Annotated in this window: 62 protein-coding genes (2 of these 62 only partly in view); 53 read left to right on the top strand and 9 right to left on the bottom strand. The window is 61.1% G+C overall.

The features are described from left to right. The 12 genes from CO667_RS19545 to CO667_RS19490 form a co-directional block, all read left to right on the top strand. A protein-coding gene (locus tag CO667_RS19545) for an STAS domain-containing protein (protein ID WP_097619931.1) crosses the window boundary here: on the top strand, window positions 1–238 show its 3' portion. 59 nt of this gene lie to the left of the window's left edge; only the last 238 of its 297 coding nucleotides appear in the window; its start codon lies off the left edge, out of view; its stop codon occupies window positions 236–238. Next, complete coding sequence (gene cheY1, locus CO667_RS19540) at window positions 235–600, top strand: chemotaxis response regulator CheY1 (protein ID WP_003570362.1); 366 nt, start codon at window positions 235–237, stop codon at window positions 598–600. Before CO667_RS19545 ends, cheY1 begins: the two co-directional genes overlap by 4 nt. Before the next feature lie 17 nt (window positions 601–617). After that, window positions 618–2,900, top strand: a complete 2,283-nt coding sequence (locus tag CO667_RS19535; RefSeq protein WP_097619930.1) for a chemotaxis protein CheA — start codon at window positions 618–620, stop codon at window positions 2,898–2,900. A gap of 4 nt (window positions 2,901–2,904) precedes the next feature. Further along, entirely contained in the window at window positions 2,905–3,372 is a 468-nt protein-coding gene (locus CO667_RS19530; protein WP_097619929.1) for a chemotaxis protein CheW, read from the top strand. Beyond that, entirely contained in the window at window positions 3,369–4,277 is a 909-nt protein-coding gene (gene cheR / locus CO667_RS19525; RefSeq protein WP_097619928.1) for a protein-glutamate O-methyltransferase CheR, read from the top strand. Before CO667_RS19530 ends, cheR begins: the two co-directional genes overlap by 4 nt. Beyond that, on the top strand, window positions 4,274–5,317 hold the full coding sequence (cheB, locus tag CO667_RS19520; protein ID WP_097619927.1) for a protein-glutamate O-methylesterase CheB: 1,044 nt from the start codon (window positions 4,274–4,276) through the stop codon (window positions 5,315–5,317). The genes cheR and cheB overlap by 4 nt, the downstream gene beginning before the upstream one ends. Next, entirely contained in the window at window positions 5,318–5,707 is a 390-nt protein-coding gene (locus tag CO667_RS19515) for a response regulator (RefSeq protein WP_003556488.1), read from the top strand. It begins immediately after the preceding gene. Next, window positions 5,704–6,258: a chemoreceptor glutamine deamidase CheD gene (cheD, locus tag CO667_RS19510; RefSeq protein WP_003570356.1), complete on the top strand. Its 555-nt coding sequence runs from the start codon at window positions 5,704–5,706 to the stop codon at window positions 6,256–6,258. Before CO667_RS19515 ends, cheD begins: the two co-directional genes overlap by 4 nt. Window positions 6,259–6,274: 16 nt before the next feature. After that, window positions 6,275–6,664 carry a hypothetical protein gene (locus tag CO667_RS19505; RefSeq protein ID WP_003584234.1) on the top strand — a complete coding sequence of 130 codons (390 nt, stop codon included), beginning with the start codon at window positions 6,275–6,277 and terminating at the stop codon, window positions 6,662–6,664. A gap of 168 nt (window positions 6,665–6,832) precedes the next feature. Further along, entirely contained in the window at window positions 6,833–8,524 is a 1,692-nt protein-coding gene (gene fliF, locus CO667_RS19500; RefSeq protein WP_097619926.1) for a flagellar basal-body MS-ring/collar protein FliF, read from the top strand. A gap of 363 nt (window positions 8,525–8,887) precedes the next feature. Next, complete coding sequence (locus CO667_RS19495; RefSeq protein WP_097619925.1) at window positions 8,888–9,634, top strand: LuxR C-terminal-related transcriptional regulator; 747 nt, start codon at window positions 8,888–8,890, stop codon at window positions 9,632–9,634. An 8-nt stretch (window positions 9,635–9,642) separates the two neighbouring features. Further along, complete coding sequence (locus CO667_RS19490; RefSeq protein WP_097619924.1) at window positions 9,643–10,389, top strand: helix-turn-helix transcriptional regulator; 747 nt, start codon at window positions 9,643–9,645, stop codon at window positions 10,387–10,389. A gap of 55 nt (window positions 10,390–10,444) precedes the next feature. Here the strand turns inward: CO667_RS19490 and CO667_RS19485 are convergent, their stop codons facing one another. The 6 genes from CO667_RS19485 to motA form a co-directional block, all read right to left on the bottom strand. Next, complete coding sequence (locus CO667_RS19485; RefSeq protein ID WP_097619923.1) at window positions 10,445–10,888, bottom strand: hypothetical protein; 444 nt, start codon at window positions 10,886–10,888, stop codon at window positions 10,445–10,447. Window positions 10,889–10,893: 5 nt separating this feature from the next. Beyond that, entirely contained in the window at window positions 10,894–11,973 is a 1,080-nt protein-coding gene (gene flhB / locus CO667_RS19480; RefSeq protein ID WP_097619922.1) for a flagellar biosynthesis protein FlhB, read from the bottom strand. 335 nt (window positions 11,974–12,308) lie between these two features. Next, window positions 12,309–13,349, bottom strand: a complete 1,041-nt coding sequence (gene fliG, locus CO667_RS19475) for a flagellar motor switch protein FliG (protein ID WP_097619921.1) — start codon at window positions 13,347–13,349, stop codon at window positions 12,309–12,311. A gap of 28 nt (window positions 13,350–13,377) precedes the next feature. Then, window positions 13,378–13,965: a flagellar motor switch protein FliN gene (gene fliN / locus CO667_RS19470; RefSeq protein WP_097619920.1), complete on the bottom strand. Its 588-nt coding sequence runs from the start codon at window positions 13,963–13,965 to the stop codon at window positions 13,378–13,380. Between the two features lie 65 nt (window positions 13,966–14,030). After that, a complete protein-coding gene (locus tag CO667_RS19465) occupies window positions 14,031–14,981 on the bottom strand; it encodes a FliM/FliN family flagellar motor switch protein (RefSeq protein WP_097619919.1) in 951 nt (316 codons plus the stop codon). After that, window positions 14,982–15,854 (bottom strand): flagellar motor stator protein MotA, encoded by an 873-nt coding sequence (motA, locus tag CO667_RS19460; protein WP_097619918.1) that lies wholly within the window; start codon window positions 15,852–15,854, stop codon window positions 14,982–14,984. A 254-nt stretch (window positions 15,855–16,108) separates the two neighbouring features. Here motA and flgF point away from each other — a divergent pair, with 254 nt between their 5' ends. From flgF to fliP, 13 genes are all read left to right on the top strand, one after another. Beyond that, the gene (gene flgF / locus CO667_RS19455; protein WP_097619917.1) at window positions 16,109–16,843 is read left to right on the top strand and encodes a flagellar basal-body rod protein FlgF; all 735 of its coding nucleotides are present in this window, start codon (window positions 16,109–16,111) and stop codon (window positions 16,841–16,843) included. A 2-nt stretch (window positions 16,844–16,845) separates the two neighbouring features. Continuing rightward, entirely contained in the window at window positions 16,846–18,243 is a 1,398-nt protein-coding gene (fliI, locus tag CO667_RS19450; RefSeq protein ID WP_097619916.1) for a flagellar protein export ATPase FliI, read from the top strand. Window positions 18,244–18,245: 2 nt separating this feature from the next. Continuing rightward, window positions 18,246–18,788 carry a flagellar protein gene (locus tag CO667_RS19445; protein ID WP_097619915.1) on the top strand — a complete coding sequence of 181 codons (543 nt, stop codon included), beginning with the start codon at window positions 18,246–18,248 and terminating at the stop codon, window positions 18,786–18,788. 190 nt (window positions 18,789–18,978) lie between these two features. Next, on the top strand, window positions 18,979–19,371 hold the full coding sequence (flgB, locus tag CO667_RS19440) for a flagellar basal body rod protein FlgB (protein WP_097619914.1): 393 nt from the start codon (window positions 18,979–18,981) through the stop codon (window positions 19,369–19,371). A 5-nt stretch (window positions 19,372–19,376) separates the two neighbouring features. Beyond that, window positions 19,377–19,793 carry a flagellar basal body rod protein FlgC gene (gene flgC / locus CO667_RS19435; protein WP_007633309.1) on the top strand — a complete coding sequence of 139 codons (417 nt, stop codon included), beginning with the start codon at window positions 19,377–19,379 and terminating at the stop codon, window positions 19,791–19,793. A gap of 2 nt (window positions 19,794–19,795) precedes the next feature. After that, the gene (locus CO667_RS19430; RefSeq protein ID WP_097619913.1) at window positions 19,796–20,137 is read left to right on the top strand and encodes a flagellar hook-basal body complex protein FliE; all 342 of its coding nucleotides are present in this window, start codon (window positions 19,796–19,798) and stop codon (window positions 20,135–20,137) included. Window positions 20,138–20,156: 19 nt separating this feature from the next. Beyond that, the gene (flgG, locus tag CO667_RS19425) at window positions 20,157–20,945 is read left to right on the top strand and encodes a flagellar basal-body rod protein FlgG (protein WP_097619912.1); all 789 of its coding nucleotides are present in this window, start codon (window positions 20,157–20,159) and stop codon (window positions 20,943–20,945) included. Between the two features lie 16 nt (window positions 20,946–20,961). After that, the gene (gene flgA / locus CO667_RS19420) at window positions 20,962–21,444 is read left to right on the top strand and encodes a flagellar basal body P-ring formation chaperone FlgA (RefSeq protein ID WP_097619911.1); all 483 of its coding nucleotides are present in this window, start codon (window positions 20,962–20,964) and stop codon (window positions 21,442–21,444) included. After that, entirely contained in the window at window positions 21,441–22,562 is a 1,122-nt protein-coding gene (locus CO667_RS19415) for a flagellar basal body P-ring protein FlgI (protein WP_097619910.1), read from the top strand. The genes flgA and CO667_RS19415 overlap by 4 nt, the downstream gene beginning before the upstream one ends. Continuing rightward, a complete protein-coding gene (locus CO667_RS19410) occupies window positions 22,559–23,101 on the top strand; it encodes a MotE family protein (protein WP_097619909.1) in 543 nt (180 codons plus the stop codon). The genes CO667_RS19415 and CO667_RS19410 overlap by 4 nt, the downstream gene beginning before the upstream one ends. Then, window positions 23,098–23,814: a flagellar basal body L-ring protein FlgH gene (gene flgH, locus CO667_RS19405; protein WP_097619908.1), complete on the top strand. Its 717-nt coding sequence runs from the start codon at window positions 23,098–23,100 to the stop codon at window positions 23,812–23,814. Before CO667_RS19410 ends, flgH begins: the two co-directional genes overlap by 4 nt. A gap of 12 nt (window positions 23,815–23,826) precedes the next feature. Then, entirely contained in the window at window positions 23,827–24,333 is a 507-nt protein-coding gene (locus CO667_RS19400; RefSeq protein ID WP_097619907.1) for a flagellar basal body-associated FliL family protein, read from the top strand. Then, complete coding sequence (gene fliP, locus CO667_RS19395) at window positions 24,330–25,067, top strand: flagellar type III secretion system pore protein FliP (protein WP_097619906.1); 738 nt, start codon at window positions 24,330–24,332, stop codon at window positions 25,065–25,067. Before CO667_RS19400 ends, fliP begins: the two co-directional genes overlap by 4 nt. Window positions 25,068–25,127: 60 nt before the next feature. Here the strand turns inward: fliP and CO667_RS19390 are convergent, their stop codons facing one another. Beyond that, window positions 25,128–25,661, bottom strand: a complete 534-nt coding sequence (locus CO667_RS19390; RefSeq protein ID WP_097619905.1) for an alpha/beta hydrolase — start codon at window positions 25,659–25,661, stop codon at window positions 25,128–25,130. Window positions 25,662–25,764: 103 nt separating this feature from the next. On the opposite strand from CO667_RS19390, the gene CO667_RS19385 reads away from it, so the two are divergent. Then, window positions 25,765–26,241: an Lrp/AsnC family transcriptional regulator gene (locus CO667_RS19385; RefSeq protein WP_097619904.1), complete on the top strand. Its 477-nt coding sequence runs from the start codon at window positions 25,765–25,767 to the stop codon at window positions 26,239–26,241. 62 nt (window positions 26,242–26,303) lie between these two features. On the opposite strand, the gene CO667_RS19380 is transcribed toward CO667_RS19385, so the two are convergent. Continuing rightward, window positions 26,304–28,220, bottom strand: coding sequence for a glycosyl transferase (locus CO667_RS19380; RefSeq protein ID WP_097619903.1), 1,917 nt, complete (start codon window positions 28,218–28,220; stop codon window positions 26,304–26,306). 432 nt (window positions 28,221–28,652) lie between these two features. Here CO667_RS19380 and CO667_RS19370 point away from each other — a divergent pair, with 432 nt between their 5' ends. The 26 genes from CO667_RS19370 (at window position 28,653) to folD (ending at window position 54,184) form a co-directional block, all read left to right on the top strand. Next, window positions 28,653–29,558 (top strand): flagellin, encoded by a 906-nt coding sequence (locus CO667_RS19370; RefSeq protein WP_097619902.1) that lies wholly within the window; start codon window positions 28,653–28,655, stop codon window positions 29,556–29,558. Between the two features lie 281 nt (window positions 29,559–29,839). Beyond that, the gene (locus tag CO667_RS19365; protein WP_097619901.1) at window positions 29,840–30,748 is read left to right on the top strand and encodes a flagellin; all 909 of its coding nucleotides are present in this window, start codon (window positions 29,840–29,842) and stop codon (window positions 30,746–30,748) included. Between the two features lie 247 nt (window positions 30,749–30,995). Next, window positions 30,996–31,907 (top strand): flagellin, encoded by a 912-nt coding sequence (locus CO667_RS19360; protein WP_097619900.1) that lies wholly within the window; start codon window positions 30,996–30,998, stop codon window positions 31,905–31,907. Between the two features lie 298 nt (window positions 31,908–32,205). Then, window positions 32,206–33,168, top strand: a complete 963-nt coding sequence (locus CO667_RS19355) for a flagellin (RefSeq protein ID WP_097619899.1) — start codon at window positions 32,206–32,208, stop codon at window positions 33,166–33,168. 197 nt (window positions 33,169–33,365) lie between these two features. Then, the gene (locus CO667_RS19350; RefSeq protein WP_097619898.1) at window positions 33,366–33,995 is read left to right on the top strand and encodes a hypothetical protein; all 630 of its coding nucleotides are present in this window, start codon (window positions 33,366–33,368) and stop codon (window positions 33,993–33,995) included. Beyond that, window positions 33,992–35,338, top strand: coding sequence for a MotB family protein (locus CO667_RS19345; protein ID WP_097619897.1), 1,347 nt, complete (start codon window positions 33,992–33,994; stop codon window positions 35,336–35,338). The genes CO667_RS19350 and CO667_RS19345 overlap by 4 nt, the downstream gene beginning before the upstream one ends. 4 nt (window positions 35,339–35,342) lie before the next feature. Continuing rightward, window positions 35,343–36,638, top strand: a complete 1,296-nt coding sequence (gene motC, locus CO667_RS19340; protein WP_097619896.1) for a chemotaxis protein MotC — start codon at window positions 35,343–35,345, stop codon at window positions 36,636–36,638. Continuing rightward, window positions 36,635–38,068 carry a flagellar hook-length control protein FliK gene (locus CO667_RS19335; protein ID WP_097619895.1) on the top strand — a complete coding sequence of 478 codons (1,434 nt, stop codon included), beginning with the start codon at window positions 36,635–36,637 and terminating at the stop codon, window positions 38,066–38,068. Before motC ends, CO667_RS19335 begins: the two co-directional genes overlap by 4 nt. Further along, the gene (locus CO667_RS19330) at window positions 38,010–38,573 is read left to right on the top strand and encodes a lytic transglycosylase domain-containing protein (protein WP_097619894.1); all 564 of its coding nucleotides are present in this window, start codon (window positions 38,010–38,012) and stop codon (window positions 38,571–38,573) included. Before CO667_RS19335 ends, CO667_RS19330 begins: the two co-directional genes overlap by 59 nt. Before the next feature lie 280 nt (window positions 38,574–38,853). Continuing rightward, window positions 38,854–39,525, top strand: a complete 672-nt coding sequence (locus tag CO667_RS19325; RefSeq protein ID WP_003584277.1) for a winged helix-turn-helix domain-containing protein — start codon at window positions 38,854–38,856, stop codon at window positions 39,523–39,525. Window positions 39,526–39,650: 125 nt separating this feature from the next. Beyond that, window positions 39,651–40,946 (top strand): flagellar hook protein FlgE, encoded by a 1,296-nt coding sequence (locus CO667_RS19320; RefSeq protein WP_097619893.1) that lies wholly within the window; start codon window positions 39,651–39,653, stop codon window positions 40,944–40,946. Between the two features lie 19 nt (window positions 40,947–40,965). Then, entirely contained in the window at window positions 40,966–42,453 is a 1,488-nt protein-coding gene (gene flgK / locus CO667_RS19315) for a flagellar hook-associated protein FlgK (RefSeq protein ID WP_097619892.1), read from the top strand. A gap of 3 nt (window positions 42,454–42,456) precedes the next feature. Beyond that, window positions 42,457–43,503 carry a flagellar hook-associated family protein gene (locus CO667_RS19310; RefSeq protein WP_097619891.1) on the top strand — a complete coding sequence of 349 codons (1,047 nt, stop codon included), beginning with the start codon at window positions 42,457–42,459 and terminating at the stop codon, window positions 43,501–43,503. Between the two features lie 31 nt (window positions 43,504–43,534). Next, window positions 43,535–43,882 (top strand): flagellar biosynthesis regulator FlaF, encoded by a 348-nt coding sequence (gene flaF, locus CO667_RS19305; RefSeq protein ID WP_012556615.1) that lies wholly within the window; start codon window positions 43,535–43,537, stop codon window positions 43,880–43,882. Then, window positions 43,879–44,328, top strand: a complete 450-nt coding sequence (flbT, locus tag CO667_RS19300) for a flagellar biosynthesis repressor FlbT (RefSeq protein ID WP_003570292.1) — start codon at window positions 43,879–43,881, stop codon at window positions 44,326–44,328. Before flaF ends, flbT begins: the two co-directional genes overlap by 4 nt. Then, window positions 44,319–44,765 carry a flagellar hook assembly protein FlgD gene (gene flgD, locus CO667_RS19295; RefSeq protein WP_097619890.1) on the top strand — a complete coding sequence of 149 codons (447 nt, stop codon included), beginning with the start codon at window positions 44,319–44,321 and terminating at the stop codon, window positions 44,763–44,765. Before flbT ends, flgD begins: the two co-directional genes overlap by 10 nt. A gap of 89 nt (window positions 44,766–44,854) precedes the next feature. Next, window positions 44,855–45,121, top strand: a complete 267-nt coding sequence (fliQ, locus tag CO667_RS19290) for a flagellar biosynthesis protein FliQ (protein ID WP_003570287.1) — start codon at window positions 44,855–44,857, stop codon at window positions 45,119–45,121. 88 nt (window positions 45,122–45,209) lie between these two features. Further along, on the top strand, window positions 45,210–47,297 hold the full coding sequence (gene flhA / locus CO667_RS19285; protein ID WP_097619889.1) for a flagellar biosynthesis protein FlhA: 2,088 nt from the start codon (window positions 45,210–45,212) through the stop codon (window positions 47,295–47,297). After that, window positions 47,294–48,046 (top strand): flagellar biosynthetic protein FliR, encoded by a 753-nt coding sequence (fliR, locus tag CO667_RS19280; protein ID WP_097619888.1) that lies wholly within the window; start codon window positions 47,294–47,296, stop codon window positions 48,044–48,046. Before flhA ends, fliR begins: the two co-directional genes overlap by 4 nt. Before the next feature lie 7 nt (window positions 48,047–48,053). Then, entirely contained in the window at window positions 48,054–48,467 is a 414-nt protein-coding gene (locus CO667_RS19275) for a hypothetical protein (RefSeq protein WP_097619887.1), read from the top strand. Window positions 48,468–48,498: 31 nt separating this feature from the next. Next, window positions 48,499–49,062 (top strand): rod-binding protein, encoded by a 564-nt coding sequence (locus CO667_RS19270; protein ID WP_097619886.1) that lies wholly within the window; start codon window positions 48,499–48,501, stop codon window positions 49,060–49,062. A gap of 125 nt (window positions 49,063–49,187) precedes the next feature. Beyond that, entirely contained in the window at window positions 49,188–49,553 is a 366-nt protein-coding gene (locus CO667_RS19265) for a hypothetical protein (RefSeq protein WP_097619885.1), read from the top strand. After that, window positions 49,553–50,092 carry a hypothetical protein gene (locus tag CO667_RS19260; RefSeq protein WP_097619884.1) on the top strand — a complete coding sequence of 180 codons (540 nt, stop codon included), beginning with the start codon at window positions 49,553–49,555 and terminating at the stop codon, window positions 50,090–50,092. The genes CO667_RS19265 and CO667_RS19260 overlap by 1 nt, the downstream gene beginning before the upstream one ends. 251 nt (window positions 50,093–50,343) lie before the next feature. After that, window positions 50,344–51,183, top strand: a complete 840-nt coding sequence (locus CO667_RS19255) for a WecB/TagA/CpsF family glycosyltransferase (protein WP_097619883.1) — start codon at window positions 50,344–50,346, stop codon at window positions 51,181–51,183. Window positions 51,184–51,403: 220 nt separating this feature from the next. After that, a complete protein-coding gene (locus CO667_RS19250; RefSeq protein ID WP_097619882.1) occupies window positions 51,404–53,164 on the top strand; it encodes a succinoglycan biosynthesis protein exop in 1,761 nt (586 codons plus the stop codon). 120 nt (window positions 53,165–53,284) lie between these two features. Beyond that, window positions 53,285–54,184, top strand: coding sequence for a bifunctional methylenetetrahydrofolate dehydrogenase/methenyltetrahydrofolate cyclohydrolase FolD (gene folD / locus CO667_RS19245; RefSeq protein WP_097619881.1), 900 nt, complete (start codon window positions 53,285–53,287; stop codon window positions 54,182–54,184). 4 nt (window positions 54,185–54,188) lie between these two features. On the opposite strand, the gene CO667_RS19240 is transcribed toward folD, so the two are convergent. Further along, window positions 54,189–55,214, bottom strand: coding sequence for a substrate-binding domain-containing protein (locus tag CO667_RS19240; RefSeq protein WP_097619880.1), 1,026 nt, complete (start codon window positions 55,212–55,214; stop codon window positions 54,189–54,191). A 297-nt stretch (window positions 55,215–55,511) separates the two neighbouring features. Between CO667_RS19240 and CO667_RS19235 the strand changes: the two genes are divergently transcribed. Continuing rightward, window positions 55,512–55,549 carry the 5' end (the start) of an ABC transporter substrate-binding protein gene (locus CO667_RS19235; RefSeq protein ID WP_097619879.1) on the top strand. 1,324 nt of this gene lie beyond the right edge of the window, so the window shows 38 of its 1,362 coding nt (coding positions 1–38); its start codon is at window positions 55,512–55,514; its stop codon lies beyond the right edge, outside the window.

The raw sequence follows: 55,549 nt of genomic DNA, 5'->3' as shown, positions 1-55,549 counted from the left end.
GGCCTCCGCCTTGCGCGACAAACTCCTCTCGCTGCGCGGCAGCGGTCTTTCGATCGACGCCTCGGGCGTCGAGCGGATCGGCACTCTTTGTGCCCAGGTTCTGATGTCCGCCGAGAAGACCTGGGAGCAGGACAAGCAGCCATTCACCTTCTCCAAGGTGTCCGACGCATTTCAGAAAACCATGCAGCTGGTGGGCGTCAATATTGATCACCTGCTTGCCAAGGAGATTCGGCAATGAAGAAAAAAGTTCTTACCGTGGATGATTCCCGCACCATCCGAAACATGCTTCTCGTGACGCTGAACAATGCCGGCTTCGAGACGATCCAGGCGGAAGACGGCGTCGAGGGCCTCGAGGTTCTCGAAGAGTCCAATCCCGACGTCATCGTGACCGACATCAACATGCCGCGTCTCGACGGCTTCGGCTTCATCGAAGGTGTGCGCCGCAACGAGAAATATCGGGCGATCCCGATCCTGGTCCTGACCACCGAAAGCGACGCGGAAAAGAAGAACCGCGCCCGCCAGGCTGGCGCCACGGGCTGGATCGTCAAGCCTTTCGACCCGGCCAAGCTGATCGATGCCATTGAGCGTGTAACCGCTTAAACCCAGGATTTGCTCCTATGGATATGAACGAAATCAAAGAGATCTTTTTCCAGGAGTGCGAGGAACAGCTCGCCGAGCTGGAATCCGGTCTTCTGAAAATGAATGATGGCGATCGCGATCCGGAAACCGTCAATGCGGTGTTCCGTGCCGTGCATTCGATCAAGGGGGGCGCCGGCGCCTTCGGCCTTGATGATCTGGTTGCCTTCGCCCATGTTTTCGAGACCACTCTCGATTGCGTTCGTTCCAACAAGCTGGAGCCGAATCAGGACGTCCTGAAGGTGATGCTGAAGTCGGCCGACGTGCTCGCCGACCTGACCAATGCTGCGCGCGACGGCGGCAGCGTCGATGAAAGCCGCAGCCGCGGCCTGGTCAAGGAGCTCGAGGCGCTGGCCAACGGCGAGTTGCCGTCTCCCTCGGCATCGGCCGAAGCGCCGGCACCGAAGGCCGCCGCAAAGCCCGTGGCCAAGGCCGCTCCGGCGCCGGCCGCCAAACCGACCGACGACAGCGGCTTCCAGCCGATCCCCTTTTCCTTCGACGATTTTGGCGGCGAGGGCGATGCGGGCGCCGGGTTGCCGGCCTATGAAGTCACCTTCAAGCCGCGCTACGAACTCTATTCCAAGGGCAATGACGCTACGCTGCTGCTGCGCGACCTCTCGCGCCTCGGCGAAATGACCATCTATTGCAATACGGATGAGCTGCCGGGCCTCGAGGAACTCGATCCGGAAGGCGCTTATCTCTTCTGGAACGTCACGATCAAGACGGACAAGGGCGAAGACGCCATTCGCACCGTCTTCGAATTCGCCGAATGGGATTGCGAACTGACGGTGAAGGCTGTCGAGGAAGCACGGGCCGGCGCGACCAGCAACGAAGAACTGCCGATGGTGCCGGTTCCCTTCGATCTGTCGATCCTGGACGAAGCGGGCGCAGCGGAAGAGGTTTCTGCCGCCGAGACCGCCGCCGCCGTTGCCGCGGCCGAGACGGCCTCCAATGTCACGCAGATGGCTGCAGTCGCCGCTCGCGTCGAGAAGAAGGAATCGGCAGCCGCCGCGGCGGCCGCTGCAAGTGCCGCCGCCCAGAACAATGCCGCCGGCGCCGGCCAGACGATCCGTGTCGATCTCGACCGTGTCGACCGGCTGATCAACCTCGTCGGCGAGCTGGTCATCAACCAGGCGATGCTGTCGCAGAGCGTCATCGAGAACGACACGACCGGCACCTCCTCGATCAACATGGGTCTCGAAGAGCTGCAGCAGCTCACCCGCGAGATCCAGGACTCGGTCATGGCGATCCGCGCGCAGCCGGTGAAGCCGGTGTTCCAGCGCATGTCGCGTATCGTCCGCGAAATCGCCGACATGACCGGCAAGTCGATCCGTCTGATCACCGAAGGTGAAAACACCGAAGTCGACAAGACGGTTATCGACAAGCTGGCCGAGCCGCTGACCCACATGATCCGCAATGCCGTCGACCACGGCATCGAGACGCCCGAAAAGCGTGCGGCCGCCGGCAAGAACACCGAAGGCACGGTCCGCCTGACCGCCAAGCATCGTTCGGGACGCATCCTGATCGAGCTGGCCGATGACGGCGCCGGCATCAACCGCGAGAAGGTTCGCCAGAAGGCGATCGACAACGACCTCATCCCGGCCGATTCAAACCTGTCGGACGAGGAAATCGACAACCTGATCTTCCTGCCGGGCTTCTCGACGGCCGACAAGATCTCCGACATTTCAGGCCGCGGCGTTGGCATGGACGTCGTCAAGCGTTCGATCCAGGCGCTCGGCGGCCGTATCAACATCACCTCGAAGCCGGGCCACGGCTCGGTCTTCACCATGAGCCTGCCGCTGACGCTTGCCGTCCTCGACGGCATGGTGGTGACAGTCGCCGGCCAGACGCTGGTCGTGCCGCTGACGGCGATCGTCGAAACCCTGCAGCCGGAAGCGGCCGCGATCCATTCCTTCGGCGCCAACCACCGGCTGATCTCGATCCGCAACTCGTTCTGCCCGCTGGTCGATGTCGGCCGTATCCTGAACTTCCGCGCGACCCAGGCCAATCCCGTCGAGGGCGTGGCGCTTCTGGTGGAATCCGAAGGCGGCGGCCAGCGCGCCCTGATGGTCGACGCCATCCAGGGTCAGCGCCAGGTGGTCATCAAGAGCCTGGAAGCCAACTACACCCATGTCCCGGGCATTGCCGCCGCCACCATTCTCGGTGACGGGCGCGTCGCTCTCATCCTCGATGTCGACGCGGTTGTCGGCGCCTCGCGCGGCCAGTCGCTCAAAGCAGAAATGTCGTTAGCAGCGGTAGGGTAAGGGAATGTCGTACGCCGTGAAAAATCTGAACGAGGGGGACCGCGAGCTGATCGCGTTCCGCATCGGGGATCAGGAATTTTGCGTGAACATCATGTCGGTTCGTGAGATCCGGGGCTGGACCCCGGCGACCGCGATGCCGCACTCGCCTGGCTATATGCTGGGTGTGATCAACCTGCGCGGCGCGGTGTTGCCGATCATCGATCTTGCGGCCCGGCTCGGCATGAAGCCGGCCGATCCGACCGCCCGTCATGTCATCATCGTCGCCCAGGTCCGGCGCAAGGTCGTCGGCCTCCTGGTCGACGCCGTGTCCGATATCCTGACGGTGACCGACGAGACCGTCCAGCCGACGCCCGAAATCTCCTCCGAGCTCGAGCGTCAATTTGCCCGCGGCATACTCGCCATCGACAAGCGGATGATCTGCCTGATCGAACTTGAAGCCCTCTTTCCCGAGACCGAAAGCGAAGCCGCATGAGTGTAATGGGCGCAAAAGATCAGAGGCAGGGATCCGACGAGGTCTTGGCAAGCGGAGAATATCCGCTGACGCGCCGCGACCTCACCGAGATCGCCGCGATGATCTATTCGGATGCCGGCATCTTCCTCAACGAGACGAAGGCGTCGCTCGTCTATTCGCGCCTGTCGAAGCATATCCGCAGTCTCGGTCTCTCCGGTTTCCGGGAATATTGCGACCTCGTCGCTTCGCCGGCCGGTGCTGCGCCGCGTCGCGAGATGCTGTCGCATCTGACGACCAATTTCACCCGCTTCTTCCGCGAGAACCATCATTTCGACCACCTGCGCGACCATGTCCTGCCGGAGCTGCTGCAGCGGGCGAGATCGGGCGGCAGGGTGCGCATCTGGTCGGCCGCCTCCTCCGACGGCCAGGAACCCTATTCGATCGCGCTCACCGTGCTGTCGCTGATGCCGAATGTCGCCGATTACGACTTCAAGATCCTGGCGACTGACATCGACCCGAAGATCCTGGCGATCGCCAGGGCCGGCGCCTATGACGAGAACGCGCTCGAAACCGTGTCGCCGGCGATGCGCAAGCAATGGTTCAGCGAAGTCGAGGTACAGGGCCGCAGGAAGTTCCAGGTCGACGACCGCGTCAAGCGGCTGATCACCTACAATGAGCTGAACCTGATGGCGCAATGGCCGTTCAAGGGCAAGTTCGACGTCATCTTCTGCCGCAACGTCGTCATCTATTTCGACGAGCCGACGCAGATGAAGATCTGGCAGCGTTTCGCCGGCCTGTTGCCGGAGGGCGGCCATCTCTATATCGGCCATTCCGAGCGTGTGTCGGGCGAGGCGAAACACGTCTTCGACAATATCGGCATCACGACCTATCGCTATACGACCAAAGGTCTCGGGAGGAAGGCATGAGCGCGCCGGCAAGGGTTCTCGTTGTTGACGACTCGCCGACGATGCGCGGGCTGATCACCGCCGTCCTGAGCTCCGACCCTGAAGTCAACGTCATCGGCCAGGCCGGCGACGCGCTGGAAGCGCGCGAGGCGATCAAGCGGCTGAACCCCGACGTGGTGACGCTCGACATCGAGATGCCGAACATGAACGGTCTCGATTTCCTCGAAAAGATCATGACGCTGCGTCCGATGCCGGTCATCATGGTCTCCACCATGACCCATCGCGGCGCCGAGGCGACGCTTGCCGCACTGGAGATCGGTGCGTTCGATTGCGTCGGCAAGCCGGGGCCGGGCGAACCCAGACCATTCGGCGACCTCGCCGAGAAGGTCAAGGCGGCCGCGCGCACGCAGCGCCAGTTCTCCCAGCCGGTTGCCGCCGTTGCACCGCCGCCCTCGGTCGCCGATTTCCGCGTCGGCCGCAAGATCGTCGCGATTGGCTCGTCGACCGGCGGCGTCGAGGCGCTGATCGCCGTGCTGCAGAAGTTTCCGGCCAACTGCCCGCCGACCGTCATCACCCAGCATATGCCGCCGACCTTCACCAAGAGTTTCGCCGAACGGCTGAACCGCCTCTGCGCGCCGGTGGTGCAGGAAGCGACCGATGGCGCCCGTCTCGAAATCGGCAAGATCTATCTGGCGCCCGGCGGCGAGCGTCACCTCCAGGTCAGCGGTGCCTCGGCGCCGTGCTGCCGTCTCGTCGACCGGGCGCCGGTCAACGGTCACCGCCCATCGGTCGACGTGCTGTTCGATTCGGTGGCGGAACTGGCAGGCCGCAACGCCGTCGGCGTGATTTTGACCGGAATGGGCCGCGATGGCGCCGCCGGATTGTTGAAAATGCGCCACGCTGGCGCCAGAACACTCGGCCAGAACGAAAAAACCTGTGTCGTTTACGGAATGCCAAGGGTTGCTCACGAACTTGGCGCCGTTGAGCAGCAGCTGCCGCTGTCTGCCATCGGTGAGGAAATATTGAAAATGACAGCCGCCCGAAAGGAAGGGACCGAATAAATGTCGATCGCGGAGAAAATCAAAGTTCTGATCGTCGATGATCAGGTAACGAGCCGGTTGCTGCTCAGCGACGCGCTGACCCAGCTCGGTTTCAAGCAGATCACGTCCGCAGGCGACGGCGAGCAGGGCATGAAGATCATGGCCGAGCAGCCGCACCACCTGGTGATCTCGGACTTCAACATGCCGAAGATGGATGGCATCGGCTTCCTGCAGGCCGTGCGCACCAACCCGAACACCAAGAAGGCGGCCTTCATCATCCTGACCGCCCAGGGCGACCGCGCATTGGTGCAGAAGGCGGCCCAGCTCGGCGCCAACAACGTGCTCGCCAAGCCGTTCACCATCGAGAAGATGAAAGCGGCCATCGAAGCCGTGTTTGGAGCCCTGAAATGATGACTGAGGGGGCAGCCCGCCGCGTGCACATCATTCAGGGCGAGTACAAGGTCCTGAGCGATCCGAATGCGGTCCTCTCGACCATTCTCGGCTCGTGCGTGGCTGCGTGCCTCAGAGATCCTGTCGCCGGTATCGGCGGCATGAACCACTTCCTGCTGCCCGGTTCGGCGACGTCGCCGACATCAGGCGGCGATGCGACGCGTTACGGCGTGCATCTGATGGAACTGCTGATCAACGGTCTCCTGAAGCAGGGCGCCCGGCGCGACCGGCTGGAGGCAAAGATCTTCGGCGGCGCGAAGACGATCTCGACATTCTCCAATGTCGGTGAGCAGAACGCGGCTTTCGCCATGCAGTTCCTGAGGGATGAAGGCATTCCGGTGGTCGGCTCCTCCACAGGCGGAGACCATGGACGCAAGCTTGAATATTGGCCGGTCTCCGGTCGTGCCCGGCAATACCCCCTGACCGGCGCCGAAACCCAGAGAACCGTCGCTCTCGAGCAGCGCCCCGCCGCTCCGCCGAAGCCCGTCGAGACCAGTATCGAATTTTTTTGATGGCGAGGATTTTCATATGACATTTAATCCGGTGATGGAGCCGCCTGCGCCTGTCGAAGCGTTGAGCGACATCCTGATGCGCATCGTTTCCGAACTGCACGATGTTGCCTATCTCATCGAGCGCATCGAGCCGCAGCTTCTCGACCTCGGCGGCGCCGAAATCCTCAATTCGCCCGACGCCATGAAGGTCATGCAGGGCATCGATCTCGCCGTGCAGAAATCGCGCGGCCTTGCCGAATTCATCGACACCATCACCGGCGAAATTCCGCATGGCTGGGCAGTCGACGTCGCGACGGCGCTCAGCCTCGTCAAGCTGGCGGAGATGCAGAAGGCGCTGGGCGGCGCCACACGCCACGGCCACTCCCAGCCGCTGAGCAAGGCAGCCGGCGACTTCGACTTCTTCTGATGCATGTCGCCTGGCGATGCGCCGCCGTTCCGGGATAACGACATACATGAAACAGGGAGCCTTTCGCTCCCGCCCGCGCTTTACGAAACGCTCGCACAAGTTTCGCCGATTATTCGTCAGATGAGGCAATAAGCCTGCTTTGTCTTTGACGGATTGTGCGAGAACAGAATGAATCTGTTAAATCAATTAGTTCAGATCTTTAAGAACTTCGGTTCCCTTGGCCGAACACGCCTGATGATTCTCGGAGGCGTCGGTGCCGTCTCCATCGCAATCGTCCTTGCGGCCGCCCTTTTCGTCAACAAGCCGGCACAGGAAACGCTCTATGTCGGTCTGGATTCGCCGGATCTCAACCAGATCAGCATGGCGCTTGCCGAAGCCAACATCAATTTCCAGGTCGGCACCGACGGCACCAGCATCAGCGTCCCGGCGGGGATGACGGGCAAGGCCCGCCTGATGCTTGCCGAGCGCGGCTTGCCGAACAGCGCCAATGCCGGTTACGAGCTCTTCGACAATGTCGGTTCGCTCGGCCTGACTTCCTTCATGCAGGAGGTGACGCGAGTTCGCGCGCTGGAAGGCGAAATCGCCCGCACCATCCAGTCGATCTCGGGTATAACGGCCGCGCGCGTGCACATCGTCATGCCGGAGGTCGGGAACTTCCGGAAGCAGGAGCAGAAGCCGACCGCCTCCGTCATGATTCGCGCCAGCGCCGCCACCGGGCGCAGTGCCGCCACCTCGATCCGCCACCTCGTCGCCTCGGCCGTGCCGGGGCTTGACGTCGATGACGTGACGATCCTCGATTCCGCCGGTCAGTTGCTGGCATCCGGCGACGAAGCGAGCAACAGCTCGCTGAACCGCTCGCTCAACATCGTCCAGAACGTTCAGCAGGAAGTCGAATCCAACATCGACAAGGCGCTGGCACCCTTCCTCGGCATGGACAACTTCCGCTCCAGCGTCACCGCCGATCTCAACACCGACGCCCAGCAGATCCAGGAAACCACCTACGATCCCGAATCCAAGGTCGAACGCTCGGTCCGCTCGACGAAGGAAGCCCAGCAGTCGCAGCAGAAGACGTCCGATAGCGCGACGACCGTCGAGCAGAACATCCCGCAGGCCGCTCCCGAGGCCGGTGGTTCCGCCGGACCTCAATCGGAGGACAAATCCGACAAGCGCGAAGAGCAGACCAACTACGAAATCAACAGCAAGACGACGGCGACGACCCGCAACAGCTACAAGGTCGAGAAGCTTTCGATCGCCGTGGTGGTCAACAAGGGCCGCATCGCCAAGATGGTCGGCGAGCCCGCCGACCAGGCCAAGATGGACGCCTATGTTGCCGAGATGAAGAGCATCGTCGCTTCGGCAGCCGGCATCGACGCCAACCGCGGCGACGTCGTCACCGTCACGGCCATGGACTTCCTCGAGAACCAGCTGCTCGAAGATGCCACCGGCGGTGTCCGCGTCATGGACATGCTGAGCCGCAACCTTGCCGGCATCATCAACTCGCTGGCCTTCGTCGCGGTCGCCTTCGTGGTGGTCTGGATGGGCCTGCGGCCTCTGGTGCGCAGCGTCAGCGGCAATGGCTCCAGCTCGGTTCTCGGCGACGCCACGCCGGAAGCGGCCGGCCTCGAGCTTCCGGACTTTGCGCCGGCGGCAGGCGCCCCGGGCGGCGCTCTCATGGACGGCTTCGGCTCCGACTTCGGCTTCGACAGCACCGAAGATCTGCTCAGCCTCGGCGACGACGACGGCAACTTCAACCGCCGCGTCAAGGAAGGTCCGGAACGCAAGCTCTCCCGCATGGTCGAGATCAACGAGGAACGCGCCGCGAAAATCCTCCGGAAATGGGCGATCGACGAGGCAGCATAAGAAAAAAGGCCGGGCAACCGGCCTTTTTCATGTCGGTGCCGAAGCTTCATTTGCTGTAACGGAATTGTTGCCGCTGTAGGGAAACTTGATAAAGGCCGACTCGCGTAAAACGCGAATGAAGTTGCGGCACAGCCAGAATCACCGTAGCCTTCCCCCATATCTTGAGGGCTGGAATTGATCGTCGAATCAGTGCATGGGCGGCAGCGGATGTAAATCCCTAGAAGTCGGAGATGGTGATTTGCACCGGCTGGCTTACCCTTGGGTGATTCGAAATGGGATTCGAGCGGGACTCGAATTGAATCCCTTACAGAAAAATTGCTGTTGCACCGAGTTTGATGGTTTCTCAGCCGCAGGACATTGCCAATGGATATGGACGTAATTCAGGCGAGCAAAGGCGAGAGGCAAATGTCGAATTTCGCGAGCGCTGTGGTGCCGGATCTGTTGCCGCGTGATGAACTGCTCCAGCGCCTGCACGGTGTCGCCAACACTGGCAGGTTGCAGTCTGGGCTGCGCGCACTGACGGAATATGTCGGTGCTTCCCACTATCTTCTGGCGCGCTGCGATCTCCTCCAGGAAAGCGGCCTTGATTTCATTGTTTCGTCCGATTGGCCCTTCGACCTGGTCAGGGATATCGCCAATGACCTGGTTCGCGGCTATGCCCGCTCGACGGAGCTGGAAAAATGCATGCAGGTCTTCCAGCCGAATTTTGCCCTCATGCCTGACAGTGCCGACGTGCCGGATGGCGCCAGCCGCCAATATTGTTCTCTCACCTTCAATGTCGGCCGGTCGCGGCTGGCCCTGATGTTCCTGTTCGGCGAGGGGTTCATCCTGTCGCCGGAGCGCCTGCGGGATGTCGGCCTGCTTGCCGGTTATGTCGCGAGTTTTCTGCGCTGCGGTGGCACCAGAGTCGACCGCGATTTCGATTTGACGGACCGCGAGCTGGAATGCCTGTTCTGGATCGCCGAGGGCAAGACCAGCGACGAGATCGCGATGATCCTCGGTATCTCCCGCAATACCATCAACAACTACATCACCAGCGTGATGCGCAAGACGGCGACCAAGACCCGGTCCGAGGCCATTGCCTTCGCCGTCCGCAACAATCTCGTATAGGGGGATCTATGGGGCACCCATCAGCCAGGACGATGAGCGGCGCCGAGCAGCTGCGCATGGTGCGTGTAAACAGGATTTCCAGCCGGTCCGATCTTTTTCCGCGGTTGATCGCGATGCAGAAGCTCGCCGATGCGCAAGGCTTCGCGATCTTCCGCGTCAGCGGCTCGGGTGTTCCGGCAAAGCAGCGCCTTGTCTGCGAGCTCGAGAACTGGGGTTCTTCCAATGCCGGTTTCGGCAAGGCCTTCATCGATGCCTACGGGGATATCCTTCTCGACCATATCGAAAAGTCGCTGCTGCCGCTTTCATGGGCCGGCGGTTACGACCGTGCGGCGCCCGGTCCGGCCGACTTCGCGCCGTTCATGACACGGCTGCAGGACGGTATCCTGCCTTTCTCCGGCCTTGCCTTTCCGGTGCGGCTCGGCGCCGTCGGCAACGGTTTCATCCTTTTCACCGGCGATGAGATCGATCCCTCGAGCGATACCATCGTCGAGCTGCACGGTCGCTGCTGCCATATCATGATGGATCTGCTCTCGCTCGACGAACGCCGCACGGCTGCCGCCGAGGCGCTCAGCGAACGCGAGATCGCCTGTCTCCAGCTTGCCGGCGACGGCCGCATCAGCGAAGAGATCGCCGACAAGCTCGGCCTGTCCGTGCACACCGTCAACGCCTATCTCGGCTCGGCGACCATCAAGCTCGATTCCGTCAATCGCATCCAGGCGATCGCCAAGGCGATCCGGCTCGGCTACATCAGCTGACCGGAAGTGGACACCGGTTCGCGTGAAGAAAATGCGATAAACAAAGACCTAGACGTCAGCTGGCCAGCGCCCGTGGCGGCTGGTTCACGCTGTAACGCGATTCCCGAAGGCTCCTTTTCAGGAAGATGGTGTTCTCGTCGGGATCGGCCGAGGGATCCTGGAAAGCGATGTGGTTGATCTCGATGCCGGCATGGTCTTCGGCAAGGGTCAACTGGGCGTAGACGGTGACGCCGCGCGGCTTGATTTCCAGATCGAGCACGACTTCGGGCTTGCCGCCCCATTCCAGCGTATAGTTGCCGCCCAGGCCGAAATTCACCGTGCCCGGATGAAAGAAAAGCTCGGCGGCCGAGGCGACGAGATCGGAAAGATTGCCGTAATACTCGAAGCGCAGCAGGGAAATAAGGTCAGAAGCATCCAGAAGGCGCAGTTCCGTGGCGACCGGGCTGATCGCTTCTGCCAGGATTTTTTCACGCTGGGTAGAGTGAGGGCATTTTTTCATTCGGCTTATCTTACCCGTTTGTTCTTGGCGTCTGCGGCGTAGACCCGGTGGATCAGCTCCGCAACGGCCTTATAGAAGACTGACGGTATGACACTATCGACCGAGACTTGCGCAAACATGGAGCGTGCAAGCGGCGGATCTTCGAACACCGGGATGCCGTTCTGCTCGGCGATCTCCCTGATCTTGAGCGCGATGAGGTCCTGGCCCTTGGCCAGCACGACAGGCGCATCGTTCTCTTCACGCGCGTAACGCAGCGCCACCGCATAGTGCGTCGGGTTGGCGATGACGAGCGTTGCGCGCTGCACGTCGGCGATCATGCGCCGGCGCGCGCGGTCGCGCATCAGCGAGCGCTGCCGGCTCTTGACGAAGGGGTCGCCCTGCGCCTGTTTGTTTTCTTCCTTGATCTCGTGCCGCGTCATCTTCAGCTCGGTGAACCAGTGATGGCGCGTCCAGAAAAAATCGGCGATCGCCACGATCGCGGTGGCGATCAGCATGACGATGATGATCTTGCGCATCGCCGTCGTGATTCGCACGAGGATCGTTTGCGGGTCGGAGAACATCGCGTCGATCGAGCTGAAATATTCGCTCCGGAGCACGAAAAACAGGATCACCCCGACGACGACGACCTTGAACAGCGATTTTCCGAATTCGATGAGGCCGGGCAGGCTGAACAGCCGTTCCCAGCCCTTGATCGGCGAGATGCGCGAGCCCTGCGGCCGGATGCGTTCGAGCACCAGCGTCGGCAGGTTCTGGAAGACGGAGGAGGCGACGCCGAACACCATGAACAGGATGAAGGCCGGCGCCAGCAGTGCTGCACTGGCCCAGCCGATCCGGACGAACAACGACATGATATCCGGCCCCGTCTCGATCTTCCATTGGTCGGGCTGCTCGAAGATGTCGCGCAGCGTTTCCGTCATGCGCCCGACGCTGTCGGGGAGGAAGAACACCAGATAGATGTAGGTGGCGAGAATGGTCGCGAAGATCGACAGCTCGCGCGAAGACGGCACGTTGCCTTTTTCCGCGGCATCGCTTTGCTTTTTCGCGGTCGGGGCTTCTGTTTTGCTGTCCTTGTCATCGTCTGCCAAGTCGCAGCCCTCCCTAAAAGAAACAGGCCGCAGCCAATGCACGTCGCCCGAAACTGTGCAGCGGTTTGGGGATGACGACATGCATCAGAACAAAGACCTAAAGCGCGTCGCAGGAACTGAGTTCCATCCGACGCGCTTTAGAGCGCAGCCTGTTATCAGAAGGGTAGTCGCCTGTGGCATGGCGATCAACAGCCGCCTTGCGAGCGGCTGGATTTGTCAACAGTCTCGAAGAGCCGATGCACGTCGCCCGGAAGTGTATAGCGGTTCCGGGACAACGACGTGCATAAAACAAGAAGCTAAAACGAGTCGCATGAACCAGTTCACTGCGAGGCGTTTTAGGCGGCTGCCGAAGCGTCGCCTTCCTTCTCCTTGAGTTCGATCTGACCTGAGTTGGCCAGGCGAATCGCTTCCTGCGCCACGGCGCGCCGCGCAATGGCGATCTCGCGCGGATTGACGCCGCCCATGCCGCTCTGCAGATCCGATTCGATCATGCGGCGCTGACGCGGGCTGATGGCGGAGAGAACCGATTCGCGGATCTCGGCGGGCGAGCCGCGCAATGCGACGGTGAGCACATCCGTCGAGATGTCGTTGAGCAACATGACGCGGCTGCGCTGCGGCATGTACATGAGGTCTTCGAACAGGAAGATCTTCGGGCGGACCTTGTTGACCGACTCGCGGCTGATCGATTCCAGCGAGGTGAGCAGCGTGTCGACCTGCGGCTTGTCGAGTTCGTTCATCAGGTCGGCGACCTTCGTCGAGCCGGCGGCATTGCGCTCTGCCTCGACCTCGGCAAGCAGCGTCATCACCTGGTTCTCGATGATCTGCGCAGCCTTCGGGCTGACGGTCTTCATGTTGACCGTTCGGTTCATGATGTCGGCGCGGCGGTTGTCAGGAAGCTGCAGCAGCACCTTGGCGCCGAAGTTGGAAGGCATCATCGAAAGAATATAGGCGACGGTCTGCGGATGCTCGCGCAGCAGGAACTGGGCGACGAATGTCGGCTCCGCCTCGCTGAGACGATCCCAGATCGAGGTTTCGTAGGCCTGGAATGCGGTGCGGCGGCCGAGCAGGCTGTCGACCTCGTCGGGCGTCAGGCCTTCTTCCAGAATGGCCTCGATCGCCTTGGCGTTATCCATCAGTCCGGCGCCCTCGGTGAAGAGGTCCTCGAATTCGGCGACGAGCATCAGCAGCTCGTCCGGCGGAATGGCGCGCAACGACTGAGCGGATGCGATAATGGTCTGCAGTTCGGCCTGAGTGAAATATTTCAACAGCCGGCCGGCGACTCCCTTTCCCATAGCGAGAAGAACAGCCGCCGCCTTTTCAGCCTGGGTCAACGGTTTCCCGGCTAGCGCGCCGCCGAAATCGTCAAAGTCCATCATGGTCTAACCTCTCCGTCCCACACAGGGATCAGGCTTTTTTCGTGCTCAAAACTTCTATCAGTTTTACACCGAATCGCGTGTCGTCGTTATCAAGCACCGTAATTTCGCCGCGGGCAATCCTGCGACCGTTCACCATAATCTCGACCGGTTCGCCGATTTTCTTGTCGAGGGCGATCGTCGCCCCTTCATTGAGGTTCATCAGGCCGGAGACCTGCATGCGGCTCGTGCCGAGCATGATCTGGACGTCGATCGGGATGTCCATGATCAGCTCGAAGTTGGAATTCAAAGCGCTGCCGAGCGGAGCCGGCGACGCCTCGAAGGAAGAGCTGCTGCCGAAATCCATGCTGGCGGCCGGGCCGGCATTGCCGGCGCCGAAATCGCCGCCGAAATCGTCGCCGCCGAATGGCGTTTCCGAAACCTCGCCGCCGAAAGCCGCCAGGTCCGTTCCCGTTGCGAAGGGGTCGTCCTGCAGGTCGCCGCCAAACTGCGACAGGTCGCCATCGGCATCCTGCTTCAGCACGCCGCGCAGATCGTCGATCGCCTGGTCGAGATCCGCTTCGCTGCCCGGAAGATCCAGGGAGAGGTCGCTGTTCTGCTGTGTTTTCTTCGTTGCCATGAAATCACTATTCCAGTTGAAACTTGCCTCAAACTGCCTTTGCAGCCCAAGAGCCAGAGAACCGATTAATTCATTAAATGACGGATGAGTTCGTCATCCGAGTTCATCGTATCCTTGACGCGGACCATGTAGTTTTCACCTGAACGCCCGAACTCGCACACATACAATTCCATGCTGTTGGCGCTGACCTCGACGCGCACGTCGCCGCTGTCGCGGAACGGAATGACGTCGCCGACCATCAGCTTCGATATCGTGCGCAGCGTCAGGTCCTGCAGCCTGATCTTGGCCTCGAGCGTGACATACGAGCGGCGGACCTGGTCGCCGAGCTGTTCGGTCCATTCCGGCGAATTGCCGGTCGTCTGGCGCTTCGGCTTCGGTGGCGTCACCTTGGTCTTGAGCAGCGCTGTCTGCGGCACCATCAACGAAAATTCCGAAACGATGCCCGCAAGCGTGATCGACATGTTGATGGCGGCGGCGAATTCATCCGGGCGGTCCTCCGGCGGCCGGGCGCGCATCTCAAGGGCGTGCGGGGCCGAAAGGCTCGGTTCGAAACCGCCTGGCGCGTTGACGGCCGAGCGCAGCACTTTGGCGATCTTGTCGAAAACCATCACCGCCAGGTCGATTTCGATGATCGACAGTAGCCGGTCGGCCGGCTCCTCGATCGTATCGGCGGTGGCGCCGAGCAGGTGCTCCATCAGCGTGATGACGAAACCATTGCCGCAGGCAATCGTGATGTTCTGCGACCAGTTGCGCAGCGTCACGTCGACGAGCGTCACGTTCGCGCTCAGGTCGTCGATCAGGTGGTTCTTATAGCCGATCTCGCAGCCGAGATAGTTGACCGTCACGTCGAGACCGGTCTCGCTCTTGATGACGTCGGGAAAGAATTCGCTGTAGATTTCCCCGAAGGAGCTGCAGATCTTGGCAACCCTGCCTTTGTCGCCAAGGCCGCCTGTCAGCTTGGCGAGAAGGGCAGGATCCATTGCCGGTTTGTCATGCGGAGCATTGCTCATGGTCATTTAAGCCGCCTTGGTTTCGCCGCCTGGGTTCATCATTTCCTGTTCGACCGCATCGATGGACGGACGCTCGTAAGCCGAGATCGTCTTGCGGCCGTATTCGAGAGCGACCTGCGGCACCGAGCCGTTCATATAGGCAAGCAGCGTCTGCTTGACGATGACATAGAGGCGGTGCTGCTTGTTGCGCACGACCTTGATCTGGGAGACCAGCGGCGAGCAGACGCAGTAGGACAAGAGAATGCCGAGGAAGGTGCCGACGAGCGCCGAGCCGATCAGGTGGCCGAGCACTTCAGGCGAATCGTTGATGTGGGCCATCGCCTTGATGACGCCGAGAACCGCCGCGACGATACCGATCGCCGGGAAGGAATCGCCCATGATCTGGATCGCGTGGTAGGGCTTCATCTTGTCGTGCATGATGGTGTTGAGTTCTTCGTCCATCAGCGCCTCGATCTCGTGGCTGCGGGCATTGCCGATGATGATCAGGCGCACGTAGTCGCAGATGAACGCCGTCAGTTCCTTGTTCTTCAGAACGGTCGGCGCCTGTTGGAAGATCGTCGATTCTGCCGGATTGTCGATATGGGCTTCGATTTCGTTGCGCGACTTGGTGCGCAGGTCGCGCATCAGCGAATAGAGCACGCCGAGCGTATCGAGATAATTGCGTTCCTTCGGCACGGCGTGCTTGAAGGCTTCGCCGAGCGCCTTGCCGGAATCCTTCACCACCTTCATCGGGTTCGCCATGATGAAACTGCCGAGACCGGCGCCGCCGATGATGACGAATTCAAAGGGCTGGAACAGCGCGTCCACATGGCCGCCCATCGCCATGAAGCTGCCGATGACACAGCCGCAAGTCACTATAAATCCGATAATGATGTTCATCGTCAGCCCAATCTGAACGTTACTTTTCTCTAGGACGGATAGGGTTTCTGCCTTGCGTGAGGCTGATGAAAGGGCCGCCCGCAAGGCATTTGCCTGTGCCAGCTTCGCGCAAGCATCTGTCGTCAGTCTAAAGGGGACGAATGGGTGCGTGCACCCGTTTCTGAGATGCCGCCTCAGCGAAATCCCGGCCGAACCACATGAGACGACGCCCGGCTTTTCGTTCCGTTCATCGCCAATGCTTGGAGCTTACCGACATGCAATCCGGTCTTTATGTTTCTCTGTCGTCGCAGATGGCCCTCGAAAAGCGCCTGAACACCATCGCAGACAACATGGCGAACGTGAACACGACCGGCTTTCGCGCCACCGAGGTGAAGTTCGACGAGATGGTGGCGGCGACCAAGAACAAGCTGAACACCAAGGTCGCCTTCGTTTCCCAGGGCAACGACTATCTGAACGAAAGCAATGGCGAGTTGCAGCACACCGGCAACATGCTCGATTTCGCCGTCAAGGGCGATGCCTGGTTCTCACTCGATACGCCGGCCGGCCGTGTGCTGACACGGGACGGCCGCTTTACGCTCAAGGATACCGGCGAACTGGTCTCGATCCGGGGATATCCGGTTCTCGACGCCGGCGGCGCGCCAATCCAGCTCAACACCAAAGGGGGCGAGCCGGCCGTCGGCACCGACGGCATCATCTATCAGGACAAGCGCCAGGTCGCTTCGCTCGGCCTGTTCGAGGCCGACATCAGCAAGGGTTATCTGCGCTATGAAAACAGCGGCATCATGACCACCGACCAGCCGCGCGCCGTCGTCGACCGCTTCAATGTCGGTGTCGAGCAGGGTTATCTCGAAAATTCCAACGTCAACGCCATGCGCGAGATCACCCAGCTGATCGAAGTCAACCGCGCCTTCGAAAGCGTCTCGTCGCTGATGCGCGACAGTGAGGATTCGTTCAAGGAAGCCGTGCAGACGCTGGGAGGCAGCCGCTGAGCATGAACACCACGCTCCTGTCCGCGGACGGCCTTTCCCCGAAGCTGGCGCATCTGGCAGATCTCGTCGACCGATACGTATCGCCGGACTTTGCGGTTGCCCATGGCGGCCGCGTGCAGACCATCGCCGCCGGCCACTACACGGTTCGCGGCCTCTCCCGCCATGTCCGCCTCGGCGAATTCGTCGCCCATAAATCGGCGACCGGCATCCATCTCGGCGAGGTTGTTCGCGTCGAGCCTGATCTGATCTATGTCTGCCCGATCGAACCCGGCGAGCCGATCGGCATCCACGATACCGTGATCCGCAAGGGCGCCTTCCGCATCTCGCCGTCGGACAGCTGGTGCGGGCGCACCGTCAACTCGCTCTGCGAGCCGATCGACGGGCTGGGTCCGATCACCGAGGGCCTCGATCGCCGTTCGATCTCCAATACCGCGCCGCCCTCGATGACCCGCAAGCGTGTCGAGACCGGCTTCAAGACCGGCGTGCGCGCGATAGACATCTTCTCGCCGCTCTGCCTCGGGCAGCGCCTCGGCATCTTCGCCGGCTCCGGCGTCGGCAAGTCGACGCTGCTGTCCATGCTCGCCCGCGCCGATGCCTTCGACAAGGTCGTCATTGCGCTTGTCGGCGAACGCGGCCGCGAGGTGCGCGAATTCATCGAGGATACGCTCGGCAGCAATATGAAGAAAGCGATCGCCGTCGTCGCCACCAGCGACGAGAGCCCGATGCTGCGCAAGATGGCGCCGCTGACGGCGGTCACCATTGCCGAGCATTTCCGCGACAAGGGCGAAAACGTCCTCTTCATCGTCGACAGCGTCACGCGTTTCGCCCATGCGATCCGCGAGGTGGCGACCGCCTCCGGCGAGCCGCCGATTGCGCGCGGTTATCCCGCTTCCGTCTTCACCGAGCTGCCGCGCCTGCTCGAGCGCGCCGGTCCCGGCCCCGAGGGCGCCGGCACCATCACGGCAATCATCTCGATCCTCGTCGACGGCGACAACCACAACGACCCGATCGCCGATTCGACGCGCGGCATCCTCGACGGTCACATCGTCCTGCAGCGCAGCCTCGCCGAAGAAGGGCGTTATCCGCCGATCGATCCATTGGCCTCGATCTCGCGTCTCGCCCGCAAGGCCTGGACGCCGGACCAGGAAAAGCTGGTGTCGCGGCTGAAAGTGCTGATCCACCGCTTCGAGGAGACGCGCGACCTGCGCCTGATCGGCGGTTATCGCCAGGGCGCCGATCCCGATCTCGACATGGCGGTCAAGCAGGTGCCCATCATTTACGACGTCCTGAAGCAGTCGCCGGGCGACCGTGAATCGCCCGATGCCTTTGCCGATCTCGCCGGCGCGCTCAAGGCTGCAGCCGGCATGGGCAATCAGGGCGCACAGATCCAGAGGAGATAGACGTGGCTGAATTCGACGACGAACGCATCGCTTCCCTGAAGCAGCGCAGGAAGACCGTCATCCTGGATCGGTTTCTGACCTTCACCGGCCTGGCGCTGGCGGGTGCGGCCGCCTTCTTTCCCTGGTATGTGTTCTTTAACGAAGACAAATTCGGCATCAACGTCGCCGCCAGCGACAATTCGCGCGACCTGCCCGATTGGCCGGCCCGCAACGTCTTCAGCGTCTCGCCGCTTGCCATGGTCAACAAGAACGAGGGAGACAAGAAGGCCCCGCCGATCGATCCGCTGACGACGGCGACGGTTTCCGATCTCGGCAAGGAGCGCAACGGCAAGCCCTTGCTGGAAGATCAGCCGTTCCCCGGCAAGTCTTCCTTCCGCCTGCTGCACGTCTCCAACGGCCGGGCGCTGATCGAGGATCCCTCGGGTATGTATATGGTGCGCATCGGCTCGATCCTGCCCGACGAAAGCCGCCTTGCGGCACTCGAGCAGCGCGACGGGAAATGGGTGATCGTCACCTCCAAGGGCGATACCTACCAGAACAATTGAACCTGTCGGCCAACGCCGAAGGCAACAGGGGCTCCGCCGCGAATCGGCCGGAGTCCTTTTGCGCTTCTGAAAAGACGCGCGCTCTGTAGATCGGTGGCATTTCCCGAAAAGCACCTTGAAGCCTGAATTCCCGTAAGTCCCACGCAAGATTACCGCACTAGGTTCGGGACAGTAAAAACGGAGAGTTCTCATGCAACCGATCCAACTTTTCGACTTGGCTTCGCGGCAGGCGGAATGGCTGACGGTCCGTCAGCAGGTTGTTGCCGGCAACATCGCGAATGCCAATACCCCGAAATTCCACGCCAAGGACGTCACGCCCTTCGACGTCGTACTTGATAAGTCCGACATCACCATGGCGCGCACCAATCCGGCCCATCTCAGCGGCAACGATTTCAGCGACAGCGGCGATATCGACGTCAAGGAGGCCGCACTCGACCAGGAAATCGGCGTCCAGGAATCCGGCAACACGGTCGGTTTGGCCGAGGAGCTCTCCAAGTCGGGCGATATCAAGCGCCAGTACGATCTGAACACCTCGCTGGTCAGTTCCTTCAACCGCATGATGTTGCTGACCGTCAGGAAGTAAAACGCATGGATCCGCTTTCAGCAGCAATGAAAATCGCCGGTTCCGGGCTCGAGGCGCAGTCGACGCGCCTGCGCATCGTTTCGGAAAACATCGCCAACGCCCGCTCGACCGGCGACACGCCCGGAGCCGACCCCTATCGCCGCAAGACGATCACCTTCGGCCAGCAGATGGATCGCGCCAGCGGCGTCGAGACGGTCGACGTCAAGAAGGTCGGCGTCGACGAAGGCGATTTCAGCACCGAATTCGATCCCAGCAATCCGGCTGCGGACCAGAAGGGCGTGGTCAAGCTGCCGAACGTCAACATCCTGGTCGAGATGGCCGACATGCGCGAAGCCAACCGTTCCTATGACGCCAATCTGCAGACGATCAAGCAGACCCGCGATCTCATCTCCTCCACGATCGATCTCCTGAAGAGCCAATAATAATGATCAGCAGCGTCCAGAATGTCAGTAATCTTTCGATGACCCGTGCGCTCGGCGCCGTCGACACCGAAAATTCCGCCTCGTCGTCTGCCGCCGCCATGCCGGGCACCGCAGGTGCGACCAACGGCATGAGCTTCGCCTCCGTCATGGGCAACATGGCGAGCGACGCGGTCACCAGCCTGAAGGGTGCGGAAAGCATGTCCTTTGCCGGTATCAAGGGCACGGCGACGACGCGAGAGGTCGTCGATTCCATGCTCCAGGCCGAGCAGACGCTGCAGACCGCGATCGCCATCCGCGACAAGGTCGTCTCGGCCTTTCTCGAAGTCACCAAGATGCAGATGTAACTGATTTGAGGACGAACACATGAGAGCGCTCGCCATCGCAGCAACGGGTATGGATGCCCAGCAGACCAATCTGGAAGTCATCGCCAACAACATCGCCAACATCAATACGACCGGTTTCAAGCGCGCCCGCGCCGAATTCTCCGATCTTCTCTACCAGACCGAACGCGCCAAGGGTGTCGCCAACCGCGCCAACCAGGCCGTGGTTCCGGAAGGCGCCAATATCGGCCTCGGCGTCCAGACCTCGGCGGTCCGTAACCTGCATCTCCAGGGCGAACTGACCCAGACCGGCAACGACCTCGACGTGGCGCTGATCGGCAAGGGTTTCTTCCAGATCCAGTCGACCGACGGGACGACGCTTTATAGCCGCGCCGGCGCCTTCAACAAGAACGACCAGGGCCAGCTCGTCACCATCGACGGCTACGAGGTCCTTCCCGGCATCAACATTCCGACGGGCTCGACCGAATTGACGATCAGCCGCTCGGGCCAGGTTTCGGCCAAGCTGCCCGGCGCGACGACCGCGACCACGCTTGGACAGCTGACGCTTGCCGATTTCGTCAACGAGGCCGGCCTCCAGCCGATCGGCGACAATCTCTTTCAGGAAACGGCCGCCTCCGGCCAAGCCGTCGTCGGCAATCCTGACGAGGAAGGCTTCGCCTACATGAAGCAGGGTTACCTGGAATCGTCGAACGTCGACCCGGTGAAGGAAATCACCGAGCTGATCTCGGCCCAGCGCGCTTACGAAATGAATTCCAAGGTGATCACCACCGCTGATGAAATGGCCTCCATCGTCAGCAAGAACCTGAAGTAAAGGAAAGGGCCGAAACATGATGTTTTGCCGGGCAGGACACATCTCAGGATGGGTGGCGGCAGCCACGATCGCAGTCGCGGGCATTTTCTTGCCTGCGGAGGTGGATGCCGGCATGGGTTATGCCGTCGTCCCGACGACGATCATCTACCCCGGCGACACACTGTCGGCCAGCCAGCTTCAGGAGGTCGAGGTCACCAACCCCAACCTCGCCGGCGATTTTGCCAAATCCATTTCCGAGGTCGAAGGCTTGGTCTCCAAGCGCACGCTGCTGCCGGGCCGGACGATTTCGGTTTCCGGCCTGCGCGAAGCCTATACGGTGACCCGCGGTTCTACGATCCGCCTGGTCTTTTCGCTCGGCGCGATGACGATCTCGGCCGCCGGCACGCCGCTCGAAGACGGCTCGACGGGGCAGGTCGTGCGCGCCCGCAATATGGATTCCGGCGTCATCGTCAGCGGCACGGTGCTTGCGGACGGCACGGTCCATGTGAGGGCAAAATGAAATTGTTCTTCCGTTTCTTAACCCTTGTCGCGGTTCTCGCCATGAGCCTGGCCGACGTCGCGCCCGCCTTTGCGCTGACCTCCCGCATCAAGGATATCGCCTCGCTTCAGGCCGGCCGCGACAACCAGTTGATCGGTTACGGCCTGATCGTCGGCCTGCAGGGAACCGGCGACGGCTTCCGTTCCTCCCCCTTCACCGAGCAGTCGATGCGAGCGATGCTGCAAAATCTCGGCATCTCGACGCAGGGCAGCCAGTCCAACGCCAAGAACACGGCGGCGGTGATGGTCACCGCCAACCTGCCGCCCTTCGCAAGTCCCGGCAGCCGTATCGACGTCACGGTGAGCTCGCTCGGCGACGCAACGTCGCTGCGCGGCGGCACGCTTGTCATGACCTCGCTTTCCGGTGCCGACGGCCAGATCTATGCCGTCGCGCAAGGTGCCGCCATCGTTTCCGGTTTTCAGGCCCAGGGCCAGGCGGCCACCGTGACCGAAGGCGTCACCACGGCCGGCCGTGTGCCGGGCGGCGCCATCATCGAACGCGAACTGCCGTCCCGCTTCAAGGATTCGGTCAATCTCGTCCTGCAGCTGCGCAACCCCGATTTCTCGACGGCGATCCGTATCGCCGACATCGTCAACGGTTATGCCTCGGCGCGCTTCGGCGGCCCGGTCGCCGAAGCCAAGGACTCGCAGGAAGTGGTGATCCAGAAGCCGCGCACCGCCGATCTCACCCGGCTGATGGCCGACATCGAAAATCTCATCGTAGAAACCGATACGCCGGCCAAGGTTGTGATCAACGAGCGCACCGGAACGATCGTCATCGGCTCTGATGTCCGCGTCTCGCCGGTTGCCGTCAGCTACGGCACCCTGACGGTTCAGGTCACCGAGACGCCGCAGATCATCCAGCCCGAACCCTTCTCGCGCGGCCGGACCGCGGTCCAGCCGCAGACCGATATCGCGGCTGAGCAGACCGGCGGGCGCGTCGCCATCATCGACGGCCCCGACCTCAGAACCCTCGTCGCCGGCCTCAACAATATCGGTGTGAAACCGGATGGCATCATCGCCATTCTCCAGGGCATCAAATCGGCGGGCGCCCTGCAGGCGGAGCTTGTGCTGCAATGAAGACGATCCTGAACCCCGACATGACGGTCCTGCAGCTGCTGCGCCGGCTGGCGCTGCCGGCGGCAGGTCTCGTCCTTCTGTCGATCCCGGGCGCCTTCGCGCAGGAGCATGCGCCGGCGGGCGACATCACCTCCCAGGACGAGATCAAGCAGTTCTGCACCAACATCGCCGACCCCGCCCGCGACCAGCGTTACCTCCTGCAGAAGCAGGAACTGGAAAAGCTTCGCGCCGACATCGACGCCCGCGTGGCCGAGATGGACCGGCGCAAGGCCGAATACCAGGACTGGCTGAAGCGGCGCGACGATTTCCTGAAACAGGCGGAAGCCGGCCTGACCGACATCTACAAGAAGATGAAGCCGGATGTGGCCGCACTGCAGCTGCAGGAGATGAATATCGAGGTGGCGTCTGCCGTGATCATGCGGCTCGGACCGCGTCAGTCGAGCCTCATCCTCAATGAGATGGACGCCAAGAAGGCCGCGGCCATCGCCAGCGTCATCGCCAGTGCGTCCGATCCCAATACGTCGAAGGATCCTTCATGAATATGCGTTTCCAGGCCGCGATCGCTGCCCTCGCACTCCTTGCAGGTTGCCAGTCTCCGACGGCGGTCAGCGAGATCGGCCGTGCGCCCGCCATGAGCCCGATCGGCAGCGGCCTTGCCTACGGCCAGACGCCGCAGATGGCGCTTTATCCGAAGCAGCCGCGTGCCGTGGCGCAGGGTTATTCGCTGTGGAGTGATTCGCAGGCCGCCCTCTTCAAGGATGCGCGCGCGCTCAACGTCGGCGACATCCTGACTGTCGACATCCAGATCAACGACAAGGCTTCCTTCGACAACGAGACCAACCGCAGCCGCAAGAATTCGAGCGGCATGGCCTGGGACGTCAACGCCCAGATCTTCGGCTGGACGCCGGAGTCCAAAACCGACCTGACCTATGGCTCCGACACCAGCACCGACGGCAAGGGCAAGATCGAGCGCACCGACAAGATCAACCTTATGGTCGCCGCCGTCGTCACCGGCATTCTCGAAAACGGCAACCTCGTCATCTCGGGCTCGCAGGAAGTCCGGCTGAACCAGGAACTGCGCATTCTGAACGTCGCCGGTATCGTGCGTCCGCAGGACGTCAATTCCGACAACCAGATCTCCTACGACAAGATCGCCGAAGCCCGCATCTCCTACGGTGGCCGCGGCCGCCTGATGGAAGTGCAGCAGCCTCCGCGCGGCCAGCAGGCCGTCGATCTTTTCTCGCCGCTTTGAGGCTGAACGACGATGGCAGAGCCAGACGCAAGCGCAGGTCAACCGAAGAAGAAATCCGCGGCGTTGATGACGATCATCGGCATCGCCGTCCTGACGCTCGTCGGCGCCGGCGGCGGCTGGGCGGTCGGCATGATCGTCGCGCCCGAGATCAAGGGCGCCAAGGAGGCCGAGCAGGCCAAGGACGCCGAGGCCAAGAAAAAGGCCGAGGAAGGCCTGGCCCGCATTTCGACCGAGGCCAACAACGTCGTCCAGCTCGAGCCGATCACCTCGAACCTCGCCTACCCCTCGGAAAACTGGGTGCGACTCGAGGTCGCGCTGCTGTTCAACGGGCCGCCGGATGTCAAGGTTTCCGAGGATATTCATCAGGATATCCTCGCCTATATCAGGACCGTTTCCCTGCAGCAGATCGAGGGGCCGCGGGGCTTTCAATATCTCAAGGATGACATACAGGAACGTGTTGACCTTCGTTCGCAAGGGCGGGTATCGAAGGTCATGTTCAGGACATTTGTCATCGAATGATTCGTCTCATAGTTTTCCTTGCCGCCATGATGGCGGTGCCGGAACTGGCGGTGGCACAGCAGCTGCCGACTGACTTGTTGAACGTGCCGGTCGATGGCTCCGTCGCCGCCTGGATCATCCGGACATTCGGCCTGCTGACCATTCTTTCAGTCGCGCCGGGCATCCTGATCATGGTGACGAGCTTCCCGCGCTTCATCATCGCCTTCTCGATCTTGCGTTCGGGCATGGGCCTCTCTTCGACGCCCTCCAACATGATCCTGCTGTCGCTGTCGCTGTTCATGACCTTCTACGTCATGTCGCCGACCTTCGATCAGGCCTGGCAGAACGGCGTGCAGCCGCTGCTTGCCAACCAGATCAACGAGACCGAGGCGGTCCAGCGCATCGCCGAACCCTTCCGCACCTTCATGGCGGCCAATACCCGCGACAAGGATCTGGCGCTTTTCGTCGATCTGGCGCGCGAACGTGGACAGAATATCCAGACGACCGATCCGATCGACTACCGCGTGCTGATCCCGGCCTTCATGATTTCGGAAATTCGCCGCGGCTTCGAGATCGGCTTCCTCGTCGTGCTGCCGTTCCTCGTCATCGACCTGATCGTCGCCACCATCACCATGGCGATGGGCATGATGATGCTGCCACCGACCTCGATCTCTCTGCCGTTCAAAATTCTCTTCTTCGTGCTGATCGACGGCTGGAACCTGCTCGTCGGCAGCCTGGTGCGCTCCTTCCACTGACCGGCTGCGGCTCATGCCTTGGCCACGAGAAACTTCGGATCCTCGATAGGCCGGTTCGTGCTATGCGTGGCTCGCGAAATCCATCAGCAATGCCAGACCTTCCGGCCAGTCACCCAGATCGCTTTGGCCATTGATGTGGCCGGCCGCGCCGATGATTTTCAACTCGCTACCCCATTGCTTTGCTCGCGTTTCGACGTAGGGCAGCGAACCATAGGGATCGTTGGTGCTTGCGACGATCAGCGATGGAAAGCCGAACTGCGCTTGCGGCACATCTGCAAAGCCTGCAGCATCCGCAGGAAAGCTCGGAGAAAGAGGGTCCGGCACGGCGGCGAGGAACGCTCCCCTGATCGGTGAAGGGGCACGTTGGTGCCAATGTGCTACAAGCAGGCAGGAGAGGCTATGCGCCACGAGAATAGGTAGTGTTTTCGCCCGACGCACCGCTTGGTCCAAGGCTTCGATCCAGTCGGAAAGATCCGGCTGATCCCAGCTCGTCGGCGCAAAACGGCGTATGGCTGGATTAGCATTCTCCCAACGGCTCTGCCAATGCGTGTTTCCGGAATTGCCGATGCCCGGCAGATGAATGAATTCGGTCATATCTGGCCTCTTCTTCGCTACGGCGGAATATGGCGGTTTACACCTGCGAACCAAATTGGCATCTATCGGAAAAGTACCGGGTAATCCGATAGATTGAAGGTTGATGGCAAAGCGCACCGATACCAGTCCAGATCTTGATCCAACCGACATCGCCATCATCGAAGTCTTGCAGGATGATGGACGCATCAGCGTCTCCGAGCTCGGAAGGAAGGTCGGCCTTTCCCAGCCGGCCACGTCGGAGCGTCTCAAACGGCTTGAAGAACGCGGTGTCATCGAGGCCTACAGAGCCATCATCGACCCCGCCGCAGTCGGACTTGGCATGATGGCCGTTATTCGCCTGCGCACCACGCACGAGCATATCAAGACATGCCTGAAGCAGTTTTCCGATATGCCGCAGATCATTGAGGTTCTAAGGCTGACGGGAGAGGATTGTTTTCATCTGAAGGTCATTGTTCCCACGCCGGCCGACCTTGAAAGCATCGTCGATGCCATTGCGCGCTATGGTTCGGTCACGACGGCCATCGTTCTGCGCAGGGAGCCGTCTAAACCTATCGGGCGTGAACTGATCGCAAAGAGGTAGTTTCGCAAATACCCGCTGAGGTGAACAGGATCGCTTCGGCGGGTATTCGGCGTCGGAAAGCCTCACTCGGCCGCGAACGGCGCCGTGCGCGGCGGCAGCGCCGCAATGTCCATATGGTCGGGTGCGAGACCCTGCTTGGCGCGCTCGGCCATGCTTTCATAGGCCTGCTCCAGATGGTGGCAGAAGCGTTCGGCATCGAAGAGCGGCGCGATATAGCGCTTCTCCTTGAGGTGTGCCTTGTATTCGGCGATCCGCCCGGGATTCTCGGCCAGTTCGACGGCAAGATCCTCATAGGCCTGCAGGTCGTTTGCGACGAGCTCGGGCAGGTCAATGGCCCTGAGCAGGCTCTCGCTGACGCGTGAGGCGAAGTTGGTGCCTTTGACGGTCAGCACCGGCAGGCCGCCCCAGAGCTGCTCCGAGGTGGTCGTATGGCCGTTGACCGGGAAGGTATCGATGCCGACATCGGCCGCCTGCTGGCGGTCGATGTGCTCTTCATAGGGTGCGCGCGGGCAGAAGATGATCCGCTTCGGCGAAATGCCCGCCGCCTGGAATTGCTTCAAGAGATTCGCCTGGTTGCGCGGCGTGTTCGCCATCAGCCAGAGCACGCTGTTCGGCGCGCGCTTGAGGATCCGGCACCAGCTATGGATGACCTCAGGCGTAATCTTGCGGTTGCCGTTGAAGGACGCGAAGATGAAGGCCTCTTCCGGCAGGCCGAGCTGCTCGCGGGTAACAGCGCGCGGCTTCGGCCGATGCATCGGGTCGTTCGGCTGGTAGCTTTCCGGCAGCCGGCAGAATTTCTCATGGTAGAAGGGCTTGGCCACCTCGGGTAATACCGAATGGTCCCCGATGACGTAGTCGAGGTCGATATTGACCGTGCTGCCGGGGAAACCGAGCCAGCCGACGTGTACCGGCGCCAGCGGCAGGTTGAAGGCCGACGCGCGGCTGCCCGAAGTATGGCCCTTCAAGTCGACCATGATGTCGATATTATGCTCGCGCACCACCTGCAGCACCGCCTGGTCGGAAAAGCCGTGAACGTCGACGATCCGGCCCCAGCGGCTGCGGTCGGTCACGTTGTGTTTCAGGTATTCCGGGCCGGTATGGCAGAAGAGCGTCACCTCGAACCGGTCCGTGTCGTGCAGTTCCAGGATGCGCTGCAGGAGCTTCATTGTCGCATGGCGATCCCAGAAGTCCGATGACATGTAGCCGATCCGGATCTTGTCCGACCAGCTGTGCGGCTGGTTGCGGCGGAAGGCCACCCGTTCCGGATTGAGGGGGGTGGTGCCGATCGTCGCATGCCGGTTGTGGTCTTCGTTGCCGCACCAGTGCAGATGATAGAACGGGTTATCCTTGCGCAGGATCTCAAGATCGCCCTTTGCGAGTGCAGCGTCGATCACCGCCTGATGTTTGCTGGCCTCTTCGAACTCATTGAATTCGCGGGTGAAAACCAGATGCAGGAAGCGGAATGCGAGATTGCCGGGAAACCGCTTGAAGAGGTTGCGCGAGAGGCTCTGGTTGGTTGCGTCGTTCAGATCGTCGCTCAGGAGCAGGGCGGCGAGGCGCATATGATCGGGATTGGCACTCTGTGACAGCACAGTCTTGAACGGGCGGATGATATCCCGCTGCTGGCGCTTCAGATAGATCGCCGTGATGATGAAGGCGAGTTCCGGGTCTTCCTGTGCCTTGGCGAGGTTTCGCATGGCAACCAGCAGAGCATCATCCTCGTTGCCGGTCTCGTAATGCAGCTTGGCAGCCTGTTTCTGGTATTCATAGGCATTCGGTCCTTCGCAGTTACCGGCCAGGCCATAGGCTTTCGCGGCATCGGCCTTGAAGCCGAGCTGCACGAGGTTCTTGGCCAGCAGCGCGTAGGTCTTGGCGTCCTGCTGGATATCCATGAGCTGGTTGAGCGTCGCCAAGGACTGTGTATAGCGGCCTGCCTGGTAATCTCTGGATGCTGCAGAGAACGAAACTTTGCTGTTCAAAACCCAACTCCGTGAAGGAAATGTTCTGGCATGGCTGTCGATCGCCGAGCGCGCACGAGCCGTCCTGCCCGAAAACGGGTGGGTCGATCCGATCATGCTATCCCGGCGCCTGCCACATTGCCATGTGAAGCTTGCTTGAAACCGGTGCGTCTCCTGAAGACGCTTCCTTTCATGAGAGAAAATGGTTTCTTTCCCGGTGCATTAGCATGCGAAGGAATAGATTCAGCCGGCATTAACTATGCGATGCAAGGAGCCGGCCCGGACCCTTTATTTTTAAGAAGTTGGCAAGCATTGGCTGCGAAATTGCCCTGGACATGACGGGTTTGGGCCAAACAAAAAAAGGCGCCGAGTAGCATGAAGCTGGTCCGTCATCGCCGGTACTATAGTCCGGTATGTCCTCCTTTTTGTATCTAGTTTCCAGGGGACAGATTTATGACAAGCATTAACACGAACACCTCCGCGCAGGCCGCCCTCCAGACGCTGCGCAGCGTCAACCAGAACCTCAACAGCACACAGAACCACGTTTCTTCGGGTTACCGCGTCGAAAAGGCTTCTGATAACGCTGCTTACTGGTCGATCGCAACTACCATGCGTTCGGACAACAAGGCCCTCTCGGCCGTTTCCGACGCGCTCGGCGTAGGTGCTGCCAAGGTCGATACCGCTTACACCGCCATGGACAGCGCCATCGACGTCGTCGGCGACATCAAGGCCAAGCTGGTTGCCGCGACTGAAAACGGCGTCGACAAGGCGAAGGTTCAGGAAGAAATCGGTCAGCTGCAGCAGCAGCTCCTGAGCATCGCTCAGTCGGCTTCCTTCAACGGCGAAAACTGGGTTGCCGGCGCTTCCGGCACCAAGAGCGTCGTTTCCTCCTTCGTCCGTGACGGCTCCAACGCCGTTTCGGTCACCACGACCGACTACGTTCTCGACGACAGCACCACGGGCAACGTTCTGTTCGGCATGAGCGGCGGCGCGGTTGATGTCTCCACGGGTATCCTCGGTACTTCGAATGGTTCGACCGGCTCGATCTACTCGATGGACATCACCAACTTCACCTCCGGTGAGATCCAGACGGCTCTGAGCAACGTCGAATCGGCTCTGAAGTCCATGACCAGCGCCGGCGCCGCTCTCGGCTCGCTTTCCAAGCGTATCGACAGCCAGGACGACTTCGTGTCGGCTCTCAGCGACTCGATCGACTCCGGTGTCGGCCGTCTCGTCGATGCCGATATGGAAGAGGAATCCTCCAAGCTCAGTGCCCTGCAGACCCAGCAGCAGCTGGCGATCCAGTCGCTATCGATCGCGAACTCCTCTTCGCAGAACATCCTGTCGCTCTTCCGCTAAGACCGGCCGACATCAGGCTTTCAAGTTTCGCGGCCGGGTTATCCCCGGCCGCGAAATGTTTTAAGATAAGGTTAATGAAAATCCATCTAAGTATCAGATATTTTTGAGATATTCCCAATCTGAATTTAGCCTTCCTTAACCATCTTGCTGTTTTCTAGGCCCATCGAAACGGCGAGTTAACCCTAACGAGAATGGTTAACAGGCATGATGCTGATCGCTGTGGGCCGGACGAAATCCGGAATGTCCCTTCTTAAAATCTGCCAACAAGGGGCAAACAAACTATGACGAGCATCAACACCAATAACGCTGCAATGGCAGCCCTTCAGACTCTCCGTGGTATCAACCAGGGTCTCCAGACAACCCAGTCCCACGTTTCATCCGGCTATCGCGTCGGCAAGGCATCCGACAACGCCGCTTACTGGTCGATCGCGACGACCATGCGTTCGGACAACAAGGCACTTTCCGCCGTTTCCGACGCTCTCGGCCTTGGCGCGGCCAAAGTCGACACCGCTTACTCCGCCATGGACAGCGCCATCGACGTCGTCGGCGACATCAAGGCCAAGCTCGTTGCCGCGACTGAGAACGGCGTCGACAAGGCCAAGGTCCAGGAAGAAATCAGCCAGCTGCAGCAGCAGCTTCTGAGCGTCGCTCAGTCGGCTTCCTTCTCCGGTGAAAACTGGGTTGCCGGCGCTTCGGGCACCAAGAACGTCGTTGCCTCCTTCGTCCGTGACGGCTCCAATGCCGTTTCGGTCGTGATGACCGACTACGTTCTCGACGACAGCACCACGGGCAACGTTCTGTTCGGCATGAGCGGCGGCGCGGTTGATGTTTCGACAGGGATCCTCGGCACCTCGAGCGGTTCGACCGGTTCCGTCTACTCGATGGATATCACCAACTTCACCCTCGGCGAGATCCAGACGGCACTGACCAACGTCGAATCGGCCCTGAAGGCTATGACCAGCGCCGGCGCCGCGCTTGGCTCGATCTCCAAGCGCATCGAGCTGCAGGAGAACTTCGTGTCCGCACTCAGCGACTCAATCGACTCCGGTGTCGGCCGTCTCGTCGACGCCGACATGGAAGAGGAATCCTCCAAGCTCAGCGCCCTGCAGACCCAGCAGCAGCTGGCGGTTCAGTCGCTGTCGATCGCGAACTCCTCTTCGCAGACCATCCTCACGCTGTTCCGCGGCTAATAATCCACGGAAACATCGGCCCGCCGGTCTCCGGCGGGCATCCAAAAATCGAGCCGCGCTTCGATGGAGCGCGGCTTTTTTAATGTCTGTTAACGATCGATTAACCATAATGCTGTCTTCTGCGCTCAACGAGACGGCGGGTTAACCAAATTTAAGAACCGGTTAACAGGCATGAGGCTGGTCCCCGTTCCCGGTAGCTTTCCGGAATGTCCCTTTTTTCCACCTGCCAATAAGGGGCAATCATTTCATGACCAGCATTTTGACGAACGTCGCGGCGATGGCCGCCCTTCAAACACTCCGCGGCATCAACGACAGCCTCGAGGATACGCAGAACCGCGTGTCGTCGGGTTACCGCGTCGAAAAGGCGTCCGACAACGCCGCCTACTGGTCGATCGCAACGACCATGCGTTCGGACAACAAGGCGCTTTCCGCCGTTTCCGACGCTCTCGGCCTCGGCGCTGCCAAGGTCGACACCGCTTACTCCGCCATGTCCAGTGCCATCGACGTCATCAGCGAAATCAAGGCGAAGATCGTCGCCGCGACCGAAAACGGTGTCGACAAGACCAAGGTCCAGGAAGAAATCGGCCAGCTGCAGCAGCAGCTGCTCAGCATCGCCCAGTCGGCTTCCTTCTCCGGTGAAAACTGGGTTGCCGGCGCTGACGGCACCAAGAGCGTCGTTTCCACCTTCGTCCGCGACGGCAACGGCAACGTCTCGGTCAAGACGACGGACTACCTTCTGGACACGAGCTCGGTCGGCAACGTTCTCTTCGGCATGGACTCGGTTGGGGCCATCGAGACGAGTTCCGGCATTATCGGCACATCATATGGGACGATCGGTTCGATCTACTCGATGGACATCAGCAGCTTCGGTCAGGCTGATATCTCCATGGCCCTGACGTCGATCGAGGCCGGCCTGAATGCGATGACCAAGGCTGCATCGCAGCTCGGCTCGATTTCCACCCGCATCGATCTGCAGGAAAACTTCGTCGGAGCGCTCAGTGATTCGATCGACTCAGGCGTCGGCCGCCTCGTCGATGCCGACATGGAAGAGGAATCGAGTAAGCTGACGGCGTTGCAAACCCAGCAGCAGCTGGCCATCCAGTCGCTGTCGATCGCCAACTCCAGCGCTCAGAACATCCTCACGCTGTTCCGCAGCTAAGCCAGGCGCTGAAGCTGGACCGAATCTTGCGGCACCGTCTGGCCGCAAGCGGAAAACCTCCCGGACCGCGCTCGAAAGAGCGCGGTTCTTTCATTTATATCAATGAGTTAATGAGAGTCGCGATCGGCGATCCGCGCTCGCCGCTGCGCTCTTGCCGAACAGGTTGATATCGAGTTACCTTTGCCTCGAGTTGATTTGCTTTTGCGACACACGGCGGAAACCCTGCCGTAGGCATGACGCCACTTCAGTCGCCGCCGGCAATCCGGCCTGCCCTTTCACCTTAATCCGAGACCTGTCGATGACCGTTAAGATTACCAGCGCGGCCGCGGTGAATGCGCTTGCGGTGCTGCGCAGCATCAACAAAGAAGCCAGCCAGACCCAGCAGCAAGTGTCCTCGGGATATCGTATCGAGACGGCCGCCGACGATGCGTCCTACTGGTCGGTCGCGACCGTCATGCGCTCGGACAGCACCAATCTCGGAACGATCGGAGATGCGCTCGGTCTCGGCGCTGCAAAGGTCGATGCAACCTACACGTCGATGACCTCGGCGATCGATCTCGTCAGCCAGATTCGCGCCAAGCTGGTTTCGGCAAGAGAGCCTGGTGCCGACAAGGACAAGATCAACGCTGAGATCAGCGAATACAAGCAACAGCTGCAGACCGTCGTCGAATCGACGTCGTTTGCCGGTGAGAACTGGCTGCTGAACGGCGATTCCGCCGCGCCGCCGACGTGGTCGGTCATCTCGGGCTTCGTGCGCGCGCCGACCGGCGAATATCAGGCCCAGAGCATCGATTTCCCATCGTCGCAGACCATCCTCATCGACAAGAACGATGCGAGCGGCGGTCTGTTCACCAAGGCGGTCGATGCCAACGCGATCAATAACACCGGTGCGACGCCGCGCAATTATTACCTGCTGAACGCAAACTCGACCACGCCGGCGACGGGTACGGAGGTTGCGATCGACAAGAACACGACCGATGCGCAACTCACCGACATGCTCGATGTGACCGACTCGCTGCTCTCCTCGCTGACGACGACGGCCGCATCCATCGGCGTGATGAAGACGCGTATCGACGATCAGATAGATTACACCGCCGATCTCTCCGATTCGATCGACAAGAGCGTCGGCGCGCTGGTTGATACTGACATGGACGAGGCTTCGATCCGGCAGAAGGCGATCGAAACCCAGAAGCAGATGGCCGTCGAAGCGATCTCGATCCTCAACACGGCTTCGAGCAAGATTCTGATCTTGCTTGAATAAAGCCGGGCGCGATCGCGGATGGCGGCGCCATTCATCCTCGCGCAAGTTTGACTTCCTAGTTTCCGGCATAGGGCATCGTCCGAATCCGTGCCGGAGCAAGGTCAAGCCCTTGCCCGCTTCGAAGCGGGCATGCCGGCGCGCAAGGTCATTTTGAGCGGAGCGAGTATGCTGCCGCCTCCCGAATGGGATGGGTTTTTATGAGCATTACGCTTTCCCGGTATTTGAAGGATTTCGGTGAACCGGAACCGTCGGCGCCGATCATCGACATGGATGATTTCGCCAGCGATGGTTTCGCCGAAATGCCGAGCGAACCGGCGATCGACGTCGAGGCGGAGCGCCGCGATGCCTATGCGGAGGGTCATGCCGCAGCGACGGCTGATGTGACCGAGAAATACCAACGGGAGGCGCGGACGCTGGCTGAGACCCATGCGCGCCAGCTCGAGGAATTGAAGCTTCGCTACGAAGTCGAGGCGGCGGCCATCATTGCCTCCCGCATCCGCGATATCGCCGAAGAGGTCGCGCAGATGGTCAGCACAGCCGCCGCCATGGCCATCGCCCCGGTCATGACGGAAGCGCTCGCCGCCCGGGCTGCCGAAAACCTCGCGGTCCTGCTGCGCGACGCGATCCTTGAAGGCGCGGCCGGACCGATCGTCGTCAGGGGACCGGCCCGGCTCTTCGAGGTGTTGAAGGCCGAACTCGGCGAGCATGCCGAGGCGGTTCGCTACTTTGAGACCGACGATATCGATCTCGCCGTCGAAATCGGTGAATCCGTCATCGTCACCCGTATGTCCGCCTGGGCGGCCAGCTTGAAGAAAGTTCTCGAATGAGCGAAGGCGAAAACCATCACCACGGCAAGAACGAGATCATCATCGTCAAGCGGCATGGCGGCGGGGATCACGACGGCGCCCATGGCGGTGCGTGGAAAATTGCCTATGCCGACTTCATGACGGCGATGATGGCGTTCTTCCTGGTCATGTGGCTGGTCAATGCCGCCAACGAGGAGACCAAGGCCTCGGTCGCGACCTATTTCAATCCGATCAAGCTCTCCGACGAAAAGCCGACCGAGAAGGGACTGAAGAAGCCCGTCGACAATGCCGAGGGCGAGGAGAAGCAGGAGAAGTCGAAGCAGAAGGAAGAAAATCCGAACGACGGCAAGGCCTCGGCGGATGGTGACGATCAGACCTCGACATCAGGCGACCAAACCAATTATTCCGAGGCCGATTTCTTTGAGAATCCTTATTCGGTTCTCGCCGAGATCGCCCAGGAAGTCGGCCAGCAGGCCAATGTCAGCGCCAAGGGCGATGGCGGCGCCGCCGATTCCGGCCCGGCCACCGGCGCCGACGGCGGCGAGGCCTATCGTGATCCCTTCGATCCGGATTTCTGGACGAAGCAGGTCGAGGTCACGACAGCCGGCAAGTCCGCGCCTCCGGGCAAGAGCGACCAGCAGGCGGCCGAGAGCGGCACGACCGAGATCGCCAAGGTCGAGGATATGAAGCCGGTACCGCTGACCACCGATCAGAAGGCCGCCCAAGAAGCCAAGGATACCAAGGAAATAAAGGGCGCGGCCGAGGCCAAGGACGGCAAGGCGCCGGATGACAAGAAGGCCGCCGGCAAGAAGGCCGAGGACAAGAAGGTCGAAGCGCAAAAGGACGCCGAGCATCTGAAGGATACCGATAAGAGCGCTGATGAGACCGAGCAGCAGCAGAAGAAGGACGCCGAGCAGCTGCAGGCTGAGATCGCCCAGCAGATCGGCGGCGTTGCCGGAAAGCTTGCCGAAGGTCTGACCGTGACCGCGTCCGAAGGCGGATTGCTGGTCAGCATCTCCGATCAGAGCGACGATTCGATGTTCAATGTCGGTTCCGCGGTTCCGCGCCAGGAGATGGTGCTCGCCATGCAAAAGATCGGTGCGATCCTGAAGGAGAGGGGTGGCGCCGTCGCCATCCGCGGCCACACGGACGGGCGCCAGTATAAGGGCGCGCAGAACGAGAACTGGCGGCTTTCGATGGACCGCGCCCAGAGCGCCTACTACATGCTGGTGCGCGGCGGGCTCGACGAGAAGCGCATCTCCCAGGTCTCCGGCTTTGCCGACCGTCGGCTGAAGTTGCCGGCCGACCCGTTCAACGCGACCAACCGCCGGATCGAGATTCTGGTGCAGGCGGATGAGGGATAGTCGGATGGCGCGTCGGCAGCATCGCTATATCGGATGTGTGGCGCTCGGCCTGGCGATGCTTTCGCCGGCCGCGGGCAGGGCACAGGATCCGGACGATCTTGCGCCGTACAAGATGCTGCGGTCGCTGCAATTCGTGCAGGATTCCGTCGTCGCCGGCGATCATTCGGCCGGTGAGATGCAGCGCTTCATGCTGGGCACGATCGACGAGCGGCTGCGCACCGTCGACACTACGGTCTTCGATGACGACCGCAATGTCGACGCCGCGCTGATCTACGCGATGAGCGGCGGCAATCCGCAGACGCTCGAGTATCTGATCGCCCACGACGTCAACGGCTATTTCGACAACCGCGTCACCGATGTGCTCAGAAAATATCTGAGCGGCAAGGGGCTGCTCGTCGCCAAGACGCTGGAGGAGACGGCCAGGGAATACCGCGACAAGAAGATCGGGCCTTATCTTGCGCTGATCGGCGGCAACGTGCTGATCGCGACGAAACCGGCAGAGGCGATGGATCTCTACGACCAGGCCCGCCTTGCCGCACCCGGTACGATCGTCGAGGAAGCAGCGTTGCGCCGCTCCGTCGCCATCTGCGTCGACAAGGGGATGCTCGACAGGGGGATGGCCTATTCGCAGCGCTATATCAGACGCTTTCTGCATTCGCCCTATGCCAGTCAGTTCGCCGATCTTTTCGTCACGCTCGTCGTCGGCCACGATCACGACGTGAAACCGCAGGATGTCATCGACATCCTCTCCTTCATGGACGCGCCGCGCCAGCGCGAGGTCTATCTGCGCATCGCCCGGGCCGCCGCGATATCAGGCAAGCCGGAGCTGGCGCATATGGCGGTGGAGCGTGTGCAGTCGCTTGGCGCCGGCACCGACAATGCCTTCGGTCCGCTGGCGGATTTCTATGGCGGCATGGCCGGCCTTCCCACCGAGGATATCGACCGGGCGGCGAAGAATGTCAGCGGCATCGCAGGCGACGCGCTTTCGCCGCGCGATCAGGCGCTGCAGGAGGCGGCGCGATCGGTTGCCGACCAGATCCTGCGCGCTCCCGATCCGGCAAGCCTGACGCAAGCCTCGAATCCTAACACTGACCATCAAGAAATCAGTTCTGAAAAGGCTGTGGCTATAGTGCCGCAACCGGGAGCGCCAGGCGCGCTTCCCGAGCCTGTTCCGGGAGGTGTGGCATCGACTGGCCAGAGCCAGGGTACCGACCCCTCATTCAACGCATTTGTCACGACCAATCGGTCCAAGCTCGACGAGATCGACGGTCTTCTGGCGCAGGAAGGCAACGAACAATGATGGATATGAGCGTCTCGGGCGGAGCCGCCGGTGCGGAGTCCGCCGCCGTTGCGAAATCCGCGCGGCCGGCCGGAAAAGACGATGCCGCCGGCCAAAAAAACGGCTTCTCCGACGTGCTTGCCAAGGCAAGCGGCAATGCGGTCGGTGACGAGTCCGGCGATGCGCAGCCGGATCAGGGCGTCGTTGCCGACGGCAGTGCCGAGAAAGTGGCGCGGACGATCCGCGGCCGCAGCGGCGCAAAGCCGTTGATCGATCTCAGCGACGCCGCGCTGAAGGCGCAGGTGGACGTGCAGCCGGAGATCGCCAATGTTGAAAAACCCGCGACAAAGCCTGCAAAGGCCGAGGTCAAAATGCCGGCGGATCTCGCCTTCGGCAAGCTCGCCCCCAAGGACCGCTCGGCCGATGAGGTCGTTCAGGCAGCCAAAGGCGGCAAGCACGCCAAGGCCGACACACTGGAAACCGATACGGACAAGGATGGCGAGGATGATGACGGCGGCATTTCCGATGTCCTCGGCCTGCTGAAGCAGGAATCTGCCGACGGTGCGGTGGCTTTGCCGACGGTCGGCGCGCATCAGGCATCCGCCAAAGCCGATGAAGTCAAGCCCGCCGACAAGAAGATCGACGGTATCGAAGCCAAGACAGGCGGTCATGCGTCCGACGCCCTGGCAGCCGTCAGCGGCAACGTCGAAAGCGGTAAGGCGGATGTTCCCGGATCGGAGAATGCCGAAGCCGCCGATGGCAGGACGTTCAGGATCAGCCGTGCCGATGGCCGCGGCGTGTCGATGGATGTGCATCTCGGCACCGATCAGGCAGGGCCGAAGGATGGCGCGAAGAAGACCGATGTCGAAAACGTCTCGGTCCTCGAATCGCGGCGCTATATCGGCCTGATGCAGAATTCGAACTCCGCTGCCGTCACCGCCGCTCTCTCCGGCGATTCCGAATGGGCAAGCGCCATGCAGCCGAGCTCGGCGCTCTCAAACGCGGCGGAATGGACGAGCACCGGCAAGGTGGTCAATACGCTGAAGATCCAGATGAACCCGCTCGATCTCGGCCTGGTGACGGCAACCATGCGCCTGTCCGGCGACGCCCTGAACGTCGACCTCAAGGTCGAGACCGGAACGGCCTATCGTCAGATGAAGGAAGATCACGGCAAGATCCTTGAAGCTCTGCGCAGCCAGGGCTACGCCGTCGACAACGTCACCATCAGCATGGCGCCGGTCGAGCGTAGCGACGCCGGCAACCAGGCAGGCAGCCAGGCCTCCCAGCAGCAGTCGCTCCCCCAGCAGGGGCAGGGCGGCGAGGCGCGCGAACGCCACAATCAGACGGCACAGCGGACGGGCGGAGGCTTCAATGGCGCAGGTGAGACCGGTATTGAAAACGCTCGCACTGGCGGGGCTGGCAGCCGCGGCGCTGGCGGCGTTTACCTCTGAGGCATCAGCCTCCACCGGCGCCTGCGAACGCGAAATCCAGTCGGCAGCTGCCAAATACGGCATCCCGGTCGGCATCCTCTATTCGGTCGGTCTGACGGAGACCGGCCGCAAGGGCTCGCTCTATCCCTATGCCATGAACGTCGAAGGCAAGGCGATCTTTCCGCCCTCCGAGCAGGACGCGATGCGGCAGTTTGATGTCGCCCGCAGCAGCGGCGCCAAGCTTATCGATATCGGCTGCATGCAGATCAACCACTATTATCACGGCGAAAATTTTGCCTCGGCCGAGGATATGTTCGACCCGCATCGCAATGTGGAGTATGCGGCAAAATTCCTCCGCAACCTGCATGACCGTCACGAGACATGGACGATGGCGGTAGCCAGATACCATGCAGGGCCTAACAACGACCCCGCGCAAAAGCAATATGTCTGCCGCGTTATCGCCAATCTGGTCGCCACGGGCTACGGCAAGTGGACTCCCAATGCGAGTAACTTTTGTCGAAATTGATTCAACCAAAGATAGAAGTGGCGTATTGTGACGAAACTGTGTCACAATATGGCAGGAATCCGGCATGAATCCCCTGCGCAAGTCATAATTAAGAGACTGTTAACTTTTCCACGAATTTTTTGTGTGCATAAACAGCCGCACCCACTAGATATAGATCAAATCGCTACCCGGATCTTAATCAATTATTAGTTTCTGCCATTAACTTTAACGAGTTGTCGCCGATTCGCACGATTCGTACCCATAGATCATTGAAGTGCCACACTGATTCGGAGGCGGACGAATGATCGTCGTGGTTGATGAGCGTGAGCTCGTGAAAGATGGATATACATCTCTGTTCGGCCGTGAGGGCATTCCCTCCACCGGCTTTGATCCAACCGAATTCGGCGAGTGGGTACAGACCGCCGCCGATTCCGATATTGCGGCCGTCGAGGCTTTCCTGATCGGTCAGGGCCAGCGCAACTACGAACTGCCCCGGGCGATCCGGGATCGCTCGATGGCGCCGGTGATTGCGGTCAGCGACCAGCACTCGCTCGAAAACACCCTTGCGCTGTTCGATTGCGGCGTCGACGACGTGGTGCGCAAACCGGTGCATCCCCGCGAAATCCTCGCAAGGGCGGCTGCGATCCGGCGCCGGCTGAAGGCGATCGCCAATTACACCGAGATCGGCGGCATCCGCGTCTTCTCGGATGGCCGTGACCCCGAGATCAACGGTGAAGTCTTCGCGCTTCCCCGGCGCGAGCGCCGCATCCTCGAATATTTGATCGCCAATCGCGGTCGCCGGGTCACCAAGACCCAGATCTTCAACGCCATCTACGGTATCTTCGATGAAGAGGTCGAGGAAAACGTCGTCGAAAGCCACATCTCGAAGCTGCGCAAGAAGCTGCGCAAGAAGCTCGGTGTCGATCCGGTCGATTCCAAGCGCTTCCTTGGTTACTGCATTGATTGGGCCTGATTTTCTTGGCCGGGCGGCGGCGCCCGGCTGAACCTCGATATTGGCCTCGCAGCGTGCATGACAGACAGCTTCACGCAAGGCCCGACAAATACTCTCGAGCTTAACAGGTAAAAAGAGGTTTTCAGATGAGCATTTTCGGCAGCATGAAGACGGCGGTATCGGGAATGAATGCGCAGGCGAACCGCCTCAGCACCGTCTCCGATAATATCGCCAACGTTAACACGACCGGTTACAAGGCTGTGTCGACGAGCTTCTCGTCGCTGGTTCTGCCCTCCTCAGGCGGCAACTACAATTCCGGCGGCGTTCAGACCTCCGTCCGCCAGGCCGTCTCCGACCAGGGTGATATTTCCTACACCACCTCCAGCACCGACCTTGCGATCTCAGGCGACGGCTTCTTCATCGTCCAGGGTGCGGACGGCACGCCGGTCCTGACCCGCGCCGGAGACTTCCAGAAAGACGATGAAGGCAATCTCGTCAATGCCGCCGGCTTCCAGCTGATGGGTTACTCCTACGACTCCGGCTCTCCCGCCGTCGTCGTCAACGGCTTCGACGGTCTCGTTCCCGTCAATGTCAACCAGGAAGGGCTGACCGCCATTGCCTCGACATCAGGGATCTTCAAGGGCAACCTCGATTCCGGGGCGACTGTCGAGTCGACCGCGGCGAATCTTCCGAGCGCCAACGGCACCACCACGACAGCCAACACCAAGAAGTTCTCGATGGTCGCCTACGACACTCTCGGCAACAAGGTGATGTACGACTTCTACTTCACGAAGACGTCGGTCACAACGCCGCCGCCGGCAACCGGTACCGCCAGCACCTGGGAAGTTTCGATCTTCCGCAACGCCGATGCGGCGGTAGGCGGCACGACTTCCTTCCCCTACACCAGCGCGGACGTAGGCACGACCCAGCTCGATTTCGATGCCAACGGCAAAATAACCAACTCGACAGGCTCCGTTAACATCGTCGATCCGGTGACCGGCCAGACGATCGCCATGGACCTCTCCGGCTTCACGCAGCTCGGCGCCGCCTTTGCCGGCACCGGCACGCCCAATGGCCAGGCCGCAAGCCCGGTCAAGGACGTCACGATCGACGGCGACGGCATCGTCTACGCCAAGTACGAAGACGGCAGCACCAAGCCGCTCTACCGCATTCCGCTCGCCAACGTCGCGAGCCCGGATAAGCTGACCCTGATGAGCGGCAATGTCTACAGCGCCAACGGCCAGTCGGGCGTCACCGTCACCGGTTTCCCGCAGACCAACGGCCTCGGCACGATCAAGTCAGGCGCTCTCGAAGGTTCGAACGTCGACCTCGCCGGCGAACTCACAGAGATGATCGAGGCGCAGCGCAGCTATACCGCCAATTCCAAGGTGTTCCAGACGGGGTCCGACATCATGGACGTCCTCGTCAACCTCAAGAGATAAGCAGGGTAACGGGTAAGCCATGTCGCTCACGTCAGCACTGAATACCGCGCAGGGAATATTCAACAATACCGGCACACAGAGCAGTGTCGTATCGAACAATATTTCGAATGCCGGCAATAAAGATTACGTGCGCCGGCAGGCGATGCTCACCACGTCCCTGAATGGCGCACAGGTCGTCAAGATCGACCGGGCGCAGGAAGATGCCCTGCTGCGTCAATATCTGAAGTCGTCCTCTCAGGACAGCGCCCAGCAGACCCTGCTCAGCGGTATCGAGGATCTCAAGTCGATCGTGGGTGGCAACGATTACGAAACGTCGCCATCCACCTATCTCGGTGTTTTCCAGCAGAAGCTTCAGGCCTTCCGCACGACGCCGGGCAGCACCGTCGCGGCCCAGGGCGCCATCACCGCCGCCCAGGACGTCGCCAACTCGCTGAACAATTCCTCGCAATCCGTTCAGGACGTTCGCGCCAACGCCGACAAGCAGATCGCAACCGATGTCGATACGCTGAATACGCTGCTGAGCCAGTTCGAGAAGGCCAACAATGCGGTGAAGACCGCCACGGCCTCGGGTACGGATGCATCCGGCGCTCTCGATGAGCGCGAGAAGGCCCTCAAGCAGATTTCGCAGATCGTCGGCGTCAGCGCGACGACGCGCGACAACAACGACATGGTGCTGAGCACGTCCGACGGGACGATTCTCTTCGAAACCATCCCGCGTACGGTGACGTTCCAGGCGAAGGATGTCTACAACGCCACCATATCAGGCAATTCGGTCTATATCGACGGTGTCGCGCTTCCGCGTGGCAGCGGATCGACGGCGACGGGGCAGGGGAGCCTTCAGTCGCTCCTGCAGGTTCGTGACGAGATCGCTCCCAACTTCCAGAAGCAGCTCGATGAAATCGCCCGCGGTCTGGTCTCGCTCTTCAAGGAGCAGAGCATCTCGGGCACCCCGGCCTATGTGCCCGGTCTCTTCACCTGGAGCGGCAGCACGGTCGAGGCCGGCAGCAGCGCGGTTGCCGGCATGGCGTCGACCATCACCGTCAGCAGCACCGTCATCACCTCGCAGGGCGGCGACCCGATGCGCCTGCGCGATGGCGGCGTCAACGCCGACGGCGTCGTCAACAATCCCACCCACCTCAGCGGCTATACGACGGACCTCGATAGTCTTTACAATGCCTTGGGCTCCGACATGGATTTCGACCCGGCAACGGGAACGACGGTCGGTTTCGACACCACGACGGGCATCGATTCGAACGTCAGCATCATGGAATATGCCACGAATTCCCTCGGCTGGCTCGAGCAGTACCGCAGCAACGCCACGACGGCGGCGGAGAACACCTCGGCGGCTCTGTCGCGCTCCGACGAAGCCTATTCCAACGAGACCGGCGTCAACCTCGACGAGGAACTGACGCTGCTCCTCGACATCGAGCAGTCCTACAAGGCTGCGACCAAAATCCTGAACGCCGTTGACGAAATGTTGAAGTCACTGCTGGATATTGCGAGTTAAGCCATGAAGAGCTCATTTATTTCAAGTTCGGCCATTCAGAATGCGATGCGCTTGACCATTCGTCAGGGGCAGAACCAGATGACGAAGGCGACGATGGAAGCAACGACGGGAGTCTATGCGGATATCGGTGTCTCGCTTGGCGGCAATGCCGCGAGAAGCGTGGATTTCAGCCGCGAGGTCGACAGGATCGATTCGATCAAATCGAGCAATTCGCTGGTTACCGCGCGCATGGAATCCTCGCAACTCGGCCTTTCCAAGATGAAGGACGTCGGCGACGGTCTCGTTTCGAAGCTGACGGCGCTCCAGGGCAGCCACGATCCCGGCAGCATTACCGTCGCCATCCAGTCGGCGACCAGCGCGCTCTCCACGATGATGGACACGGCCAATACCATGGTGAACGGCGAATATCTGTTCTCCGGCATCAATACCGATGTGCAGCCGCTGACCGACAAGACGACCGCCACGAGCGCGGACATCGTCACGGCGCTGAACACCTATGCGACCGGCCTCGGCAAGCCGGTCAGCGATTTGACCGGCGCTGAAATGGAGACCTTCATAACGTCGACGGTCGAGCCGATGTTCAGCGAAGCGAACTGGACCGATGCGACGACCGGCTGGTCGCAGGCATCGAGCCAGAACATGACGAGCCGCATCAGCAACTCGGAAGTGATCGAATCCTCGACCAACGCCAATTCCGAAGGCATGCGCTACTTCGCGCTTGCCTCGGTCATGACCTCGGCGCTGCTCGGCCAGGGCCTCAGCAGCGATGCGATGAGCACAGTGTCCAAGCAGGCGATCAGCTACACGACGAAGGCGACCAGCGGCCTCGTGACGCAGGCAAGCCAGCTCGGCCTTTCCCAGGAGCGCGTCAAGAAGTCCAACGATGCCCTCGACGCCCAGTCTAATATCATCAAGAACAAGCTCGTCGATCTCCAGGGCGTCGACCCTTACGAAGCGTCGACCCTCGTCAAGACTTTGGAAACGCAGCTTGAAACAGCTTACACGATCGTTTCGAAGATCCAGCAGTTGAGTCTCGTAAATTACCTTTGATGATCAAAGGCGCGCAAAGAAGGATGCATGAATGTATCAGTTCTCATATGCCGAAGTCATGCAGGACTCGGTGGCCGACGCGAAAGAGCGGGAATGGCAGGTCCTTGACCGGTCCATAGACCTGCTGTCGTTGGCGCGCGAAAAGGAAAAATACGGCCGGGAAGCCATCGAAGCCCTGTTTTATACCCGCCGGGTGTGGATCAGCTTCATCGAGGATCTGAAACATCCCGACAATCAGCTGGAGATCGAGCTGAGGGCCAACCTCATCTCGATTGCGATCTGGATATTGAAGGAATGCGACAGGATACGAAAACGTCTGTCTAATAACTACCAGGGCATCATCGACGTTACCACCATCATCAGGGATGGACTTAAATGAAAAGTACACTTCGCATTTCTCTGAAAGCCGGAGAAAGAATCTTCATCAACGGCGCCGTCCTGCGCGTCGACCGCAAGGTCGCGCTGGAATTCCTGAATGATGTGACGTTCCTTCTCGAAAACCACGTCCTCCAGCCGGAAGGCGCCACGACGCCGCTGCGCCAGCTCTATTTCATCGCGCAGATGATCTTGATCAATCCCGAGGGCAAGGACCACTCGACGGCGATGTTCCGCAAGTCGATCACCATGCTGCTCACATGCTTCAAGAACGAGGAAATCCTCGCCGAACTGAAGCGCATCGATGCGCTCGTCTCGACCGGCCGCGCTTTCGACGCGCTGAAGGCGATCCGCGGCCTCTACGCGATCGAAGACAATATCCTCAATAACCACGAAATGCCGCCGACGATGGTCGAGCAGATTCGTAGGGAGATTGCGCCATGGCGGTAGATGCAACATCAAGCGTGAGCACGTCGACCTCGAGCTCGACGAGTTCGGCCAAGAAGAGTGCGACGCTTAATTATGACAATTTCCTTCAGCTGCTCATCGCGCAGATGAAGAATCAGGATCCGACCGATCCGATGGATGCCAGCGAACAGGTTGCGCAGCTTGCAACCTTCTCGCAGGTCGAGCAGACGATCCAGACCAACACCAAGCTGGACACGCTTCTGGCAAGCTCGAGCCTCACCCAGGCCGGCAGCTATGTCGGCAAATACATGGAAAGCGCCGACGGCACCGTCAAAGGCATCGTCGATTCCGTCAAAGTTTATTCCGACGGCATCATTGCGACGACCAAGGATGGCGGTAAGATACTCGTGCAGGCGGGAATCACTGTTGCTAACCAGGCGCCGACCACCACGACGACCACCGATAGCAGCGATACCTGATACCACGGCGCCGACGCGTCGGGTGATACCAATCAACAGCGGCCCGGCCACGGCGGGGCTGCTTCGAGGCGATATGAGGTTGCCTTTCGATGAATGAAGCTGATGCATTGGATCTGTTCCAGGCGGCGATCTGGACCGTGCTGATTGCCTCCGGTCCCGCCGTCCTCGCTGCGATGGTGGTGGGTCTCGTCATCGCCTTGATCCAGGCGCTGACCCAGGTGCAGGAAGCGACACTAACCTTCGTGCCGAAGATCGTCGCCGTGCTGGTCGTGGTCGGCGTTACCGCGCCTTTCGTCGGCTCGCAGATCTCGATTTTCACCAATCTGGTCTTCTCGCGCATCCAGTCCGGCTTCTGAGCCACCTTCGCGCAAGCTTCGCCATTTAATTCTCGATCCGAATTGGCGGACCTCATGTCCGCTCCTCTCATGAAGAGACGGAATCGTTATGGCGCAACCACCTGCATTACCCCTTCCGAAAGTTGTCCCGAGTCTCCGCGATGTCGGTTTCGCCCTCGGCATCATCGGCATCATCTGCATTCTCTTCCTGCCGATCCCGCCATTCCTGATCGATATGGGACTGGCCTTCTCGATCGCCTTCTCGGTGCTGATCCTGATGGTTGCGCTGTGGATCCAGAAGCCGCTCGATTTCTCGTCTTTCCCGACCATTCTGCTGATCGCGACGATGACCCGGCTGGCGCTGAACATCGCGACGACGCGCGTTATCCTGTCCCACGGCAATGAAGGTCACGACGCGGCCGGCGGCGTCATTGCCGGCTTTGCAAGCCTTGTCATGTCCGGCGACTTCGTCATCGGTCTGATCGTCTTCCTGATCCTCATCACCATCAACTTCATCGTCATCACCAAGGGCGCCACGCGTATCGCCGAAGTCGGCGCGCGTTTCACTCTCGATGCCATCCCCGGCAAGCAGATGTCGATCGACGCCGATCTCTCGGCCGGCATCATCGACGAGAAGGAAGCCCAGCGCCGGCGCAGAGAGCTCGAAGAGGAAAGCTCCTTCTTCGGTGCGATGGACGGTGCCTCGAAATTCGTGCGCGGCGATGCTGTCGCCGGCCTCATCATCACCGCCATCAACGTCTTCGGCGGCATCATCATCGGCTACTTCCGCCACGGCATGCCGATCGGCGAAGCGGCCGACGTCTTCGTTAAGCTCTCCGTCGGCGACGGCCTCGTCTCGCAGATGCCGGCCCTCATCGTCTCGCTCGCCGCCGGCCTGCTCGTGTCGCGCGGCGGCACCACCGGCTCCACCGACCAGGCGGTCGTCAATCAGCTGAGTGGCTACCCCCGCGCGCTGTCCGTTTCCGCCGTGCTGATGTTCGTCCTGGCCTTGATGCCGGGCCTGCCCTTTATCCCCTTCGTGATCCTCGGCAGTCTTCTTGCCTTCGGCGCCTGGTTCATCCCGCGTCAGGTCGAGGCTGAAAACAAGCTTCGCCGCGAGCAAGAGGAAAAGAAGGTCGTCCAGAATAAGGAACTGGAAAAGGATTCGGTCAAGTCCGTGCTGCGTACCTCGGAGATCGAACTCGCGCTCGGCAAGATGGTTTCGACGCGTCTGCTCGGCGCTCACCAGGAACTCGCCTTCCGCGTCGGCAAGATGCGCAAGAAATTCGCCACGCAATACGGCTTCGTCGTGCCCGAGATCAAGGTGACGGACGATATCGCCATCGCCGAGAAGTCCTACCAGATCCGCATCCACGGCACGACGGTCGCCTCCAACCTCCTGCGCGTCGGCGAAGTCCTGGTCGTCACCGGCGCCGGCCGCCGGCCGAGCATTCCGGGCGACGAAATCCGCGAACCGGCTTTCGGCATGCCGGCCGTCTCGATCCTCGAAAACTTCGCCGACGATCTGAAGCGCGAGGGCTTCCAGCCGATCGACAACGTCTCCGTCGTGCTGACCCATATGAGCGAGGTCATCCGCAACAACCTGCCGCAGCTCCTGTCCTACAAGGACGTCAAGGTGCTGATCGACCGGCTCGACCCCGAATACAAGAAGCTCGCCGACGAGATCTGCTCGTCGCACATGTCCTATTCCGGTCTGCAGGCGGTGCTCAAGCTTCTGCTTGCCGAACGCGTCTCGATCCGCAACCTGCACCTCATTCTCGAAGCGGTGGCCGAGCTTGCCCCACATGTCAGGAAGACCGAGCAGATCGTCGAGCATGTCCGCATCCGCATGGCCCAGCAGCTTTGCGGCGACCTCGCCGACAACGGGGTGCTGCGTGTGCTGAGACTCGGCAGCAAATGGGATCTCGCCTTCCACCAGGCGCTGAAGCGCGACGCCAAGGGCGAGGTGATCGAATTCGACATCGATCCGCGCAGCCTCGAGGAGTTCAGCGAACAGGCCACCAAAGTTATCCGTGAGTTCATGGATCGCGGCCTGCCATTCGCCCTTGTCACGTCTCCGGAAACACGCTCCTATGTGCGCATGATCATCGAACGGCTGTTCGCCACGCTGCCGGTCCTGTCGCATGTCGAACTGGCCAAGGGCATCGAGATAAAGATTTTGGGCTCTATTTCATGATAACAGACCCGCAAGGGACCGTTCTCGCGCTGTTTCTGGTTTTCTGCCGGATCGGTGGCTGTGTGCTGGCTCTTCCGGGTTTTTCCTCGGCGCGCGTGCCCGACCAGCTGCGCGTCTTCATCGCCGGCGCGCTGTCGATCTCCGTCATGCCGCTGCTCTGGGACACGGTCTATCCGGCCGTCCACACCGGTTCCGGCACCTATATCGGCTTGATCTTCAGCGAATCGCTGATCGGCGTGATGTACGGCATGTTGGCGCGGATCTATACGCTCGGCATGCAGTTCGCCGCCTCGATCGTTGCCATGATGGTCGGCTACACCCAGCCGGGTTCCGCCGACATCATCGAAGACACGCCGGAAACCAGCCTTTCCGCCTTCATCACTTTTGCCGGCATCATGATCCTCTTCATGATGGATTTCCATCACATCGTCTTCCGAGCGCTGATCGATTCCTACACCACCATGCCCTTCGGCGGCCTGATGCAGATGCGCGCGACGCTGATCTCCTTTACCGACACGCTGGAGCAGACCACCTACATCATGCTGCGGCTGTCGAGCCCGTTTTTGATCTACGGCCTGATCTTCAACGTCTCGATCGGCTTCATCAACAAGCTGGCGCCGCAGATCCCCGTCTACTTCATCTCCACGCCCTATCTGCTGATGGGTGGGCTCTTCCTGATCTACTTCTCGATTGCGGCGATGGTCAGCCAGTTCAGCCAGTCCTTCGGCTCGATCTATATCGGGCGATGAGGCTGATATGATCGAAAAGAACCGCTCCCAGAAGCTCAAGCGACTGCTCGTGGTGCAGCGGCATATCGAAAGGATGGCCGAAAACGACCTGGCCGAAACCAGTCGCCAGCGCGTTGAGGTCAATGCTGCGATGGACGACGTCATCCTCGCGCTCGGCTCGATGGACCCGGTCCACCACGCCTTCTCGCAGAATTACGCCGATCGATTCGGCCGGCTTTCCATCAAGGACAAGCAGCTGACCGGCATGCAGGAGATCCACGAGATGCGGCTGGCGCGCGAGCGCGCCAAGGGCGATCGTTTCGAAGAGGGCATGAACGACGCCCTCGAGGCCGAGCGCCGTAAGGCCGATGACAATGCCGTCTACGATGTCATCGATCAGCAATTCGCAACGCCAGCCTCCAGCAAGCTTCAAAACCCATAGTCGTTACGATCTTAAATTAGAGGATTGTAACGTGGCTATTTCGCCCCCCAGTGATCTGGTCCTGGACGTTGTCAAAGCTGCCGACCCCATGGAGGTTCAGGCGGCCCAGGAGAAATTGAAGGCAAATCGTGCGGCCTTTGCCGCAACGAGCCTCGCCGAAAACGGCAAGGGCTTCTCCAATACGGTCGATGTTCTCGACCATGTCGGCCAGAAGAGCGGCCTCAACAACATCCAGAACCGCACCAAGGCCGAGGAAGTGCCGGAGAGCTACCGGAAATTCGAGGCCATGGTTCTGCAGAATTTCGTCAAGTCCATGCTGCCGAGCGAAAGCGAAGACGTCTACGGCAAGGGCGCGACCGGCGATATCTGGAAGGGCATGATGGCCGAACAGCTCGGCAACACCATGGCCAAGGGTGACGGCATCGGCATCGCCAAGCAGATGTACAGCGAGCAGCTGCGCCGCCAGGAAGGCAAAATCGTCAATGCCTCGACCGATGATCGTGACCGCAACACTGCGATCAGCATGATCGACGACTTCCAGCGCAAGACATTCGGCACGCCGACTGCCGACGCCAAGTCCGATGGAACAGGATGATTTCAGGCCCGTTCGGCCTGAAATCTGAATCCCGTTCTCAATGAAAGAGTTAGAGCATGCTGCGGTGCGTAAACCGCGCATAGTTTTCGGCATCATGCTTTAAGCGACGCATAACCGAGGGTACAATGGAAATAGTTTCGAACGAATACAGGATCAAATCCGTTCTCGGACGCCTCGAAATGATCATCGACAATGAGAACACCCGGATCGGCAGCGATCCCCAGTTCGATCTCAAGGTCTCCAATGCGCATAAGAGCCGCTGCCTCTACGAGCTGTCGATGCTTTTCCGCGACACCGATCCGGCCGAGCTTGCCGCTGCCCATCTCGATCAGCTGCACGGCCTGAAGAAGAAGCTGGTTCTCAATGCCCGCCGGGTCGAGGCGCATCTCGAAGCGGTTCGCGCTGTCGCCGACCTGCTGAAGAACGCCGTTCAGGACGCCGACGCCGACGGCACCTATTCCCAGGAACAATTCGCCTCGCGTGGTAACTGATGATCAAGCTCGTCCTCACCGGTGTCTGGGTTTGCGCCGTCACCTTGGCATCGGTCTATTTCTCGGTGTACCTGGCGACCGCGCCGGCGCCCGCGGCAACGGATTCCAAGCAGAGCGCGCTCGAACTGGTGAAGGGTGAAACGATCACGGTACCGATCATCGGCGACGGCGCGATCACCGGTTACTTCCTCGGCCGCGTTTCCTTCATGATGAACAAGGAAATGTTGAAGGGTGTGACGCTGCCGCTGGCCGAGATGACCACGGACGAGCTTTTCAGCCTGCTCGTCGGCAACAAGATGGTCGATATCGCCCACATCACATCCTTCGATCCGAAGGCCTTCCGCGAAGAGATCAAGAAGGGCATGAACGAGCGCCTCGGCGGCGAATATGTCGCCGACGTGATGCTGGAGCAGCTCGACTATCTCTCCAAGGAAGATGTCAAGGAAAGCTCCGCCGGCCAGCCGAAGAAGGTGGGCACACCCGTCAAGATCGTCGAGACCGCACCGGCCGGCGAAGCGCCGGCCCCGGCCGCCCACTAAAGACCGTCCAATCATCGACGACAAACGGCGCCGCAGGGCGCCGTTTGTCGTTGGCTGATGTGGTTAATAAACCACTTATACGAGCATGGAAATTCAAGGAATTTTCCTAAGGGTTGTTTGAAACCGTCCTGTTATATCAGGTGCCACAGCTTGGCATGGGCCGCTTCCGGGTTCGGGATCGCCGATGCGGGAAGTGTGGGCTTGTTTTCCGGGATGTCGGGCGGATGAAGCATCCTCGGCAGGAGGTTGGAATGAATCTGATTGCAAACTTCGCGGTGCTCGCATCGCGGCGGACGATCTTCGATCTGCCGGTCTGCGACCTCGGCTGGGACGACGCTCTCGTTTTCATCAACGAGTTGGCCTCCATTCCCGTCGGCCAGACCGTGGTTTGCTTCGTCAATGCCCACAACATGCTGACCGCGCTTCGCGACGACGAATATTACCGGATCATGTCGCACAATCTGGTGCTGCCTGACGGTATCGGCCTCAACATCGCATCGCAGATCGCCCATGGTGGGCCGTTTCCCGCCAATCTGAACGGCACCGATTTCGTGCCGGCCTTCCTCACCTTCATGGAGGCCCCGCGTCGCATCGGCCTCATCGGCGGCACGCGTTCGGTCGTCGAGGCGGCGGCGGATAATTTCCGCAGGCATACGCCCTGGCATGAATTCATCGTCATTTCCGACGGCTATTTCGACAAGGTCGATTCCTCCGCCGTCACCGAGGAACTCGAGCGCCAGAAGGTGGATATCCTGATCGTCGGCATGGGAACGCCGCTGCAGGAGAAATGGGTCCACGACAATATCCGTGCCGATCATGCGCGCCTGGTGCTGACGGTCGGGGCTCTCTTCGACTTCGTCTCCGGCGCCGTGCCGCGTGCGCCGAAGACGGTGCGGATGATGCGCCTGGAATGGGCTTATCGCCTGCTGCAGGAGCCGACGCGCCTCTGGCGCCGTTACGTCATCGGCATTCCGGTCTTCCTCTTCCATGTCCTGCGCTACCGCTTCCGCCGGCGCGAAAGGATCCTCAGCCATCCGGAAGAGCAGGCTACCGCGCTGCAGCCGCGGGTGGATCACAAGAAGGCGAGCTGAGCCGACAGCGCCGCGCGTCTTTTCAGACGCGCAAAGAACGCTGCCGCCCTTGGAATGGCAAATGACCGATCCTTGAATCGATGCCGATTCAAGGATCGATCCATAGTTCTTACACGCTGCGGTTAACCATTTCTTTGCCATGAATATTTAGACTGGTTTAATCATCTGCCTCCGTGCGGATGAGCGAATTCGGCCATCCTGTGCATGAGATGTGGCGCAAATGTACGATATCAGGGCCAGAAGCAGTTTCCATGATCGCGCAGCCGCAGGGCCGCGTGACGACCGCTATGGATCGCCCCGGCCGACCCGGCCTGATATCGCCCCGCCCGAGGCCGAACTGCTGCGTGTCATCGGCCGCGCGCTGGAAGAGCAGCGCGCAAAAGCCGCGCCCACGGCCCCGCTGGTCGACCGCATCGAAACCATCCTCGGCAATCGCCTGCGGGCCGCCAATGATGTCGGCCATCCGCTTTCTCACGACCGGGCGTGGTATGAAGAACTCGCTCCGGCCGGCGAGCCGATGATCTCGGGCGAATCGCTGGCGGTCATTCGTGAGGAACCGGCCGAGCCCCTGCCGGCGGCGCCACCGCGGCGCATCGGCGGCATGGGTCTTCTGATGATGGTCGCCGCGGCGACGATCGTCGGCGCCGGCCTGCCGGCATTGATGCCGGCGTCGCCAGCCCTCTACCGCGCCGAAGCGACGCTTGCGGTGAAGACCGATGCCGCAAGCCGCGCCGCCTTCACCCAGGCAGCAGTGAAAGGGCTGATGTCGGCGCGGGTGGTTGCTTCGACGGTCGCCGCCCTGAAACTCGATCACGATCCCGAATTTGCCGGCCGCAGTGCCGATGCGCTTGGCGTTGCGCTCGATCTCCTCTCGGCGACCGGTGCTGCTGCCGATCCGGCCTCGCGCGCCGAGGCGACGTTGAAACATGCGGTCGAGATCTTGCCCGATGCCGCCGCCGGCATGATCCTCGTCAGGGTGACGACGGGCGACAGCGGTAAATCCCTGCGCATCGCCGCGCGGCTTGCCGAGGCGGTCTCCTCGGCAGATGGAGCCGGCGGCAACGCCGAAACCGACGCCGCCTTGCGCAAGGCCTATGACGAGGCGAAGGCGGAGCTTGCCGCCTTCACGGCAAAGAGCGGTGAGGGCAATGTCAAGGTGGCGGTCGATCTTCGCCGCCAGATCGACCGGCTCGATGCCGATCTGAAAGAGGCCGACCGGACTATCCTCGACGCCAAGGCGCAGGCCGACCGGCTGAAGGCGGCAAAACTTGCCGGGGTGCTCGACGGTTCGTTGCCCGCCGATATGCTTTCGCCGGCGCTGCAGAACTGGCGCGACAAATATGCCGTCGCCAAGACAGCGCTGGCGCAGCTTTCGGCCGAGCTCGGCCCGCGCCATCCGCGCCTCTTGCAGCAGCAGGCCGAAACCGATGGCCTGAAGGAGAATATGAGCAAGGAACTGACCCGTCTTGCTCAGGCCGCCAATGTCGCCGCCAAGGCCGCCGTCGATGCGCGCAAGGGCCTGAACGACCGCCGCAACACGCTGATCGCTCAAAGCTGGGATACCGGCGTCGACCTTTCCCGGCTGACCGAACTCGGCGAGAAGGCCGATGCTGCGCGTTCGCGCCTGGAAGATGCGGCTTCCGCGTCGGCCGGAACGGTCGCCGACGGCCATGTCACGCTCATCAAGCCGGCGTTGGCAACGGCGGTTTCGGCGGGGGATGGCCGGACCGGACGTTCGCTCGCCGGCGCTGCTGCTGGTCTCGCCGCAGGTCTTGCTGCGGCTTTCCTGCTGCGCCTGCGTAAACCCATGGCCGCACCCGAAGAGGAGATGCGGGTTTCGCCACCGCTGTCTTCCGCGCCGCCGGCATCGCAACCGGCCCCGCCCCCGGTCGACGAGATGGAGGTGCTGCGCTCCGAAATCTCCGGCCTGCGCGACCGGCTTCGAGTTCATGCGCTCGAAGCGCGGCCGCCGCTGCGCTGAACGAGCATTTCCTTGCATTTTTGATATTGCCTTGCTGCTTTCCGACAGGATAGGGCGTTAGCGGGCATTTGACGCTCGCCGGCTATCCATAGATTGAGGCGAAACAGGGCGGAGAGACGCGTGACGACAGTAATCGACGGCAAGAACGTAGCTGCATCGGTCATTCAGACGGTCAAGAGTGCGACGGCAGCGCTGGAAAAGAGCAGCGGCGTCACGACGGGCCTGGCGGTCGTCATCGTCGGCGACGATCCGGCCAGCCACGCCTATGTCGGCTCCAAGGGCCGCATGGCCAAGGAATGCGGTTTCAAGTCGGTCCAGCACACGCTGCCGGCCGAGACCAGGCAGGAGGATCTGGCCGCCCTCGTCGCCACCCTCAATGCCGATCCGTCGATCCACGGCATCCTGGTGCAGTTGCCGCTGCCGAAGCCGCTCGACAGCGAGCCGATCATCCAGTCGATCCTGCCGGAAAAGGATGTCGACGGCCTCAGCGTCGTCAATGCCGGCAAGCTCGCCACCGGCGACCTGAAGACCGGTCTGGTCTCCTGCACGCCGGCCGGCGCCATGGTCTTCGTCCGCCGCACCCATGGCGAGGATCTCTCCGGCCTCAATGCCGTCGTCATCGGTCGCTCCAACCTGTTCGGCAAGCCGATGGCGCAATTGCTGCTGAACGCCAATGCGACGGTGACGATCGCGCATTCCAGAACGAAGAACCTCGCCGAAGTCTGCCGCAACGCCGATATTCTGGTCGCCGCCGTCGGTCGGCCGGAGATGGTCCGGGCCGATTGGGTCAAGCCGGGCGCGACGGTCATCGATGTCGGCATCAATCGCGTGCCGGCTCCCGACAAGGGCGAAGGCAAGACCCGGCTCGTCGGCGATGTTGCCTTCCGGGAAGTCGTCGAGGTCGCCAGCACCATTACCCCGGTGCCCGGCGGCGTCGGCCCGATGACCATCGCCATGCTGATGGCCAACACTGTTATCGCCGCCCATCGCGCGGCAGGGCAGACCCCGCCGCAGTTTTAACTGCTTAAGCCTGTGGAGCAGGGCCGGTCGAGGCCCTGACGATCAGCTCGGTCTTCCACAGCTCCTGGTCGGGGAAGGGGCCGGCCTGCTTCACAGTGCCGATCAGCCGCTGGGCGATGCGCACACCGGCGGCCCGCAGCGAGGAGCGTGTCGTCGTCAGCGGCACCGAGAAATTTTCCGGCTTCAACAGCGGCAGCACGTCGTCATGGGCGATCAGCGAAATATCCTCGCCGAGCCGCAATCCCGCCTGGTTGACCGCGCGGATTGCGCCGAGCGCCAGCACCGTGCTGGAGCAGAGGATCGCCGTCGGCCGCTCCGGCAGCTGCAGGAAGTGTTCCATCGCCAGCAGGCCTTGCTCGTCCGTCATCAGCGCGTGGCTGATGCAACCCTCATCGAGCGCCAGCCCGCGCTCGGCCAGCGCCGAGATGACGCCGTTCCTCCGGCGGATGGCGAAATCGAGATGCATTGGCCCGTTCATCAGCGCAAAGCGCGTATGGCCGAGTTGCAGCAACAGCCGCGTCGCATCGTAGAAGGCGCCTTCATTGTCGATGTCGAGATAGGGATAATCCGGCTCCGCCCCGAAGGAGCGGCCATGCACGACATAGGGCATGGAGAGCGATTTCAGCATGGGAAGGCGCGGATCGTGGCCACGCATATAGGCGACGAACAGGGCGTCGACATTGCCGCTGATCGCCAGGCGCCGGAGTGCGGCCACCTCGTCATCCGGGTCGGCCGGCATGATGACGAAATGGAAGTCGTGGCGCACGGCCTCTTCGCCGAGCCCGGCCAGGAATTCGCCGAAATGCACGTCGGACTGGTGGCCGGGCGCCGTCGGCATGACGAGGCCGATCGAGCCTGCCTTGCCGGTCGCCAGCCGCTGCGCCGCCTTGTTCGGCCGGTACCCGGTTTCCTTGACAGCCTGAAGCACGCGCTCCCGGGTCGCCTCGTTGACCTCGGGATAGCCGTTGAGCGCTCGGCTCACCGTCGTCTGCGACAGCCCCAGCAATTCCGATAGCTGTTTGAGATTCACCTGCTATGCTTCCTCCCGGCCCGCTCTGCAGCCGTCTTGAAAAGGCCCGCCGCCTCCCAGTGGCATCCAAAGCGCTTTCAATTATGTAGCATTTGGCGCGCTTGACTCAAGAAAAATCGCTCCATATTTCCCGATAGGCGTTGCTGCGCCGCGATAACAGCCGTGTTCACAGCCGGTTTTCGCGAAATGACTTGACTTCATTCCACCGAAAGTGAAATGAGTTGAGTGTCAAAGCGCTTTGAAATTTCTTTTTAAGGGAATTCGGCGCGGTTGGGATTGTGATGGGAGGATGATCACATGAAAAAGTCATTTTTGATGGGCGTTGCCGCGGCAGC

The sequence above is a fragment of the Rhizobium sp. L43 genome, assembly GCF_002531725.1.
GTDB lineage: Bacteria > Pseudomonadota > Alphaproteobacteria > Rhizobiales > Rhizobiaceae > Rhizobium.
Note: the sequence above shows the minus strand (reverse complement) of the source record. Positions and strands in the feature narration are given on the sequence as shown.

Bases quoted from the DNA above. Each gene is read 5' to 3' on its own strand.
- cheY1 (WP_003570362.1), top strand. From the start codon at position 235: ATGAAGAAAAAAGTTCTTACCGTGGATGATTCCCGCACCATCCGAAAC.
- CO667_RS19535 (WP_097619930.1), top strand. From the start codon at position 618: ATGGATATGAACGAAATCAAAGAGATCTTTTTCCAGGAGTGCGAGGAA.
- CO667_RS19530 (WP_097619929.1), top strand. From the start codon at position 2,905: ATGTCGTACGCCGTGAAAAATCTGAACGAGGGGGACCGCGAGCTGATC.
- cheR (WP_097619928.1), top strand. From the start codon at position 3,369: ATGAGTGTAATGGGCGCAAAAGATCAGAGGCAGGGATCCGACGAGGTC.
- cheB (WP_097619927.1), top strand. From the start codon at position 4,274: ATGAGCGCGCCGGCAAGGGTTCTCGTTGTTGACGACTCGCCGACGATG.
- CO667_RS19515 (WP_003556488.1), top strand. From the start codon at position 5,318: ATGTCGATCGCGGAGAAAATCAAAGTTCTGATCGTCGATGATCAGGTA.
- cheD (WP_003570356.1), top strand. From the start codon at position 5,704: ATGATGACTGAGGGGGCAGCCCGCCGCGTGCACATCATTCAGGGCGAG.
- CO667_RS19505 (WP_003584234.1), top strand. From the start codon at position 6,275: ATGACATTTAATCCGGTGATGGAGCCGCCTGCGCCTGTCGAAGCGTTG.
- fliF (WP_097619926.1), top strand. From the start codon at position 6,833: ATGAATCTGTTAAATCAATTAGTTCAGATCTTTAAGAACTTCGGTTCC.
- CO667_RS19495 (WP_097619925.1), top strand. From the start codon at position 8,888: ATGGATATGGACGTAATTCAGGCGAGCAAAGGCGAGAGGCAAATGTCG.
- CO667_RS19490 (WP_097619924.1), top strand. From the start codon at position 9,643: ATGGGGCACCCATCAGCCAGGACGATGAGCGGCGCCGAGCAGCTGCGC.
- CO667_RS19485 (WP_097619923.1), bottom strand. From the start codon at position 10,888: ATGAAAAAATGCCCTCACTCTACCCAGCGTGAAAAAATCCTGGCAGAA.
- fliG (WP_097619921.1), bottom strand. From the start codon at position 13,349: ATGATGGACTTTGACGATTTCGGCGGCGCGCTAGCCGGGAAACCGTTG.
- fliN (WP_097619920.1), bottom strand. From the start codon at position 13,965: ATGGCAACGAAGAAAACACAGCAGAACAGCGACCTCTCCCTGGATCTT.
- CO667_RS19465 (WP_097619919.1), bottom strand. From the start codon at position 14,981: ATGACCATGAGCAATGCTCCGCATGACAAACCGGCAATGGATCCTGCC.
- motA (WP_097619918.1), bottom strand. From the start codon at position 15,854: ATGAACATCATTATCGGATTTATAGTGACTTGCGGCTGTGTCATCGGC.
- flgF (WP_097619917.1), top strand. From the start codon at position 16,109: ATGCAATCCGGTCTTTATGTTTCTCTGTCGTCGCAGATGGCCCTCGAA.
- fliI (WP_097619916.1), top strand. From the start codon at position 16,846: ATGAACACCACGCTCCTGTCCGCGGACGGCCTTTCCCCGAAGCTGGCG.
- flgB (WP_097619914.1), top strand. From the start codon at position 18,979: ATGCAACCGATCCAACTTTTCGACTTGGCTTCGCGGCAGGCGGAATGG.
- flgC (WP_007633309.1), top strand. From the start codon at position 19,377: ATGGATCCGCTTTCAGCAGCAATGAAAATCGCCGGTTCCGGGCTCGAG.
- CO667_RS19430 (WP_097619913.1), top strand. From the start codon at position 19,796: ATGATCAGCAGCGTCCAGAATGTCAGTAATCTTTCGATGACCCGTGCG.
- flgG (WP_097619912.1), top strand. From the start codon at position 20,157: ATGAGAGCGCTCGCCATCGCAGCAACGGGTATGGATGCCCAGCAGACC.
- flgA (WP_097619911.1), top strand. From the start codon at position 20,962: ATGATGTTTTGCCGGGCAGGACACATCTCAGGATGGGTGGCGGCAGCC.
- CO667_RS19415 (WP_097619910.1), top strand. From the start codon at position 21,441: ATGAAATTGTTCTTCCGTTTCTTAACCCTTGTCGCGGTTCTCGCCATG.
- CO667_RS19410 (WP_097619909.1), top strand. From the start codon at position 22,559: ATGAAGACGATCCTGAACCCCGACATGACGGTCCTGCAGCTGCTGCGC.
- flgH (WP_097619908.1), top strand. From the start codon at position 23,098: ATGAATATGCGTTTCCAGGCCGCGATCGCTGCCCTCGCACTCCTTGCA.
- CO667_RS19400 (WP_097619907.1), top strand. From the start codon at position 23,827: ATGGCAGAGCCAGACGCAAGCGCAGGTCAACCGAAGAAGAAATCCGCG.
- fliP (WP_097619906.1), top strand. From the start codon at position 24,330: ATGATTCGTCTCATAGTTTTCCTTGCCGCCATGATGGCGGTGCCGGAA.
- CO667_RS19390 (WP_097619905.1), bottom strand. From the start codon at position 25,661: ATGACCGAATTCATTCATCTGCCGGGCATCGGCAATTCCGGAAACACG.
- CO667_RS19385 (WP_097619904.1), top strand. From the start codon at position 25,765: ATGGCAAAGCGCACCGATACCAGTCCAGATCTTGATCCAACCGACATC.
- CO667_RS19370 (WP_097619902.1), top strand. From the start codon at position 28,653: ATGACAAGCATTAACACGAACACCTCCGCGCAGGCCGCCCTCCAGACG.
- CO667_RS19365 (WP_097619901.1), top strand. From the start codon at position 29,840: ATGACGAGCATCAACACCAATAACGCTGCAATGGCAGCCCTTCAGACT.
- CO667_RS19360 (WP_097619900.1), top strand. From the start codon at position 30,996: ATGACCAGCATTTTGACGAACGTCGCGGCGATGGCCGCCCTTCAAACA.
- CO667_RS19355 (WP_097619899.1), top strand. From the start codon at position 32,206: ATGACCGTTAAGATTACCAGCGCGGCCGCGGTGAATGCGCTTGCGGTG.
- CO667_RS19350 (WP_097619898.1), top strand. From the start codon at position 33,366: ATGAGCATTACGCTTTCCCGGTATTTGAAGGATTTCGGTGAACCGGAA.
- CO667_RS19345 (WP_097619897.1), top strand. From the start codon at position 33,992: ATGAGCGAAGGCGAAAACCATCACCACGGCAAGAACGAGATCATCATC.
- motC (WP_097619896.1), top strand. From the start codon at position 35,343: ATGGCGCGTCGGCAGCATCGCTATATCGGATGTGTGGCGCTCGGCCTG.
- CO667_RS19335 (WP_097619895.1), top strand. From the start codon at position 36,635: ATGATGGATATGAGCGTCTCGGGCGGAGCCGCCGGTGCGGAGTCCGCC.
- CO667_RS19325 (WP_003584277.1), top strand. From the start codon at position 38,854: ATGATCGTCGTGGTTGATGAGCGTGAGCTCGTGAAAGATGGATATACA.
- CO667_RS19320 (WP_097619893.1), top strand. From the start codon at position 39,651: ATGAGCATTTTCGGCAGCATGAAGACGGCGGTATCGGGAATGAATGCG.
- flgK (WP_097619892.1), top strand. From the start codon at position 40,966: ATGTCGCTCACGTCAGCACTGAATACCGCGCAGGGAATATTCAACAAT.
- CO667_RS19310 (WP_097619891.1), top strand. From the start codon at position 42,457: ATGAAGAGCTCATTTATTTCAAGTTCGGCCATTCAGAATGCGATGCGC.
- flaF (WP_012556615.1), top strand. From the start codon at position 43,535: ATGTATCAGTTCTCATATGCCGAAGTCATGCAGGACTCGGTGGCCGAC.
- flbT (WP_003570292.1), top strand. From the start codon at position 43,879: ATGAAAAGTACACTTCGCATTTCTCTGAAAGCCGGAGAAAGAATCTTC.
- flgD (WP_097619890.1), top strand. From the start codon at position 44,319: ATGGCGGTAGATGCAACATCAAGCGTGAGCACGTCGACCTCGAGCTCG.
- fliQ (WP_003570287.1), top strand. From the start codon at position 44,855: ATGAATGAAGCTGATGCATTGGATCTGTTCCAGGCGGCGATCTGGACC.
- flhA (WP_097619889.1), top strand. From the start codon at position 45,210: ATGGCGCAACCACCTGCATTACCCCTTCCGAAAGTTGTCCCGAGTCTC.
- fliR (WP_097619888.1), top strand. From the start codon at position 47,294: ATGATAACAGACCCGCAAGGGACCGTTCTCGCGCTGTTTCTGGTTTTC.
- CO667_RS19275 (WP_097619887.1), top strand. From the start codon at position 48,054: ATGATCGAAAAGAACCGCTCCCAGAAGCTCAAGCGACTGCTCGTGGTG.
- CO667_RS19265 (WP_097619885.1), top strand. From the start codon at position 49,188: ATGGAAATAGTTTCGAACGAATACAGGATCAAATCCGTTCTCGGACGC.
- CO667_RS19260 (WP_097619884.1), top strand. From the start codon at position 49,553: ATGATCAAGCTCGTCCTCACCGGTGTCTGGGTTTGCGCCGTCACCTTG.
- CO667_RS19255 (WP_097619883.1), top strand. From the start codon at position 50,344: ATGAATCTGATTGCAAACTTCGCGGTGCTCGCATCGCGGCGGACGATC.
- CO667_RS19250 (WP_097619882.1), top strand. From the start codon at position 51,404: ATGTACGATATCAGGGCCAGAAGCAGTTTCCATGATCGCGCAGCCGCA.